Below are 53,028 nucleotides of genomic sequence, written 5' to 3'. Positions count from 1 at the left end.
TCCGACCACGAGACCCGCCCAGGCCTGATGGTTCTCGATGAAACATACGCTCTGGTCGATGAACGACTGCACGCAAGCTCCGTGTTGAAAGTGTTCCTCAGCTGCCCTGTCGAGCAAGCTCCTGAGTTCGTCGAGCTTGCCGTCGACGAGCCAGCCGTAATAATTCTCGACCGGCAGCTTGCGGCCCTTGGCGCGGGCAGGGCCGCCGCGCCGCACCCCGTTCTCAACAGCCACATCATGCCCTGTCAAGGCTTGGCCGGGCCGCTGCCGACGACTGTCGGAACGCGGCCACAGCTATGGTAAAAAACTTGATTCAAACTTTATTGGTAATTTCTCGTTCATAACTCGTCTGGTTGTCCGTCGGCCGTCGCCTTCGGTCTGTTGTGTTCGAGTACAGGTCCAGATGCGGTTACCAGGCGTCGTGAGTTTCGTGATCGCATCGCTGTGCCTTGCCGGCTGTTCGTCGACATCGGGCATGGATGCGCTCGACATGCAGAAGCCGTCCAATGAAGTCACCAGTTCGGTGGTGCGTCCAAGCGCGCCGATCGCGTCCGTTCCGGTGGCCAGGGCAAACGCGGCGCGCAAGCGGATTGAGGCTGCGGCAGAGGATACCACCGCTCGGCCTTATGGCCTTGCCGAGGAAGAGACGGTGGCGTTTCCCGCACCCGAACTGCCCGACAGCGTCGAGCCGCCGATCGAGGAGGCAGCCCTGGTGTCGCCGCCGAAGCTGTTGTCGCGGGCGGCACCGTCCATGCTGGCCGGCCCGGTCACGCGTTATGGCTTCCGCGATGCCAAGCCGATCAATTTCGGCCGCTCGTCGCCCCGTCACCTTGCCGTGCACGGGGTGGACGTGTCGCGCTGGCAAGGCAACGTCAACTGGGAGAAGCTGCGCGCCCAGGGCGCCAACTTCGCCTACATCAAGGCGACCGACGGCGGCGACCACCTCGACCCCCTGTTTATGAAGAACTGGCGTGATGCCGACGCGGCGGGCCTGAAGCGCGGTGCCTATCATTTCTTCTACTGGTGCCGCACCGCCGGCGAGCAGGCCGACTGGTTCATCCGCAACGTGCCGAAGGTCGACGGCGCGCTGCCGCCGGTGATCGACGTCGAGTGGAACGGCGATTCCAGCTGCCAGCGGCGCCCGTCGCGCGAAAAGGTCCTGGAAAAGATGCAGGTGTTCATGGACAAGCTGGAGCGCCATTACGGCCAGCGGCCGATCATCTACACTGCGCCCGATTTCTATCGCGACAACCTTCAGGGCGCATTCCCGGATTACCCGTTCTGGCTGCGCGCCGTGGCCCGGCATCCGTCAAAGGTCTATCCCGATCGCAAATGGCTGTTCTGGCAGTATTCCGGCTCCGGCCTGTCGCATGGCGTGACCGGCCGCATCGATCTCAACGTCTTCCATGGCGATGAGCGGCAATGGCGCGCCTGGGCCGGCGGCGGAGGTCGGGCCATGATGGCCGACGCGGATTAGAACCGATGCTTTCGCGTCGGCGCTCGTCCTGTCCACCTATTGGAACTGGTTGCTCCCGCCGTTCTTTTCCTCGCTCAACCGCAGCCGCGCCCTCAAGCCCATGATCTCGGCGATCGCGGCATCGATCATGGCGAGAAGGGTCAACGTGTCGTGCTGGGTCGGATCGGCCCTGACATAGGCGAGCTGGTTCAGTATATCGGTGTCATCTTCGGTTTGTTCGCTCATGCGCATCGTCCCGGCTGTTGTCTCCTGGATCTCCGTCCGATCGGATCGATCATCCCTTTTATCACGTCATCGTGCGGATGGCCCGCCGCGTTGGCCACCAGTTCCTGGCGCGGTTCCCACCGTGCTTCGGATACGTCCTCGGAGGCAAGATGGAGAACATCGGTGTGAGGCTTCGGCTCGGTGGGGCACTGGTCTGCCTGCTGACATTGCTGTTGCCCGCGAGCCCGATGGCCGCGGGTCTGAAAGACGCCACCGCCGATACGCTCGACCGCTGCCTGGATGATCCAGCCAATGGCTCTACGGCAGGCCAAACCGACTGCGAGGCGACGGCATCAAGCGACTACGATCGCCGCATGAATGCCGCTTATGCGACACTCCTGCGCAAATTACCGCGCCAGGCAGCGCAAAATCTTCGCCTGTCACAACGCGCCTGGCTGGCCTTCCGCGACAGCGAGGCGAAGACACGGGGCGCTCTCTATGAAACAAGGCAAGGCACGATGTACGTGCCCATGCAGGCTGCCGACGCCACCAACATCATCCGGGATCGCGCCCTTCAGCTGGAGGGCTATGTTCGCGTCATGGCAATAGAGGATGCCGAATAGCGGCTGGTCGCCGCTCCCATAGTCCCGCGACACCATTGAACCTTGCCGGCGGTCATTTCCTGATCTTGCGAATAGACGAGACATTGCCCTCGCCATGCTGTCTATATGCGTGCTGCTGTACTCTAGTCGTCGGGGGGACGAGTTGGAGCTCAAGTTTCTGTTGGTCGGCTTTGCCTGCGCGGTCGCCGGCATGCTGTCGATCGTCACCTTCCTGAAATGGCTCGAGGTCAAGGCGGCCAGCCGCTGGTTGCCGACGCCTGGAAAGATCGTCTCGTCGCGCGTCGAGGCGCGCGAGGTGACAAGCTCGGGTACCGGCTCGGAGAGCAGCACCTCGACCGAAATCCGCAACTTTCCGGCCATCACCTATGAGTACAAGGTGGGCGGCAAGACATTTCAAAGTTCGCACTACAGCGTGCAGGAGAACCTCGGAAATTTCGAAGTCGCGGAAACCCTTGCGCGGTTTCCGCGTGGCGCGGCGGTAACCGTGTTCTATGACCCGTCCAGCCCGGGCAAGGCCGTGATCGAGCGCACCATGCCGGACGGCGCCTTCAAGTTCATGGTCCAGCTTTCGGCGGGGCTCGTGGTTGGTGCGCTGGTGTTGGTGTTTTCGGTCGGTGGCGTGCTGGAGGCTATCGGGCCGCATCTGCCCAAGCCGCGGAACCTCGGTGCGGCGGCATTCCTGCTGTTCATGGGGCTTTTCGTGCTGCGCATGGGCTTTGCCCAAAGATCAATGGCCGGGCAGGCGGCAACATGGCCGACCGCCGCCGGCCGTATCGATGCGTCCGGCCTGCAGGCGATCAAGACCCGCGACCGGTTTGAGGGCGGTGGGTACCGGCCCTGGCGCACGGTGTTCAAGTCCCGCATCGTCTACAGCTATGGTGTCGCCGGACAGCGCTACAGCGCCGATCGCGTCGCTTTCGGCGCCAGCGTGACGGCCTCGCTGCCCGGCCTCGTCGGCGGTCAGGCGCGGCGCTATGTCGAGGGCAGCAAGGTCGACGTTCGCTATGACCCCGCCAACCCCGCCTCGGCGGTGCTCGAATGCCGGGTGCGTGGGCTATGGCTGCTGTGGGCCTGCTCGGCAGGCTTTCTCGGCGGCGCGGCCTTGCTAGTCGGGTTGGTCTGAGTGTCACCGCCTTGAGCAGCGCACGAGAGGTCCGCTGTCGAATCCGCGCCAGCTCAACCGCACCGTCGCGCCGTCGATTTTGATATGGATGGTGCGAGAAAATGGCTCGTCGAGCGATGGGTCCGCGCCGTAGCACTGGCTGGCACGAACCACCCAGCCGATGGCGGTTTTGCGAAAGATCGCGTGCTCGCAGCCGAGGTTGGGAAACGACAGGGCCGACTGATCCACAGTGAAGACAGTCTGGCGCTGGACGTCGGCGGTCGCATGGCAGTTCAACCTATCGCTGGACCACGTCCCGACATAGGGCGCTGCCGCTACGGCCGGCACAATCGCAGTTGCGGAGATCGCTATGATCAGTGCCAAACGCTGCATCTTTTGTCTCCTGGGCCGCTGCGTTCGATCATACAGATTGCGGGTTTGTGTGGCGCAAGTTTTCGATCGAGGCACGATAAACGCAGCGGTTCCGGATTTCGCTTATGGTTTTGTACGGATGATGCGACTGTGCGGCCCGGCACGCAGCCGGCCTTGCTTCACAACAGATTGCCCGAGATTTCGATGATCATTCGCAAACTGGCCTTCGTTGCCCTGGGTTCGCTCGGGCTCATGCAAGCGGCGGGCGCCAAGGAATGCCTCCTGAGCCACGCCACCTACCAGGAGCCACGCTCGGGCGCGGTCATGCAATTCCGGCCGCTGGGCAACGAACCGGCGGCACTGACGACGCAGGTGTTCTCGCTGGCCGTGCCTCATACCGGCATAAGCCTGCCGGCCGATATTACCTGGACCAACGGCAAGAACTCGTTTCCGCTCGGTACCATCCGCTACCCCTGCACCGACGACGACCGCGAAGCGGGTCTGCAAGACGATAGCGGGCTTTGCCGGATATGGGACGGGCAGGTTTATGCCCTGACCGGACGCGGCGCCGAGCAGCTGAATTCGCGCGAAGCGACACCGGCGCCGAAAGGGTTGCTGTTGCCGGATTTCGGCGCGGCTTTCACCGAATGGGCCGATTTCGCCAATGCCAATCCGGATGGCTGGGCATGGGATGCCTTCACCTTGATGGGATGCAGCGATGAATAGCGCCATGAGATCGATCGTCTGGACCTGCGCCCTGTTCGCGTCCGTGACGGTATCTGCCGGGGCGCGTGCGGAGGAGCCGGTACCATCGCGCCCGCCGATCGACAAATGCGTCTGGGAAAAACTGACCGACAAGACGATCGGCCTGGTCGCATGGGCGCAGCGCTGCGATTTCGGATTTCGCCAGATCCATTTCGAGTTTGTCGGCAATGCGCTCGCCATCAAATACAGCGATAGCGGTGCGCCAGATCCGCTTGTCGAGATGTTCGACATCCAGCCTGGCGAAACCGCGGAGGCTGCCATGCGGCGCCTGTTCCTGGAAAAGACCGACAAGGCCGTCAACGCCCGCTGCGAGCTCGCGCCTTACACGGAGGGCACCGTGCCCGCCGGCGTCAAACGCTACGCATTCAGCCCCGACGCCGCTTATGCGAAAGAGCTGAAGGCGCGGGCCGACCCTGACGAGGTCCCCGACCCGCCCTGCGGCGACTGGGGCGAAATGCCTGATGGCCTCCAGTATTTCGAGGTGCCTGCGGGTAGGGGCCGAAAAGTGCTGTTCGTGCGTGTCGGACGAGATAAGCCGTTGTTTGGCGAGGGAACGCTGCGGGTGCTGCCCGCGGGGCAGTTCAGGGATACCGATCCGGTTCATGCTTCCGGCCTATTGCCTTGGTTTGGGCCGCGTGGACGTCAACCAAGAGCAACTCTTGCTTTTTGCTTGACGCCGCGTCAGTTTTTCAAAAATGATGACCAGAAATAGGCATCTACTTTGGGGGAAGAAATTGCTCACTATTTCCAGGAAGGAGCAGCTGAATCAGCTAAAACAGGATCGCTCCCTCGTGACCCTGTTTCTGGATAGTGGATATTCGAACAGAAACATCAGCTTAGTCCTAGGTGCCAAAGACGGCTTTGACGCGCACGTTGGAAGCTCATGGCACATGCTCATCCCTTATCGAAGAGAGGGGTATGTTTCGAACATACCAATTGCATCTAGGGACTACGGGATTTTGTTGTCTAGGGCGATCATTGACGAGCAGGGAATTCCAAGCGCCGAGCTGCCAGTCATTTTGTTTGAGAATTTTGGCGACGAGAGCGAATATTACTATGTTTCTCTGGCGAATATGTCTGATGATGAGATCATTCGCACGATTGAAGAGCTTGCCGATATTGTCGTTCACGAATCTAAGAATGGCCGAAGAGCGCCTGATGATTTTCGCGAAGACGTCACTTCGAAAATTAAAGCTCACACCAACAAGAAGAGAATTCTGCGATTTGTGAAGAAGAGCACTTCGACCACTCTCGGTGTGGTTGGAGCAGCTGCCGGTTTTTTCGGTTAATTCGACAACGCCCTTTTGGATAAGGCGGCGGTATCAACTGCCTACTCGTTTCGTTATCGATTGACTCAATCCAAAAAAGATCACGCCTTAGCCAGTCGCGGATGAAGCGCGGAACCTTGAGTTCCTGCGCCTTGCCGGCCGTGAGCTGAAGCGAGAACTGTTCATTGATGATGATGGCTGGCGAGCACTCGATGAAAAAATGGAACTTGGTCTCAGGCACGTCGTTTTCCAAAACGCATGTTGGATTCCACGGGTATTTTTGCAACGTCAACGAATTGGACGGATCATTCAATGGAATTGGCTATGGCAGCGATAAAAATCGTGCATAAATTGTGAGGTCCGTTCCACCAGCATATGAGTCTGGTTTAACAAGTTGGTTATTCCGCTAGCCTATATGTTGTGGTGTTAAGCGATGAGCGATCTAAATATCGAGGGAGAAGGCTGTGGATGCAATGAGTCCGCGAGATGGAAAATTTCCAATTAGGCCATTGCGTGTCGACGACTCCGATAGCGGGGTCGTGGTTGAGTTTGATGTGGTTAGGAGTAGCGCAGAACCTTTTCGAATTTCCATTACAGGGAAATCGGGACGGAGAACTGAATTTCGCTTTGACACGGACGGCAATGAGACAGGTTCCGAAATGATAATGGAGACGGTGTCATCTCCAGTCAAAAATCGAGATTCAAAACCGAAACTTCGGGTCGTAAGATAAGAAAAAGGGGCCAACTAGGCCCCTTTTTCTTATCTTACTATTTGATCGCTAGGCAGTTCGCGCTGCGGGAAACCGCTCATATATTCTGACGTGTTCTTCCACCAATTTTTCACGTGCCGCTTTGGGGTCGTGACAAACATCATAGGCGAAAAGATGAGGGGCGCGCCGGCCATTTCCGGCAGTACTCCTATATATGTCGATTAGCCGTTTGCGCATATCCATCGTGGCATCAATAGATTCGAGACTGCCATCTGCATTAAACCAGCAGATCAGTCCGGGCTCATTGGGCACGAAATCAAATGCTTCGCCGATATCGGGATCAAGGCAGGGTGTCGCATCAAAGGCTGCCACTCGGCTGACCGAGGTCAGCCGAGTGCGAATATAATCAGTGGTGTTTACCGATTGAAGTTTCATCTCCCGAACTCCTCTCCAGTACTTCATCACGAGCACCCGCTCGTGGCACCGCACGTATCGCACTTCTCGCAGGTCCCGTTGCGCACCATCGTAAAGTTCTGGCACTCGGAGCAGGAATTGCCGGTGTAGCCCTGCAGCAGCGACTTGGCGCGGCGGTCGGCGGCGAGTTTCTTCGCTTCGGCCGCTTCATGGGCCGCCGTATCGGTGAACAGCGCCGCGGTGGTATCGGTCGAGGCATCGGAGGCCGCTTCCTCGAAGGCGATGTCTTCCGCCAATTCCTTGGCCCGCTCCTCATAGTCGCGCTTGTAGGCGACCGCCTCGTCGGTTGCGGGCTTCAATGCCAGCACGTTGGAGCCGGAGAAGGCTGTCGGCGCCGAGCGGGCAGGGGTGCCGGAGCCGGCAAAGCCCTTCGGCTCGCCTGCCCTCGAGACCAGCTTCACCGGCGAACCGCGGGTCAGACCCTTGGAGACGGCGTCGGTCTTGCCTTCGCTGATGCCACGGCCGAGTGCGGTATTGGAGAAATCCGACTGGTCGACATGGGCGAGATCGTTGCGGCCGAGATACGAAATGGCCAGCTCACGGAACACGTAGTCGAGGATCGACGTCGCGCTCTTGATGGCATCGTTGCCGATGACCATGCCGGCCGGCTCGAACTTGGTGAAGGTGAAGGCGTGTACATATTCGTCGAGCGGCACGCCATACTGCAGGCCAAGCGAGATCGCGATGGCGAAGTTGTTGAGAAGGCCACGCAGGGTGGCGCCCTCCTTGTTCATGTCGATGAAGATCTCGCCGAGACGCCCATCGTCATATTCGCCGGTGCGAAGGAAGATGGTGTTGCCGCCGATCTTGGCCTTCTGCGTATAACCCTTGCGGCGGCCGGGCAGCTTTTCCTGCTCGCGCGACACGCGTTCGATGATGCGTTCGACGATGCGCTCGGTGATCTGCGCCGCGCGCGCCGCAGCCGGTGCCTGGATCAGCTGTTCGATCGCCTCGTCCTCGTCCTCGTCGCCATCGGCGAGCAGCGACGCATTGAGCGGCTGCGACAGCTTCGAGCCGTCGCGGTAGAGCGCGTTTGCCTTCAGCGCCAGCTTCCACGACAGCATGTAGGCGCTCTTGGCATCCTCCACCGTCGCGTCGTTCGGCATGTTGATGGTCTTGGAGATGGCGCCGGAAATGAAGGGCTGTGCCGCCGCCATCATCTGGATGTGGCTGTTGATCGACAGCGAGCGCTTACCGATCTTGCCGCAGGGGCTGGCGCAGTCGAACACGGGGAGGTGTTCGGCCTTGAGGAAGGGCGCGCCCTCCAGCGTCATCGCACCGCAGACATGGATGTTGGCGGCCTCGATGTCCTTCCTGGAGAAACCCAGTGCCGGCAGCATTTCGAACGAGAAGTCGTTGAGCTGCTCGTCGGTGAAACCGAAGGTCTCCTTCACCCAGTCGGCGCCGAGCGTCCACTGGTTGAAGACGAACTTGATGTCGAAGGCCGACTTCAGCGCCGCGTTGAGCGCCGCGATCTTGTCGTCGGTGAAGCCCTTGGCCTTGAGCGAGCCGGGGTTGACGGCCGGCGCCTGGTTGAGATTGCCGTGGCCGACGGCATAGGCCTCGATCTCGGCGATCTGGCTCTCGGAATAGCCCAGCGTGCGAAGCGCTTCCGGCACGGCGCGGTTGATGATCTTGAAATAGCCGCCGCCGGCGAGCTTCTTGAACTTCACCAGGGCGAAATCGGGCTCGATACCGGTGGTGTCGCAATCCATGACCAGACCGATCGTGCCGGTCGGCGCGATCACGGTTGCCTGTGCGTTGCGGTAGCCATGCTCCTCGCCGAGTTCGATGGCGCGGTCCCAGGCGGCCTTGGCGTGGATGGCCAGATCCTGCTGCTTCAGGTCCGATGCGACGAGAGGCACAGGATTGACGGCCAGCTTCTCGTAGCCGTCCTTGTCGCCATAGGCGGCGCGGCGATGATTGCGCATTACGCGCAGCATGTTCTGGGCGTTGCGGTCATAGTCCGGGAAGGCGCCGAGCTCGGAGGCCATCTCGGCCGAGGTGGAGTAGGCGACGCCGGTCATGATGGCGGTCAGCGCGGCACAGATGGCGCGGCCCTCGTCGGAATCGTAGGGAATGCCCGAGGTCATCAGCAGGCCGCCAATATTGGCATAGCCGAGGCCCAGCGTGCGGTAGTCGTAGGAGAGCTTGGCGATCTCCTTCGACGGGAACTGCGCCATCATGACCGAAATTTCCAGCACCATGGTCCACAGCCGCACGGTGTGCTCGTAGGCTGCGATATCGATGGTGCCGTCGGTGTTGCGGTAGGGCAGCAGGTTGATCGAGGCGAGATTGCAGGCCGTGTCGTCGAGGAACATGTATTCCGAGCACGGGTTGGAGGCCCGGATCGCACCGGCCGAAGCGCAGGTGTGCCAGTCGTTCATCGTGGTGTTGAAGTGCAGGCCGGGATCCGCCGACGCCCAGGCGGCGTAGCCGATCTTTTCCCAGAGGTCCCGCGCCTTCAGTGTCTTCAAGACCTTGCCGTCCTTGCGGGCGGTCAGGTGCCAGTCTGCGTCCTCTTCAACGGCGCGCAGGAAATTGTCCTTCAGCGACACCGAATTGTTGGAGTTCTGGCCCGAAACGGTGAGATAGGCGTCGGAATCCCAGTCGGTGTCGTAGGTCTTGAACGCCATCGAGGTGTAGCCCTGCTTGGCGAACTGGATGACGCGGTAGATGTAGTTTTCCGGCACAGCCGATTTCTTGGCCAACTTGATTTCGCGCTTCAGCGCCGTGTTGATGGCCGGATCGAAGCAGTCGTTGTCATGGCCTTCGCAGTTCACGCAGGCCTTCATGATCGCTTCGAGATGCTTCTTGACGATCTTGGAGCCGGTTACCAGCGAGGCGACCTTCTGCTCTTCATTGACCTTCCAGTCGATGAATTCCTCGATATCGGGGTGGTCGGCGTCGACGATGACCATTTTCGCCGCACGGCGCGTCGTGCCGCCCGACTTGATGGCGCCAGCGGCGCGGTCGCCGATCTTGAGGAAGCTCATCAGGCCGGACGAGCGGCCGCCGCCGGACAGCTTTTCGCCTTCGCCGCGCAGCAGCGAGAAGTTCGAGCCGGTGCCGGAGCCATATTTGAACAGGCGCGCCTCGCGCACCCACAGATCCATGATGCCGCCCTCGTTGACGAGGTCGTCCTGCACCCCCTGGATGAAGCAGGCATGCGGCTGCGGATGCTCGTAGGAGGATTTCGACTTGGTCAGCTTGCCGGTGAACGGATCGACATAGAAGTGACCCTGGCTCGGACCGTCTATGCCATAGGCCCAGTGCAGGCCGGTGTTGAACCATTGCGGCGAGTTCGGCGCGACGCGCTGGGTCGCCAGCATATAGGCAAGCTCGTCACGGAAGGCGCGCGCGTCTTCCTCCGACGCCTTGAAGTAGCCGCCCTTCCAGCCCCAATAGGTCCAGGTGCCGGCCAGCCGGTCGAAGACCTGGCGGGCGTCGATCTCGGAGCCGTAGCGCTCGGCCTCGGGAAGCTTGGCGAGTTCGGCTTCGTCGGCGACGGAACGCCACAGGAAAGAGGGGACGTCGTTCTCCTCGACCTTCTTCAGGCGCGCGGGAACGCCGGCCTTGCGGAAATATTTCTGAGCCAGGATGTCGGCGGCGACCTGGGAAAACTGCGCAGGCACATCGATGTTGTCCAGACGGAACACCACCGAGCCATCCGGATTCTTGATCTCGGAAAGCGCCTTGCGGAATTCGATCTCCGCATAAGCGGCCCCTTCTTGGCCTGCATGTCCTGGCTTGGTGAAACGACGCTCGATGCGCATTGGTCCGGTCCCTTTTGTCTACATATAGCGCTTTCATCAGGGGATTTCTGCCCCAAAAGACGAAACGCGCAGTCCGCCGTTTGCCGGCATTGCGAACAATGCCGGCATCTCCTCTTCGCAGGCTCGGCCACGCTCACGACAATACGCCTTGCCAGGCATCTGCCGAGGCTGCCAACCGGCCCGCGGGCCCCTCAAAACTGAATTTTTCGATTCCCTCACTCGAGGGAAATTCACACTATCTAGCGTCGAACTTAGCTGCAAACACTAAATATAGTATTAACAGACAATTTATTCCAGTCCGACAATTCTCCCTTTCGTCGCCCACCCAACCCACGATCCCAACGCTTCCGCCGGCCTCGTAAACAGGCGGAAATGCGGGCAAAACGCACATAATCCGGGAAAAAGACCGGGCTCAGAACTTTCCGGTCGCGCTCTCAACAGGAGCGCATGGCCTATAAAAGGCGACTCGTTTCGAGCCGTCAAGGATTCGTTTGCGTAGCTTTTGTGACCCCAACATCTTGTGTGTCACACATGTGGATAACGGGGATAGAGTCGACCCGCCGTCGGCCATCTGCCCGGCGGTAAGCCGGTGCGATCGTTGGCCAGTGGCACGGGCGCTGCGAAACATTTGCTGGGATGCCGCAAAAAAGCCAGCCAAGCCGGTGAGCCGGGCCTCAGCCGTAGTGTAGCTTCGGCTTGGGTTCGGTCCCGTTGAACTGTACGCCGATCCGGTCGCTGCGGCGCCAGCGGACCTCGCAGCGATAGGCGACGCCGTCGAGCGGTATGTAGAGAAGGAAATGATCGGGAACCCTGGCTTCGGCCGGTAACTTCAGTTCGGCGCCGCCCGCATGCTGGTTGCGCACCGTACAGGCGACTTCGGAATTCTGGATCCCCGTGATGACTGTTCCACCTTTGAGCACGCGCGGACGATGCTCGCGCTGCGGCTCGCCGGGGTCGTGCTGAAGTGGGTCTGCGGGATTCGCCATCGATCAAACGCCAGGAACGATCGATCCTAACCACCAAAAATTAGCAAACCCTTGCGGCACAAGGTTGTGCGTCTGCCGCGAAAGGCGCCGATCAGGAGAACCTGCGTGGGTCGGCACAGAAATAGGCGATGATCTGGCAAAGGTCGGGTTCATTGACCATGCGCACGGCTTCGCTGGAACTGACCCATTTGCGGGTGCGGGAGTGCTTTTCCTTCCAGCGGTCCGCGATCTTGTCGACGTGCAGTGGGAACACCAGAACCTCGCAAGGCACTTCTTCGCCCGAAGCCAGCACCTTGGCATAGAAATAGCGGCCGGCTTCGAGATGAGAGATGTTTCCGCGCAAACCGGCTTCCTCGGCGGCCTCGCGGGCGGCCGCTTCGCAGAGCGGCTCCCTGGCTTCCGGCCAGCCTTTTGGAAGCACCCAGCGGCCAGTATCACGGCTGGTGATCAACATGACCTCGACGCCGTTCCCGACATCGCGCCAGGGCAGGGCGGCAACCTGCAGACGGCACGGCGCCGTGCCAAAGAGTCGCCTGACCCTTTCAGCAAGGTGGTTGTGCGTCGTTGGCCGTGTCAACATCGGAGAAGCTAGCCCCAGCCTCCAGAATCGTTTGCCGTCTCATGAATCTTACGGCTAATTGTGACCAATAAAAGTAAAAACTTCGGTCACGCTGGCTGATTTCCGCCAACAAGGGTCGATTTCACAGGATATCTTGGCGGCGGATGCCTTCGCGCAAGCAAATATTGCCGTCGGCGCTGGCTTGATTGGAAAAAAGCAGCTTGCCGCGAATCAGCCGGCGTGATCGTCGGCGATCGGCTTCTGATAGGTGAAACCCATGTCCCAAGGGAAATAGATCCAGGTATCCTGGCTGACCTCGGTGACGAACGTATCGACCAGCGGCCGGCCTTTCGGCTTGGCGTAGACTGTCGCGAAATGGGCCTTCGGCATCATTGCCCGCACGATGCCGGCGGTCTTGCCGGTGTCGGTCAGGTCGTCGACGATCAGCACGCCGGCGCCATCGTCGGCCAGCAAGGCCGGCGTGATCTCCTTCAGCACCTGCAACTGCCCTTGGCTGGTGTAGTCGTGATAGGAGGCGACACAGACCGTCTCGATCACGCGGATGCCGAGTTCGCGCGAAATGATCGCCGCCGGGACCAGGCCACCACGCGTGATGCACACGATAGCCTTCCACTGACCTTTGCTGGTGCCGGCAAGCCGCCAGGCAAGTGCGCGCGCGTCGCGATGGAACTGGTCCCAGGAGACCGGGAAGGCTTTTTCGGGAAGGGACATGTCTCGCGCACTCCACGGCACGCGGCGGCCGCGTGCAAGAAACAGGGGAATGCGCGCGGAATTAACTGGAAACCCCCAGACTTGGCAAGGGTGGCTGGCAGCAATCGCTGTGGACTTATCGCGACAGGAAGGCCGCGACCTGTGCCGAGCGCAGCACCGTGCGTGTTACCCCGCCGAACAGCAGCTGGCGCAGCCAGGAGTGGCTATAGGCGCCAAGCACCAGCAGATCGGCGCCGGTCTCGGTGATCCTGTTATGAATCATGTCGTCGACCGAGGTGCCGCCCGATTTCTGCACCGAGACGCTAACGGTGGCGCCGTGGCGCGACAGGGCCGACGCGATTTCGGCGCCCGCTGCCTCCGGGCGCTCGTCGAGCGTATCGGGCGGATCGATGACCAGTATGTCGGTTTTCTCGGCCTCGATGATGAAAGGCAAGGCATCGAAGGCGGCGCGCGCGGCCTCCTTGCTGCCGTTCCAGGCAAGCAGCACGCGTTTGAAGGTGGTGACCAGCGGACCCGCACTCGGCACCACCAGCACCGGCCGGCCGGCGTCGTAGACAAGCGTATCGACGTCGGCGCTCGGATCGCCGCCGGTCTCGCGTTGGGCGGCGATGATGAGATCGGCGGCGCGCACGCTTGAAATACCGGTCAGTGCGCTGTCGCCGGAGAAGCTCTCCAGGCTGCGCCATTCGAAGGAAAGGCCGGAATCCTCGATCCGCTTCAGGAAGACAGCCTGGAGTTTGTCGGCCCGCTCCCGGTTCATGTCGGCGGAAACCTGCAGGAATTCCGTATCGGGAAAGCCCGTCGCCGACGTGTAGGGCACCGGGAGCGCCTCGGCATGGATGCCGATCAGATGGCTCTCGAAGCGGCTGGCAAGCGGAATGGCGCAGTCGAGCACCCGCTCGGCGTCCTGCTCGTTCTGCAGAATGGCAACGATGGTCTTGAAACGCATGATGACCCCTCAATGGTGCGAGTCACGAGCCTCGCGCCATGGAAACGCTGGAGCGTCGTTCTTGGTTCCGGTTTGCAGCGGATCAGCTCGCCTCAGCCGCGAAGCCTGCCACCATGGCCTCGACGTCGGCGCGCGCGGCTTCAAGCGCCTCCGCGCTGCGGGCACGAACGACCAGTTCGGTCCAGAACTTGCCGTCGCCATACTTGGGGTAGGAGCCGATGATCGTATCCGGATGGGCTTTCTGGATCTCGCCCAATGGCCCGCCGACAAGGCCCTCGCCGAACGGACAGTGCACCGTGGCCGACAGCATTTTGGTGCCGGCTCTCAAGGTCGGCACGACATTGTCGAGCATGGCCTGGAAGATCGAGGGCACGCCGGCCATGACATGGACGTTGCCGATGCGGAACCCGGGCGCCACGGAGACGGGGTTGTCGATATGGCCGGCGCCGCGCGGCATCCGCGCCATGCGCTTGCGCGCCTCCGTGTATTCGATGCCGCGCGCGGCATAGCTCGCCTCCAGCAGGGCATAGGCCTTGGCATCGTATTCGCAAGGCACGCCGAACGCCTTGGCGATCGAATCGGCTGTGATGTCGTCATGCGTCGGGCCGATGCCGCCGGTGGTGAAGACATAGGTATAGCGCGCGCGCACGGCATTCACCGCCGCGACGATCTCGTCTTCCTCGTCGGGAACAATGCGTACCTCCTTCAGGTCGATGCCGATCGCCGTCATGATATCGGCGAGATGGCCGATGTTCTTGTCCTTGGTGCGGCCGGACAGAATCTCATCGCCGATGACGAGCATGGCGGCAGTGACGATTTCAGGCATGGAACGCTCCGGCAGGACGGGTCGCCTGAAATAGCGCGGCGGATGGGCGGCGGCAATGCCGTCCAAAGGCGAACGATCCGACACGTCCACCACACCTGCATTGCAGTACCAAGCGCGGCTTGACCAGGATGGGAACAAGCCCTTCCGGATTGTCCTCGGTCGCGGAGGGCGACCAGGGCCGAGGTGGTGCCGCAATCCGTCGCGCCCGAACAGGTCACAGCCTTCGAGCGCATGGCGGCACGCGCTTTTGTCACCCGACATCACCGCCACTTCACGAGAATTTCAGGGAACCATTCGGCTGACGGTCAGGTTTACCCCGTGTCGCATCCCAAGGCGGCCAAGATCAAGATACGGAGTAAAATCAATGTACAGGAAACTTTTCGCAGCATCCGTCCTGACGATCGGTCTCGCCACATCGGCGATGGCCCAATCGTCGGACGCTACCTATTCCAACCATCACAATTGGTGGCTGTTCGGCAATGAGGATTCCTCGGCCATCGACCAGAGCACCACTGGCAGCATCAACGCCGACGGCTCTGGATTGAGCACCCTTGGCAACCCCGGCCCGGCCGGGCCTTGTGCCTCAAGCACGCCAGGCCCCGATGCGAACGCTCAGGGCAACGTCAACGATCAGTATTGCGGCAAGTAAATAGGCAGCCGCGTATTGCCTGCCGCGGGACGCCGTCTCTCCTGGCGTCCGCGGCTGGCGCAGGGCTGGATCAATCCGAGATTTCAGTCTGAGGCCGATCGCGGCCGTCGGCCAGTTCCTCGTGCCATTTGCCCTCGGCGTCCTCATACTGGATACCATCGGTGGAACCCGCCACCTGCTGTTCGGCCGAAGCGATCTCGGCGGCACGCAATGCATCCTGATGGGTGGGAAATGTCTCCGAGAAGGTCGCACCGACCTTGTAGGCCCAGCCACCGTCATGCTCGACGATCTTGTAAGTCAGCTTCGCCATCAAAACCTCCAGTTAAAAGGTCCGCCTGCTCAATGCAGCCGGTCGTCGGGCAGCTTGTCGTCGGGCACCAGCACTTCCGATTCCCTGGCCGCCTCTATCAGTGCCCGGCGCGCTTCCGCTGTCGAACGATAACCTTCCAGCACTTTGAGGCAAGTGTCGAGGGCATCACGATGACGAGGCCCGCGATTGAGCGGCCACACCGTCATCAGGCACTCGGCCGCCTCCTGGGTCGAGCGGATATGGCGATATTTGCCGACATGGCCAAGCTCGACCACGACCGGCGTTTCAAAGGGTTTGTTGTCCATCATCATGGCCGCAACGCAAAGCAGCCAATTTGGTTGCAAAAGTGGCCTTCGGCCTGCGCCCAAAGGTCGCGACGCCGTTGCGCAAGCGCGCCGGCGTCGGGAGAAAGGGGGATCAGCCGGTGGCCTTCATCCAATGTTCCATCGTCGTCACCGAGCGGGCGAGCTGCGGCGCCGGATGAATTTTTTCGCTGAACGTGGCGGCCGCACGCCATCCCCAGCGCGGATCGGCGAGGAAGGCTCGCGCCAGCGCCACTATGTCGGCGCGACCCTCGGCGATAACAGCCTCGGCCTGTTTCGGGTCGTCGATCAGGCCGACCGCCCGGGTCGGGATGCCCGCGCCTTTGCGCACGGCTTCGGCCAGATGCACCTGATAGCCGGGGCCGGTGGGTAATTTCTGCAATGGCGAATTGCCGCCGCTCGAGCAGCAGAGATAGGCGACGCCTTCGGCCTTCAGCGCTTTCGCCACCTCGACCGCGTCCGCGACGTCAAAGCCGCCATCGACCCAGTCCTTCACCGACAGCCGTGCGCCGAGCATCAGTTTCGGCGCGGCTTTCTTCACCGCCCTGGCGATCTCGACGACGAGACGCATCCGGTTTTCCAGCGAGCCACCCCAGCGATCCGTGCGCTGGTTGGACAGTGGCGACAGGAACTGGAAGATGAGGTAGCCATGCGCCGCATGCAGTTCGATGAAGTCGAAGCCGGCACGGTCGGCCCGCCTTGCGGCGTCCGCGAACCGCTCGACGAGCTGCAGGATTTCCTCATCGTCCAGGGCGCGCGGCACGTTCCAGCCGGCGTCGTAGGCGAGGGCCGAGGCCGAGACGGTCTGCCAGGGATCCTCGTTTGGCTGCAACGGGCCGCCGCCTTCCCAAGGCTTGCGGTTCGAGGCCTTGCGGCCGGCATGCGCCAGCTGCGTGCCGAACTTAGTGCCGGGTGCGGCCACGCGCTTGGCCGCATCCAGCGCGCGCCGCGCGGCGGCTTCATTGTCTTCGGAATAGAGGCCGAGACAGCCATGGCTGATGCGCCCGCGCCGCTCGACGTCGGTCATCTCCACCGTGACCATGCCGGCACCGGACATGGCAAGGTTCATCCAGTGGTAAAGATGCCAGTCGCTGGCCGAGCCGTCCTCGGCGGAATACTGGCACATCGGCGCCACGGCGATGCGGTTGGGGAAGGTGAGCCCATCGAGGGTGATCGGATGGAAAAGCGATGTCGTCATGGAAAAACTCCGGGAAGGGGAATGCGCTATCTAGGCGACGGCACCCGTCCATACCACACACGAGACGGTGAAGCGCGCGCTGGACCAATCGCCGGATTGCGCCTGTTCCGCTTCGCGGCTACGCCTGCGTCCGCCAGCCAGCATCGAGGTGTCATATGGAAGACCGCGTTCGTATCCGCTCGGAAGAGGTTCTCTCCGACGACTGGGCGGTCCTGAAAAAGACCGTGCTCGACTATCGCCGGCGTGACGGTCAATGGGAGACGCAGGTCCGCCAGACCTATGATCGCGGCGACGGCGCGGTGATCCTGCCCTATGACCCCCAGCGTTCGACTGTGCTTCTGGTGCGCCAGTTCCGTTATCCCGCCTATGTCACCGGCCACCGCGAGCCGCTGATCGAGGCCTGCGCCGGCTTGCTGGACGAAAACGATCCGGAAACCGCCATCCGCAAGGAAGCCGAGGAAGAACTGGGTTACCGGTTGAAGGACATCGAGCGGCTGTTTTCGCCTTATATGAGCCCGGGCAGCGTCACCGAGCGGCTCTGGTTCTTCGTCGCGCGCTACTCGCCCGCCGACCGCATCTCGGCCGGCGGCGGCTCTCCGGAGGAGGGCGAGGACATCGAGGTCCTGGAAATGCCGCTCGACGAAGCGCTGGCCGGCATCGCCGATGGCCGCATTGTCGATGCCAAGACCATCATCCTGATCCAGCACCTGAAGCTGAATCCGGTGACGGCTTGATCAGAGACCGAGCGATCTCAATTCAGCCCGCGTGACCCAACAGTCGGGTGGTGGCCGCGTCACGATGATGTTCGGAATTAACGCGATCGACGCCTTCGACGGTTATGGCGAACGTGCCGTTTTCCGTCCTGGCTATCCAGCCCTTTGCTTTCAGATACCAGAGGTGAAACTCGAGGTGCTCTTGCGGACAGCCTGACATTCGTTCGAGTTCTTCATCGCCTATCCCGGGATGATTGACGTCCTGCCGGCGTTTTACATACAGCAGTGACAGCACTTTGGCTTGAATGACGGAATCTCGATCGAAGCCCTTTGTGTTGCTCGCCTCATCGGTCAGCTCGGCCCGGTGGTTCAAATGCGCCTTGTACTGAATGTCGTATTGCGCACGCTTGACCGGATCCTTGAGCGTGTTGTGAGCCTCAAGAATATCGCTGAAGCGTGACTCGTTCCCAGTGACTTGGTTGTCGGGGTGGTAGCGCATGGCAAAATGCCGAAAAATGCGTTCTATCGTTTCCGAATTGGCATTCGGACTGATTTCCAGCATTTCGTAGAAGTCGATGAACATACCTGGCTTCCCCATGCCATTTTCGCCGTCTGTGTCTCAGCGTCAGGTGACAATTTTGGCGACGACCATAGAGTATATATTTCACGATTTACTAATGTGCCGAGCGTACAAAGGGTCAGATACACGAATTAAGCGAAAACGTCAGACCTTTGCGTCCTGAGCTGCAGACCTTGGTCTGGTAGCATTTCGCTCGTCGGAGGCGGCTTGCCATGACCGATAAACCTTCTGAACCTCCAGTAGAGCGTCGAACGCACTTACGCGAGGTGGTTTTGAAGGAGGCGTTCATAATCACGCAGGATGGCGAAATAGGCTGCGCCGTCAGAAACCAGCATGAGCATGGCGCCGAGTTGCGTGTCGCTGTGGGGGTTGAAGTGCCAAATACCTTCCGGCTGCGCGTGCCGTTGGACGGTGCGACTTATCGAGCGGAAGTGCGCTGGAGAAAGGGCGAGCGACTGGGCATCCAGATCCACGGCAATTTCTCGCTGAAGGTCACCTAAAGGCGGTAAGTCGGTTGACACGAGGGCACCCAGCACTGCGTTGCCGGTGGCTTTCGTCGTCTCGCATCCCGCCGCCATCTCATCAATCCTGACGTTGTCGCCGATCGCTTGCTATATATTAGAGCGAGCGCATATTATGCCTTGGGGACCAGGGCGGGGAATTGAGAATGTGCTACACCTGTGATGGCAAAGCGGTCGACCGGAGGGATTTCCTCAAAGTCGGCGCGGGGCTCGTTGCGTTCGGCGTTGGTGGGGCCACGTGGTCGGCGCGCGCGGCCCAAGGTGCGGTGCCCCCGCTGAGCCTCGACGACGCGCTCGCCGCACTGAAATCCGGCAACGAACGCTACGTCAGTCACCCGGAACTCTGCTCGACAGACCTTGCCGCGCAGCGGAATGCTGTCGCCGCACACCAGGCGCCCTGGGCCACGATCATCAGTTGCGCCGATAGTCGCGTTCCGCCTGAACTGATCTTCGGCGGTCACGGCGTTGGAGAACTGTTCGTCGCCCGGAATGCTGGCAACCTCGTCGACACCGCCACGCTCGGTACGGTCGAATACGGGGCAGCGGTGCTCGGCTCACCCTTGATCGTCGTTCTCGCGCACACAAACTGCGGCGCCGTCAAGGCGGCGTGCGACGTGGTGACCAAGAACGCGACCTATCCTGGCGCGATCGGCCCGATGATCGAACCGATCCTGCCCGCGGCGATAGCAGTGCGGAGCGAAGCGGGTGATTTCGTCGACAACACCGCCAAGGAAAGCGCGCGGAGGACCGCGAGGCGCCTGGCCGCCTCGAGCAAGGTGCTAGCCGGCCTCATCAAGGCGGGGAAGCTGAAGATAGTCGCGGCAATCTATGATTTGCAAACGGGTGCGGTGACTTACATCGAATGACACACCCGTCATCGAGATCGAAGGCTCTGGGGCCTCGATGCGTCGGCGTCTGGCTTGGCTCGCCTTCCGGGGCGGTGACGGCCGCCTATCTCGGCTACAAGGGCCGCGGCAGCCGTTCGGCAGGGCGCAAGGACGCGCCGGAATCGCAATGGCGGTCATCAACTGACGCCTTGCCATTGCCAATCGGAATGAGCGGCATGCGCGAAGCTTTCATCGCAATGGTAATCTTCCTATGCCTGACGGTGGCCGCGCTCGCCAGCACGGCGATATGGCCAAAATTGCCGGCCAAACATCGTGACGACGACACGAACACCGTGGTTCGGCACGCCGCGAACCTGTTCGGGGTCATGACCTCGCTGATGCTCGGCCTGATGATCAACTCGGCCAGGAACACCTTCGAATCGATCGACCGCAACGTGCACGCCTATGCGACCGAATTGATCCTTCTCGACAGGACCTTGCGCCAATATGGCCCGCAAACCGACACGGTACGCCAGCCGCTGGTCGTCTATGTGCGGCGTGTGGCGGGTGATTCTTCGCCCACCAGCGAGACGCTGGTCGCCGCCAACCGGCTCTCTGAGCAGTTGCTGGCGGAAATCGGCACCCGGCTGAGTGCGCTGGCGCCGACCGACGATGCGCATGGCTTCATTGTGCAGGACGCCCGCCAGCATTTGCAGAAAGTGCTGGAGTTGCGCTGGGTGCTGATCGAGCAGTCGGAGGGCACGATCCCGGTGCCTCTGATCACGCTCCTGGTTACCTGGCTGGTGCTGATCTTCGCCAGCTTCGGCTTCAGGGCGCCACGCAATACGATCACCGTTTCGACCTACGCGGCATCGGCGGCTTTGGTTGCCGGGGCGATCTACCTGATCTTCGACATGGACGTGGCTTTTTCCGGCCCGATCCAGATTTCAATGGCACCGATGGAGAGGGCACTGTCCGAGTTACAGCAGTGATCCGCAGCAGTGACACGCCGGCTAAATGATGCTGCGGCGGTTCAACAGAGAAAAATCCAAACAAATCTGAAGACTTTTTCTGGTGCGGACGACGGGAATCGAACCCGTACGATCAGAGATCGAGGGATTTTAAGTCCCTTGCGTCTACCAATTCCGCCACGTCCGCAGGCACGTCCTTTTCAGATGCCAGACACAGCCCGTCAAGTCGTGTTCTGCGGTGGCCGAACGCGCACCCAGAGGAGGTGGCATAACGATACTGGCGCGATCGCGGAATTATGCGCGCCGCGCGCATCGGTAAATATCTGCGTGGCGGATCTGATCCGCCTGGGCCGGCGCCTCTCAGGCCAACCCATCCCCCCGCCCACTTGGGGGCGCCGGCCGCCCCCTTTCCAGCGAGTAGCCGCGGCCGTTGTAAGCCAGGGCCGAAAACGTCACCTGTGGACTACGTTCAGAATTTGTAGCTGAGATTGATGCCGACCGTGTTCAGTTTCACGCTCTGATCGCGGTCGTTGAAGGGGGCTGGTGCCTCGTGGTTCTCTGAGCCGAAGTCGTAGTAGCGATATTGCGCGCCGACGACGAACTTGTCGGTCAGCGCGTAGTCGACGCCTGCGCCCACGGTCCAGCCGACATTTGTGCCCGTGTTGTCGAACCCTGGCCCCGAGGTCTGCGACGTCTCGATGCCGGCAAAGGCAATGCCGCCGATGCCATAGACCAGCAGGCGGTCCATTGCGAAGCCGGCCTTGGCGTTGACCGACCCGAACCACTTGATGTCGGCGCCGAATGTATCTCCCAGGCCCGATTGCGCCATGCCGTCGACCGAGGAATAGTTGAGGTCCGCCTCGGCGCCCAGCACTGCCTGATCAAACTGCCAGAGGCCGGCGACATGGCCGCCGACGAACCCACCGCCGACGTCCGGCGTGATGGAAAACGGCGCGCCTTCCGTCGTGGTGATCTCGGAGCGGCCCCAGCCATATCCTGCCTGCAGGCCCGCATAGTAGCCGGTCCAGTCGAAGCCAGGCGCGGTCATCGGCACATCGACTGTCGCGTCGGCAGCAAATGCCGGCAAGGACAGGGCAAGAAGACCGGCACTTGCGACCATCAGGCGATGCATCGAACTCCCCGAGAAGAGTCATAGACCCCAGGTCGGAGCCTAACCTGATTTTCGGCAAAACGGAATCGGATTTCTGCAAACGCGGTTAGCGTCCTCGCGGGTCTCGAGGAGTTGGCGGGTAGCGTGCTGCCGCGATTGCGGTGGCGCGCGCCTCGTGCGAAACACCGCCATCGTGAGAGGATCCTTTATGCGCATCTTGTTCCGCTTGGTCGCGGCCGTCGCGGCGGTGGTGCTGGTCGGTCAGGCCGCCGTGGCCGAACCGCTGACGCTCATCATTGCCAAGGCCGTGGCCGTTCCCGATTCTGTTTCGGGGCAGGCCATGCTCAGCCTGAAGCTCACTCCCGACAGCGGCAAAGCCTTTGCCAGGTTTACGGGGGCAAATGTCGGCAAGATTGTCGATCTCAGCATCGACGGCGCCGTGGTGATGTCGCCGCGCGTCGTGGAGCCGATACGCGGCGGCGAAATCATGGTCAGCGGCACGTTCAAGGGCGGCGAGGTCGAGCGTATCGCCGAGCGGATTTCAGCCGGCGACGCCAAGGTCGAAGTTGACGTGAAACCGGAGTAATCCGGCAATCTCCAGGCAAATCCATTCTTCCTCGCTGGCCAAAACGCCGTCGGCTTGGCACAGTCGGACAAACAGGAGTCTTTGATGATCAGGAAGCCGCCCGTCCGCGCGACAAAACCCAAACCGTGGACCGAAATGGCGACCGATCTGGTCGATGTCGCGATGGGCCGCAAACCCGCCGATCTGGTCATCCGCAACGGGCGCTGGGTGAACGTCCATTCGGGCGAGATCATCGCCGGCACCGACATCGCCATATCGGGCGGCCGCTTCGCCTATTGCGGGCCGAATGCCAGCCACACGATCGGGCAGGGCACCAAGGTGGCCGACGCCGGCGGCCGCTACCTCGTGCCCGGCCTTTGTGATGCCCACATGCATGTCGAGAGCAGCATGGTCACAGTCACCGAATTCTGCCGCGCCGTCATCCCGCACGGCACCACCTCGATGTTCATCGATCCGCATGAGATCGCCAATGTGCTGGGCCTGCCAGGCGTGCGGCTGATGCATGACGAGGCGGTGGCGATGCCCATCAACGTGCATGTGCAGATGCCGTCCTGCGTGCCGTCGGCACCGGGGCTGGAGCATGCCGGCGCCGAGCTGACGGTCGCCGATGTCGCGGAAGCAATGACCTGGGAAAACATCATCGGGCTCGGCGAAGTGATGAATTTCCCCGGCGTCGCCGCCAACGATCCCGTCATGTCGGGCGAGATCGCCGCCACGGTTCAGGCTGGCAAGACGGTTGGCGGCCACTATGCCTCGCGTGACCTTGGCTTGCCGTTCCATGGCTACGTCGCCGGCGGCCCAGAGGACGACCACGAAGGCACGCGGGCCGAGGATGCCATCGCGCGCGTGCGCCAGGGCATGAAGGCGATGCTGCGGCTGGGCTCGGCATGGTACGACGTTGCCTCTCAGATCAAGGCGGTGACGGAGAGCGGCATTGATCCGCGCAATTTCATCCTCTGCACCGACGACAGCCACTCCGGCACTCTTGTCCAGGACGGCCACATGGACCGGGTGGTGCGCCACGCCATCCAGCAGGGGCTGAAGCCGGTGACCGCGATCCAGATGGCAACGCTCAACACCGCTCAGCATTTCAAACTGGAACGCGAGATCGGTTCGATCGCGCCGGGGCGGTTGGCCGACCTGCTGGTCGTCTCCGATCTCGCCGCAATGAGCATCGACGAGGTCTATGCGCGCGGCGTCAGGCTGGCCAAGGGCGGCAAGCTGGACATCGATATCCCGGCCTATGATTATCCGAAGACGGCGAAGAACACCGTCAAGTTGGGCAAGAAACTGAAGGCCGGCGATTTCGATATCGCGGCACCCAAGGGCGCCAACGAGGTGCGGGTGCGGGTGATCGGCGTCATCGAGAACCAGGCACCGACGCGGGCCCTGGAGGCCGATCTGCCGGTCGAGGACGGGCTGGTCGCGATGGACCGCCGCAACGACGTCTGTCAGATCGCGTTGGTCGAACGGCACAGGGGCACGGGTGGCGTCACCAATGCCTTCGTCTCCGGTTTCGGTTACATGGCCGACTGCGCCATGGCCTCCAGCGTCGCCCATGACGCCCATCACATCATCTGCGTTGGCACCAACAAGCAGGACATGGCGCTGGCCGTGAACCGACTGGGCGAAGTCGGCGGCGGGGTCGTGCTGTTCTCCAGGGGCAAGGAACTGGCGCTGGTCGAAATGCCGATCGCCGGACTGATGTCGGACGAGCGGGCCGAGATCGTCGCCGCCAAGGCCGAGAAACTGACCGAGGCGATGCGCAAGATGGGTTGTTCCCTGAACAATGCCTACATGCAGCACTCGCTGCTGGCGCTGGTGGTCATTCCCGAGCTCAGGATTTCCGACGTCGGCCTGATCGACGTGACGACGTTCCAGAAGGTCGATCTGTTCGTCTGAGACCAGCCGTCCGCTCGTGGCTGCTCACCCGCCGGTGGCGATGGTCAGCACCTTGAACGGCGTCGTGATGATGACTTCTGCGGCGGAGCCGACGACCTTTCCCAGGCCCTGACCGATATTGGCGAGCTGTGCCGGGTTCTCGTCCGCGGCGAGCCCGGCCGGCGTGCGCAGCCGGTCGCCCAGCAATTGCACCAGGAACGGGTTGTCGGCGAATTTCGCGTGGTTGAGGCCGCCGTCACCGCCTTTCGTTTTGGTCAGATCGACCACCGACACGCCATAGGAGGCGAGATCGGCGGCATCGCCATAGTCGCCGACGCGCGGTTTGTCGCCGGAGATGAACGAGGACAATTTGAGCGCCCGGTCGTCGCCCGAAAGCAGCACGGCGAACGGCTTGTTGGGTTTGCCATAACGGATCATCTGCTTCTTGAACACGTCGACATCGATGTCCGGTGAGGCAAGGATGACATAACCCAGTTTGCCGCCGAGATCGCGGTCGCCGGTGATGGCAAGTTGGCGCAGCGCCTCCATCGTCAGCCAGGTTCCCATCGAATGGGCGATGATGTCGATGCTCTTGACGCGCGTCTTGGCGAGCATCCTGAGCGTTGCCTCGAGATCGTCACGGGCGGCGGTGGAACTGTCCTTGTCGTAGATGTAGCCCGTCGTCTTGGCGCTCGATGCCCATGAGAACAGCACCGGAGTGCCCGGATATTTGGTGTCGTGGGCGATCTGCGTCAGCCGGTAGATGCCGTCGTCGAAACCATTGTTGAAGCCATGCACGAAAACCAGCGCCCGGTCGCCGCGCATGGCGATGTCGGAGCCGACCGCCTTGGCGAATTGCGGCGCGCCTTCGTAGAGGGTGACGTCGGTGGCCGCAAAATCCTTGGCCGGATTGCTGTTGGCGGAACCCTTGGCGCGCTCGATGTTGCCGACCTGATGGCTCTTCGGAACCGTGACGTCGACCCGCGCGAAACTGGTGGTCAGGGAACGGTCGCCGTCGAAGACCTGTCGCGGGTCCTTCACCGCTTTCTGGCGGGTGGTGGCGACAAATATCTCATGGGTGGCCGCAATATCGGATGCCGGTACGGTGACCGTCGTCTTGTTGAGCAGATCATGCGTATTTCCGGCGCAGCCAGCGACCAGCAGCGCGAACGCGACGACACCGAAACTCTTCAAGCCCAAGGCCACGCGTCGGCTCCCGCATAGGGGGACGTCAAACGCATGACGTCGCTCGATACTCCGATAAGGCCAGAGGCGGGCGCGGTCCAGTTCAAAGTGAGCCGATCGTTCGGCGATGCTGAACAGGCACGGCGAAATCCGCTGCGCCGCATCTACTGCCCAAGCAGGCTGATGCGGTCGGTCACGTCCCGGTCGCTGGCGAAACCATCGTCCTCGCGCAGCCGCTGGCCGATCATCTTCACCAGTGCCGGATTGTCGGCGAATTTCGTGTGGTTGAAGCTGTCGCTGCCCTTGACCTTGGAGAGATCGACGACCGTCACGCCATAGGAGGCAAGGTCCGCGGCATCCTTGTAGTCGCCGACGCGTGGGCGCGAGCCGGCGATCAGGCCGGACAATCTCAGCGCGCGATCGTCATCAGACAACAGCAGGATGAACGGCTTGTCGGGCTTGCCATAGCGGCGCATCTGGCTCTTGAACACATCGACGTCGATGTCGGGAGAGGCGAGCACCACGTCGCCGAGCTTGCCGCCGAGGTCGCGGTCACCGGTGATGGCGAGCTGGCGCAGTGTCTCCATCGTCACCCAGGTTCCCATCGAATGGGCGACGATGTCGATGCGCCGCGCGCCGCTCTGCGCCAGCATGCGCAATGTCACTTCGAGCTGGTCGCGGGCGGCACTGGCACTTTCCTTGTCATAGACATAGTCGGTGGTCTTGGCTCCCGAGGCCCACGAGAACAGCACCGGCGTTCCCGGATAACCGGAATCGTGGACGATCTGGGTCAAGCGATAGACGGCGTCGTCGAAGCCGGTGTTGTAGCCGTGGACGAAGACCATGACGCGGCCGCCGCGTGCCGCTATGTCGGCGCTGAGCGCGCTGGCGAATTTCGGCTGCGTGTCGTAGCCGACGACTTCGGAAGCCATGAAATACTTGGCCGGATCGTTCGATTTGCCGCGTGAGCGCCGCTCGATCTGCCCGGTCTGGTGGAGACCGGGAACGGTGACGTTGACGCGGGCGTAGTTCAGCGTCGCCGAGCGTTCGCCGTCGAAAACCTTGTTTGGATCGTCGGAGGCCTTACGGGTCGTGGCAATGAAGATCGAGTGGTTGCCTGCGATTTCCGTTACCGGCGCGGACATGACCGCGCTGCCGAGCAGTTCCTCGGTTTTGCGGCCGCCGCAGCCCGCCACCAGCAGCGCAAGCGCAAGAATGCAAATCGTCTTCAAATGCACGTCAAAAATCCACTCGAGCCCAAAAAGGGCCAATCCACCCTCCGCGATATCTCCCCAGCAGGCGAAGTGCGGCGGAAGTAAGTCGTGTCCAGCCAAAATGCGGTCGGCGCCTCGCGACCGCGGGCGCAGTGTTGCGCGAAAGCCAAAGCGGGTGGTAAGGCCGCAACGTCGCACAAGTCAGGCACCTGCAACTGGCCGGATGTCTAACTTCCGCGTCCACCAATGCGCGGCTCAGCGCGACGAAGAGGCATGAACAAACGTCCCCAAGTGCTTGCTAGCATTTCGGGAAGGCGCCGTTGCGGGCTCGGGCTCCACGGGGCAATGGTCTTGCCGGGCTGGATGTGTAATAGGGTTGTCCTCTAACTCGCCCGCGGGCGATCCCGGGATGATCTTGCCATGACCAGCTTTTCCTCGCGCGTCGCCACCGCCGCCTCCGCGATCCGCCAGATCTTCCCGGAAACGCCGCTGCAGGAAAATGACTATCTGTCGAAAAAGACCGGCGCGCGGGTGCTGCTGAAGCGCGAGGATTTGAGCCCCGTGCGCTCCTACAAGATCCGTGGCGCCTTCAACTTCTTCCGCAAGGCGCTTGGCGAAGGCAACCAGGCCGAGCTGTTTGTCTGTGCGTCCGCCGGCAACCACGCGCAGGGCTTCGCCTTCGTCTGCCGCCATTTCGGCAAGAAGGGCGTGGTGTTCATGCCGGTGACGACGCCGCAGCAGAAGATCGACAAGACCAGGCTGTTTGGCGGCGATTTCGTCGAGATCAGGCTGGTCGGCGATTTCTTCGACGACTGCTACCGCGCCGCCTTCGAATTCACCGAAAGATCCGGTGCCCACATGGTGCCGCCCTTCGATCACAAGGATATCATCGAGGGTCAGGCGACGGTCGCCTACGAGATCGCGGACCAGATGCCGGGCGGGCGCATGCCCGACATCGTCATGCTGCCGGTGGGTGGCGGCGGGCTCGCCGCCGGGGTGACGCACTATTTCGCCGATCAGGGCCGCGAGGCGCGTTTCGTCTTCTGCGAGCCGGCCGGCGCGCCGAGCCTGCGCGAGAGCCTCGCCGCGGGAAAACGGCTGAAGCTCGCCAAGGTCGACAACTTCGTCGACGGCGCGGCGGTCGCCGAGATCGGCCGCGAACCTTTGCGCTATCTCAAGGAGTTTGCCGCCGACAGCGTGCGGCTCATCCCGGAAAACCGGCTCTGCGCGACCATGATCGAGATGCTCAACATCGAAGGCGTGGTCCTGGAGCCCGCCGGCGCGCTGGCGATCGACGCGCTGAAGGATTTTTCCAGGAAGGAGATCAGGGGCAAGACCATCGTCGCCGTGGTGTCTGGGGGCAATTTCGATTTCGAGCGGCTGCCGGACGTCAAGGAAAGGGCGCTGCGCTTCGAGGGCCTGAAGAAATACTTCATCATCCGTTTTCCGCAGCGGCCGGGCGCGCTGCGCGACTTCCTCGACATGTTGGGTCCCGACGACGACATCGCCCGCTTCGAATATCTGAAGAAGTCGGCGCGCAATTTCGGCTCGGTGCTGATCGGCATCGAAACCAAGGATCGGCGCAATTTCGATCTCCTTGAGGCAAATTTCGAGGCCGAGGGCGTCCAGTATCAGGACATCACCGAAAACGAGACATTGGCCGGGTTCATCATATGAGCGGAAAGATCTTCATCGCCCTGTTTTCCGGCATCAACGTCGGCGGCAACCGCATCGTCAAGATGGCGGAGTTGCGGGCCTTCTTCGAGGATCTCGGCTTTTCCGATGTCGCCACCTATGTGCAGAGCGGCAATGTCGTGTTCCGGGCCGACAAGGGTGATGCGGCCGCGCTGACCAAACGGATCGAGGCGGCCTTCGAGACAAAATGGGGTTTCCATTCGCGCATCATGGTGCGCGATTTCGAATGGTTCGAAAGGCTGGTGCGCGAAAATCCGTATCCGGAAGCGGCCGCCGACCACACAAAGCTCCACGCCTATGCGCTGGAGCGTGAGCCGACCGCCGATGAGGTGGCGCGGTTGGCGGAAAAGTGCACTGGTCCTGAGCGTTTCGAGGTCAAGGGCGACGTGCTCTACCTCAGCGCGCCGGACGGGCTCGGCAAATCGGTGTTCGCCAACCTCATTCCGCGCACGTTGAAAGTGCCGGGCACGGCACGCAATTGGCGTTCGGTGCTGGCGCTGCTGGAGATGGCGGGCAAGTCCGGCAGCGATTGATCCATGCGTCTCGCCGGAAATGCGCGGCGGCGACACGCATGAACGAACTATGCCGCCTCGGCGCGTTTCCAGTCGAAGGCCAGTTCTTCGCGGAACGCAAAGCGCTTGATGTGGTCGGCAACGACGCTTTCGAGGCGCTCGATCGAAGCGGGCTCGTCGGTCGATACCGTGATGTGCAGCGCTGCCCCGTCGGCGTCCATGACCGTACGGCCGAGTGAAAGGTCGATGATGCCGTGGTTGGGGTCGAACTCGACGGGAAACTTGTGCGCCCAATGCTTGCACAGCTGTTGCAGATAGCGGCTTGCATGGGCCGTGGCGACATTGGCATGGCTTGTCGGCATGAAGGTTCTCCGAAGCTCAATCTCATACGAGGCGCCGCTCTTCCGGGCAGGCGCCATGGCTGCATAGATAGGCACAACCTCGCCAAACACCATCGAGTGGCCGCCGACCACTCGAAAAGGTGATCGATTACCAGCTTCCGGTATTCGCCATCGATGCCCACGGCTCGGCCTTGGCCTTCGCTGGGCCTTTTTGCAGAAGCTCGATGGAGATGCCGTCAGGCGACTTGATGAAAGCCATGTTGCCGTCGCGCGGCGGCCGGTTGATGGTGACGCCATTGTCCATCAGATGCTGGCAAGTGGCGTAGATATCGTCGACCTCATAGGCGAGGTGACCGAAATTGCGCCCGCCCTTGTAGTCTTCCGGATCCCAATTGTAGGTGAGTTCGACCAGCGGCGCCTTCTCGTTGATGCCGCTCTGCTCGTCTTCCGAAGCGGCCAGGAAGATCAGCGTGAAGCGGCCCTGCTCGTTTTCATAGCGGCGAACTTCCTTCAGGCCGAGCTTGTTGCAGTAGAAATCGAGTGAGGCATCGACATCGGCGACGCGGACCATGGTGTGCAGATAGCGCATGTGTTTTCCTCGATCTGTTGGGTTGCGGCGCAACATAGGGTCGGCCCGGTCAAAGGGCAATCGTGAGGCGGCAAGCGGTGCCGGCAAAGAACAAATCCGGTATTCCCGCAATGAACCGTGAAAAAAGGCACGTCAGGTCTTGCACACACCGGAAGCCGCGGTGTTAATCTGGTGTCAAGAATCAGTTGCGGTGTTCTTGAATAAAGGGGGCATTCTTATGGGGGAAAAGGCCTCTTTGACGGGGCGGGCCAATACCCTTGGCGACGCTTTATCTCACGATGAAGGCGGCGATGCCGACCTGGCCGAGATTGCCGGCGCCATCAAATGGTTCGATGTGGCCAAGGGCTATGGCTTTATCCTTCCCGATGACGGTGTTTCGGGCGATATCCTCCTCCATGTGACTTGCCTTCGACGGGACGGCTTCCAGACTGCCCTGGAAGGCGCGCGCGTGGTCTGCCTTGTCAAGCAGGGTGAGCGCGGGCTGCAGGCGTTCCGTGTGCTTTCCATGGATGTCACCACCGCCGTCCATCCCGCGGAAATGCAGGAACAGCGCACCCACGTCTCGGTGACTCCGGAGAGCGGGCTCGAACGCGCTTTGGTCAAATGGTTCAACCGCACCAAGGGGTTTGGTTTTCTGACGCGCGGCGAGGGCACCGAGGACATTTTCGTCCATATGGAGACCTTGCGCCGCTACGGCATCACCGAGCTTCGGCCAGGGCAGGTCGTGCTTGTCCGTTTCGGCCGCGGTGACAAAGGCCTTATGGCCGCCGAAATTCACCCCGATATGGGCACCTTGCCGGTCTCGCACTAGGGCGATCCGGCCGAGGATTTCATATGACACACAGGAACGGGCTGACGGCGGGCGTGATGTGCGCTGTGGCTGCCGTCATGGTCGCCGCCGCCGCATTCTTCTATTTCCAGGTACCCAGCGCGGCCGATGGCCGGGCCATGGTCCTTCCCGTCGATCCCGCGCCGCTGGTTGTGGCGACGAAAAGCGGAGATCGCTCGTTTTCCATTGAAGTCGCCGACACCGACGCGGAGCGGGAGGCCGGGCTGATGTATCGCCAGGACATGGCGGACGACCATGGCATGCTGTTCGTTTTTCCGATCCAGCAACAGGTCGGCTTCTGGATGAAGAACACGCCGATGCCGCTTGACCTGATCTTTATTGGTCAGGACGGCAAGATCCGGGCTGTCAAACAGGGCGTACCGCAGTCCGAGGCCGTCATTTCACCTGGCGTACCCGTGCGTTTCGTACTTGAACTCAAGGCCGGCACGGCCGCCAGGAACGGCATCGAATATGGCAATCTGTTGAGCCATCCGGCCATCGGCACGGTCTTTGGTCCGAGCTCGCCGCCGGCGGACAACGGCGATGCGCCAAATGGCGGCGGCTGAGTGCCGATGGTGGTGTAGCCGATGCAGTTTTTCTCTCATGACGGGTTCGATCTAGCCTTCCTCGACCGCCAGCCGGCATCGGGCGAGGGCGATCCGGTGCTCATGATCCACGGCTTTGCGTCGAGCCACTATGTCAACTGGGTGTCGCCCGGCTGGTTCAAGACGCTCAACGATGCCGGCTACCGCGCCATCGCCGTCGACAATCGCGGCCACGGCTCGTCATCCAAGAGCTATGAGGAGGCCGACTATACACCGGCGAAAATGGCTTCGGACGCGGCAGCCCTGCTCGGTCATCTCGGCATCGAGCGCGCCCATGTCATGGGTTATTCGATGGGCGCGCGCATCGCGGCCTTCCTGGCACTGTCCGACCCGGACAAAGTGGCGACGCTGGTTTTTGGTGGCCTCGGCATCGGCATGATCGATGGAGTAGGCGATTGGGATCCGATCGCGGCCGCCCTTCTGGCCGAGGATCCGGCCGCGACCACCCATCCGCGCGGTCGCTCTTTTCGCGCCTTCGCCGACCAGACCCGCAGCGACCGCCGGGCGCTTGCCGCCTGCATCGTGACCTCACGGGAACTGCTTGATGAGCAGGATATTGCCCGCATCGCCCAGCCGACGCTGATCGCGGTCGGTACCACCGACGACATTGGCGGATCGCCGGACGAGCTTGCGGCGCTGATGCCGAACGCCAGGGCCTTCCACATCGAGGGCAGGGACCATATGCTGGCCGTCGGGGACAAGACCTTCAAGCAGCGCGTGCTGGAGTTTTACGCCGAAAATCCGCTCTGAGGCTCCGGAGTTTGGGGACGAGCATCTCGGGTCGCGAAATGATCTAAATCAGGTCAAGGCCTGCAGCGACCGCGCTATGTTCCGCCTTGCCTGCGGCTCGAAGCGCTGCCGGAACTCCTGCGTGTGAAAAATATGCGGGCGGGCAAGGAAGCTTTTCAGCACCGCGCCGCGGCCGGCACGCCACATCGGCTCTTCCACCCAGCCATATTCGTGGCGAACCGCGCGTTCATAGGCGTCGAATGCATCCGGCGCGGCACCCAGGATCGAAAGATCCATGTCGAGGAACAAGCTGGCGTCGCGCGTCGCCGCAACGTCGTCGAACAGCGGCAACTGGTGCGTGGCGGTGGCGAGTATCATTGCGCTGACGCGGCTCAGGCGCCCGGCATCGATGCGGCCGGCGAGCTTTTGCTCGGCAAGGGCGGCACTTTGCGCTTCGTTGTCCTTGGCCCTGCTGTCATACACGGCGTCATGGAACCAGATCGCCGCTTCGACGGCCTCGGGGTCGTCCAGAAGCGTTCGATAGTCATCGGCCAGCTCCAGCATCGCTTCGATATGGGTGAGGTTGTGATAGTGGCGATCGCCGGCCTTGTAGAGGACCGAAAGCTCGGTTTTCAGGGCATCGTCGATCAAGGGTTCGTTTTCCATGGCGGCTTGAATTCCCGCGAACCAAATCCATTTGACACAGCACTAAGGAAAATTGAGTTCAATCATGCTATGAACTGGCTTATATGTGCGGCCAGATGGCAGGCAGACTAGCAGGACGCAGGACGAGACGTCGATGAACAGCATCAGCATTTCCCGCCAAAGCGCGTTGCAGCCGGTCGATCCGATCTGGCGTTCGATCCGCGACGAAGCGATGGAAGCGGTCAACCGCGACCCCTTGCTGGCCGCGTTCCTCTATTCCACGATCCTTAACCAGGAGAGTCTGGAAGAGGCTGTCATCCATAGGATCGCGGAGCGGCTTGCTCATCAGGATATCGGCTCCGATCTCATCCGCCAAACCTTCAAGTCGATGCTCGCCGACGACAAGGACTGGCCGACCACGGTGCGCGTCGACATACAGGCTTACTATGACCGCGACCCGGCTTGCGACCGGTTCATCATGCCGGTGCTCTATTTCAAGGGCTTTCATGCCATCCAGACCCACCGGCTGGCGCATTGGCTGTGGAACCACGGCCGCAAGGATTTCGCGCTTTACCTGCAGAGCCGTTCGTCCGCGGTCTTCCAGACCGACATCAATCCGGCCGCGCGCATCGGCAAGGGCATCTTCATCGATCACGCCACCGGCCTCGTCGTCGGCGAGACGGCGGTTATCGAGGACGACGTTTCGATCCTGCATGGCGTGACGCTGGGCGGCACCGGCAAGGCCGGCGGCGACCGCCATCCCAAGATCCGCCACGGCGTGCTGATTGGCGCCGGCGCCAAGATTCTCGGTAACATCGAGATCGGCCATTGCTCAAAGATTGCCGCCGGATCGGTGGTGCTGTCGCCTGTGCCGCACAACAAGACGGTAGCCGGCGTGCCGGCCCGCGTGGTTGGCGAGACCGGCTGCGACCAGCCTTCGCGCCAGATGGACCAGCTTCTGCCGTCGCAGAAGATGGACCACGTCATCAGTTTCGATATCTGATTTGCCGGCAGTTGCCCCGGATGATTGCCCGGCAGCGCTGCCGCTTCCGGTGCAATAAGGCCGGCTTGCCTTTACATCGCCATTGTCGACGTGCCAGAAGCGCCGTTCAAACGAGCAAGCCGATGATCGGAGAAGACTGTTGAAGCCGGACGAAATCAGAAAGCTGGACGCCTATTTCAAGCGCGTCTTCCAGAACCCCAAGCTTGAGGTCAAGGCACGGCCGCGCAAGGAAGATTCGGCCGAGGTCTATGTCGGTGACGAATTCCTCGGCATCGTCTTCAAGGACGAGGACGACGGCGACTACAATTTCTCGATGGCAATCCTGGACATCGACCTAGCCTGAGCCCGCAATGCCACGGCAGGCCGCATCGAGCGCGGCCGGCCTCTTCTGCCTGTCAATGTCCGGTCTTTAGGATTCGCCCCGCCTTGGCCGTGATTGCCGCGTCTAGCGTCTGCCAATCGTCAAGGAATTCCCTTGGGAAGCGATAGGTAAGGCTGAGATCGTCCCCGACATGGATGTCCCGCTCGCAAGGGGCCAGCGATTCGCCGGCGCTCGGCCCGCTGAGGCAGCGGGCCACGAAAGGGTCGTTGCCCGCGCGCTTGCCGACGACCAGCACCTCGTTCAGGTAGCCTGATTTCTCATTGAACCCGTAGACCGTCGTGCCGCCGGGGCCTGGAATGCCGGGCTGGACGATGAGCGCGCTGTAGATCGGTCCGAACCGGCCGCTCATGTCGCGCGACATCATCTGCTGCTCGAAGGACAGGAAAATGACGTTCCTGTTGGCTCCGGCGTGATTGAAATCATCGCGCGACGCCTCGCTGTAGCCGTCCATCTGGGGATAGCGCATATAAAGGTCGAGGCGCGTGGCGACGCCGTCGCGCCGGGCCTGCTCGAACCGGATGAAATTGGCCGGCACGGTGATGACGTTGTTGCCGATCACCACTTCGCGCACGGTCGCGTCGTCGGTGTAGCCGGCCATGGCAATGGAACGGCCGAACCATTTGCCGCCAAGGCTGATGGCTATCGACAGCAAGGCCAGAGCCGCGAACGCGTAGAATACCCGCTTCATCAGCATGGAATCGACCACGGTCAGTTTCGGGCCGTCGGCGATCGCTGCCTGCTTCATCTCGGTCCTCGTTCCACCGCCAAACGGCCATCCGGGTGTCCGCGGTCCAAGTGTCCCTTGACGGCACACTCGCACGGCACGGCCCTTGCAGACTTCCTGAAACGACTGTGCGATTGCATGGTAAATGGAGGGTTAATGTGGCCCAGATGGAACTCTTGCTGTTCGCTTTTGTCGTCGGCTTGACGGTTTGCGGTCTGGCGGGCTCGACAATGGAGCTGGTATCGGGTCGCAAGGTCGCCTTCACCGAACCCTATGTGTCGCCCGCCCATGTGCTGCGCTCGCTGGCTGTGACCGCGGGCGCCGGGCCGTTCATGCTGGTCAACGATGCGCTTGACGCCAGGCGCGCGAACCGCATCTCGACAGTGGCGCTCCTGTCATGCGGCTGCACCGCTATTGCCTGGTCGTTGGCGCTGGGCATCGTCGTACTGGCCATTGCTTCCTGGGCCGTCGGTCTCCTAGGGTTTCCAGCCTGAGGCGATTCGGAGACCGACAATGCCGCTTTATGCGATCGATGGAACGGAGCCGAGCTTCGCCGACGCGGACTCGAACTGGATCGCGCCCGATGCTACGCTGATCGGCGACATCAGGATCGGCCGCAATGCCGGCTTCTGGTTCGGCGCCGTCATCAGGGGTGACAACGAGCCCATCGTCATCGGCGCCGACACCAATGTGCAGGAACATACCGTCATGCACACCGATCCCGGCTTTCCGCTGACCGTCGGCGAGGGCTGTACGATCGGCCATCGCGCCATGCTGCATGGCTGCACGATTGGTGACAACAGCCTGATCGGCATGGGCGCCATCGTGCTCAACGGCGCCAGGATCGGCAAGAATTCACTCGTCGGCGCCGGCGCTCTGGTCACCGAAGGCAAGGAATTTCCGGACAATTCGCTGATCGTCGGCTCGCCCGCCAAGGCGATCCGGGTGCTGGACGACGCGGCGGTCGAGCGGCTGCGGGCCTCGGCCGCGCACTACGTCGCCAACGCCAGGCGCTTCAAGCTAGGGTTGAAGAAGGTCTGAGGTCTCGGCCGGCATGCCGTCGGCCACCGGCGCCTATTAATCCCGGCTGCCGGTTGCGCGCTCCGCAAGGGCTGCCCGCAGCAGCGATGCGCCCACCTCGAACCCTGCAATCTCTGCTTCTTCCAGCGCTGTCGTGCAGTGGTCGATGCGAGTCCTCAAAGAGGGATCCGCGCCGGCGGCAAGAAGCAGGCGGATCGCCTCGGCGTCTCGCATGGCCACGGCGTAATGGAGCGGCGTCCAGTCGTTGACACCTCGCATGTCTGCACTGGCGCCGTGATCGATGAGGATGCGGATGATGTCGAGCTTGTCCGCGCGTTCGGTGGACAGCGCCGCGATGATCGATGGAAATCCGGCATGATCGTCGTAGTTCGGGCTCGATCCGGCGTCTAGCAGCGCCGCGACGAAGGCAAGCGGGCTCCAGTAGATCGCGTATTCGAGCGGATGGCCAAGGCCGAGCTCAAACGGCATGCGCTCGTCAAACCAGAGGGGCGAACGGCCCAGGGCGGTGCCGAGGGCCTCGAAGTCGCCAGCCTTGAAGGCATCGTCTATCGCCTTGAACAGACGATGGCGTTCGCATCGATCTTCCGGAATTTCCTGCATGGCTGCGGTCCAGAAGGCGGAGTTGCCGACTGATAATATCTCGATCTTCCGCCTGTGGAAATTTATATCACAATGTACTGATGTCTTCCCAGAAATGGCGGAGCCGGCCCGGGGACGGGGCCGGCTCCTTTGACCCGGTCGTTGGGGACGGGGAGGGTGGGGACTCGACCGGGTTTCTCGTTAAGCGCGTCGTGCAACGCGCCTGATCTCATTGGCGTCCTCAGCGGACGCTGGCGACCGCGTCGGAACGGCCGTCGTTGATCGTCACCCAAACGCCGGAATTCTCCGTCGATTGACGCTTGAGATAGGTGTAGTCGGTATCCGTCCAGGACAGCACCTTGGTCTCAAGATTGTCGAGGATGAACTCGCCGAGGCTGGTGCGCACGGTCAGCACCGCGTGGCCGTCGCCATTCGGCTGGCGCGCAACCGTCATCAAGAGGTCACCGGCCGGCACGCCCGCATCCATCAACTCGCGGCGCTTTTCCAGCGCGTAGTCCTCGCAATCGCCATAGCCATTGTCCGGGTAGGCCCAGTATTCCTCGGCACCGTAGTTTTCCATGTCGGTGCGCGGCTTGATGCGGGTGTTGACCGAATTGTTGATGCTGACGATCGTCGCCCAGAGCTTGCGGCTCAGGTCGACAGGCGCCCCCTTGGCGGTCTTCTCGTTGCATTCGCCGGGGATGCGTTGGCAGAATTCGTAGTGGCCAACAGGCTGCGTCGTGCGTCCGCCGGTATGCATATAGGCCGGTCCCGCGGCATATGCTGATCCCCAGGCGGAAAGCTGCATCGCCATTGCCATCAGCAACAGCTTGCCCCTCGTTTTTTTCATTGTTCAGTCTCCCCGTTCGAAGGAGACAGTGCCACATCTGGATTTATTCGACGCAAAGGCTCGAAGTAGATTTTAAGTAAAACGCCTATAGAATAAACATAAAATTTGAATCATTTTAGTATTGAATTGGTCGGATTGCTGCCCTGGTTTTTCGGCAAATTCGGCCTCGCGCGGACCATTTCCGACTATGGCGACCTGCCATCCAGGACCTATCGATCGCCGCACCCGAAATCGAAAAAGCCGGCCGCGAGGCCGGCTTGACGGGCATACTTTGCGACCCGATCAGGCGCGCGGCGTGTTGAATTCGGAATCGAGCGTTTCGGGGCGCTGGATGACGGCAAATTCGATGGCGACGCCATCTTCGAAATGCCGGACGATCTGACCCCGCATCGTGCCGAGCATGACCTGGACGCCGATCGCCGGTTTCACGTCGATCTCGATCGCGGCGCCCGACAGCGACAGATCGATGATCCGGCACTGATACTGGCGGCCGTCGGTGAGCTGCAGCACGCTCGTCGGGTTGCGGGGCGAGACGCGCTCGTGGCGGCGGTCTTCCGGCAGGTCGAGTTCGTGCTTGTTGGCAAGCCATGTCAACTGCGCGGCGAGTTTGTCCTTCTTGCGGTCGGACGCGATCACCGTCATTGCGAAGCCATCCGGCAGCGTGCGTGTCAGCACACCCTCGATGCGGCCGATATGGTCGATATAGGCGATGACTTTCTCGCCGGGCATGCCGATGCGGTCGGTGCGAAGCGCCACGTTGCCGGGCGACATGTCCACCACCTGGCATGGGTGCTCGGTGCGGTCCTCCAGCATGAAACGTCCGTAGATTTTGACCCGGACGCGCTGAAAGTTACGCCTTTCAGCTTGGGACGGCGCGTAGTCGATCGCCGCTGACCTCATGACTGCCTACACCCCGTTTGGCATTCCCGCGCGTGGATGCGAGGAACTTCAGCAGAGAACTACAACAAATCGGGTTAACAAAGGGGAAAAACGAGCCTGCAAGACCATGCGATCGTCAACTATTCGTCCCGCCCGCCATCGAAAACGACGAGATGGCGGATGCGGCGGGCACGGCCGAGCGCGGAGATCGTTTCGGGCGCCTCGATCTCGTCGGGAACGAGCGAGGGAACGTTGATCGCCGGACGGCTGTTCAGCAGTTCCTTCTCCGGGTCGATGACGCGGATGGAATCGATCAAGGCGTCGGTGATCGGATCCGCGCCCAGCCAGAACGGCTTCTCCACGGCGCTGATCACGCCGAGGCAGCGTGGATTTTCGATGCCGCCGTCGAGCGGCAAGGCGAGCAATTCGAACTTGTTGGAGCGGCCGTTGCGGCTGAAGCCCTCGAAAATGATCAGCACGACCGATTTCTGCTCGAAAACCCCGTGAATGAGCCGCGAAACCAGCCTCTGATCCTTCTCCCGCCACAGCGACGGGAAGGAGAATCCCTTGAGTTCGCGGCCGTAGGAGGCGCAGAGCCTGGTGCCGGCCAGGCGAAATACAGGCTGCCCACGCGTGTCCTTTTCGAGGATGAACGTGTCGGCCAGCAGCGACTTGATATCGGCCGGCTCGACTTCCGATCGCTTCGGAGCGGGGCGTCCGTCACGCAGGCGGTTCCAATAGTGGAACAGCGTGATCGATCCGTTTTGGTTCATACTACAAAGCTCCGCGCATTCTGTCGTCTGATGTCCCATCGGTGAACAGAAGGGCGCCCTCCGATGACCTACATGCGTTGGGGAGCAGGAAGCGTGCCAGCGTCGTTAACACTTGTTCACGGGTCGGGGCTGTTAAGGTTAACAACTGGTTTACGTTGCGCCCTGGGCCGCCGCGTGGCACACCAAAAGCACTCCAGAAGCGGTCGTTTCGCGACGATCGGCAGCACTTCAGTCAAGAGTTTTAGGGGAGCAGGGGCTCGACCGGCCGTTCAGGGGAAACCTTGGACGGCTTCTTTTTTGATTCGCCCCTTTGATTCGGAGCGGGACGATTCGCCGTTTGCGGTTCCATCGGCGGTGATCTAGATGCTCGCCAGACCGAACCAGCCCAGTCGAACCAGCCCAGTCGAACCAGCATCGAGTGCGATTGCAGATGAGCGAACAGCAAAATCCGTCCGAGCCCGAACCGGCCGAGACCATGCCGCCACCGGTGCGTGAGCCGGTGTTCAATCTGCCGCCGATCGTGCTGGCGGTGATCGGCATCTGCGCGGTCGTCTACCTGCTGCAGCAATATGCGCTGAACGACGCCCAGCAGATGACGCTGCTCTATGACGGAGCTTTCATTCCCGTCCTCTATACCGGCCGGTACGGGTTCGACTGGTTTCTCTTCACGCGGCCTTTCACCTATGCCTTCATGCATGGCGGCTTTGCCCATATCGCCATCAACATGGTCTGGCTTGCCGCCTTCGGCTCGCCGCTGGCCAATCGGCTCGGCGCGCTTCGGTTCGCGTTGTTCTTTGCCGCCACGGGATTGGCTTCGGTGGCACTCTTCTGGGCGATGCATCCGTATGGAGAAGCGCCGCTGGTCGGCGCATCGGGCGCCATATCGGGCATGATGGGGGCTGCGGCGCGCTTTGGCTTCCGCACCGACCGCTCGGCCGGCAAGGCTGCTTTTGCCGGCCCGGTGCTGCCGGTCGGGGTCGTGCTGCGCTCGCGCGGCGTCGTCATCTTCCTGGCCATGTGGATGATCATCAATCTGGCCACCGGCCTTCTTGGCTTCGCGCCCGGCGTGGACGGCCAAGTCGCCTGGGAGGCCCATATCGGCGGCTTTGTCGCGGGCTTCTTCGGCCTGCGCTGGTTCGACGGGATATGGCAAGCGCCCGAATGGGAGACCTCCGACCGGGCTTGAAATGCAACCGATCACGGCGCACGATGTTCACTCTTATGTGAAAGCCGGTCAGGGCAGGAACCGGTTGGCAAAGTAGAGGAGGACGCCATGACGGTTAAGGCCATTCTCGAGCAAAAAGGCCATGACGTGTTGACGCTCGGGCCGAACGAAAAACTGAGCGAAGCCATCCGCATCCTTGCCGAGCACAGGATCGGCGCGCTGGTCATCACCAATGGCGATCGCAAGATCGTCGGCATCCTTTCGGAGCGCGACATCGTGCGCGTGGTAGCCAGGGAAGGCGGTGCCGCGCTCGATATAGCTGTGCGCTCGGCGATGACGCCGAAGGTGAAGATCTGCAACGAAAACCACACCGTCAACGAGGTGATGGAGATCATGACCAGGGGCCGCTTCCGCCATCTCCCGGTGGAAAAGGACGGCCTGCTCGATGGCATCGTATCCATCGGCGACGTGGTCAAGCGCCGCATCGAGGACGTCGAGCGCGAGGCCGAGGAAATCCGGGCCTACATCGCCACCGCCTGAGCGGTCGGCAACCGCCGGCCGGGTGCCGGCCGGCGGCACCAAGGCTACCTGTTGTCGAGTTCGGAGCGAACGAGTTCGAGCCCGAGCCTCGTGATGCGGTAGGGCCCGCCGCCGGACGACGAAACCGCCTTCTTGCGTTTCAATTTTCGAAACAGGTCGAGATCGACGCCGGGGTAATGCCAGCCGTCGCGGGTCAGGCATTTGACCGAGGCGATCCGTTTCTTGTCGTTCCTTTCGATTTCAATGCGTCCGCCCTGCGCGAGCAGGTGCAGGATGCGCTGTTCAATGCGCGAAATATCCATGTGAAGAGTTCCCGGAAAACGAAAAATACCGCCGCCGCGAAGCTTCGCGGCACGGGGTTTCAGGTTTTCTGCCCTGCCTCGTTACGAGGTCAGGGCCTCACCGGGACCGAGCGTAAGTGGACATCCACTCTCCATTGAGACGAACGGCATATAGGCGAAAGCCGTCGAAGAGGCCAGCCCACGGCTTTGCGCCCACGGCTTTGCGCTTGTCTCTTTTGGCGGTTTGCACTAGCGAAGTTGCATTAATGCACTTCAGTCCGTAGGCCACAATGAGCATCATCGACACCCGCACACCCGACGCAAAACGCCTGATATCCGGCGCCACCGGCGACTGGGAGATCATCATCGGTCTTGAGGTGCACGCACAGGTCATCTCGGAAGCAAAGCTGTTCTCCGGCGCTTCGACCGCTTTCGGTGCCGCGCCCAATGCCAATGTCAGCCTTGTCGATGCGGCAATGCCAGGCATGCTGCCCGTCATCAACGAGGAATGCGTCAAGCAGGCGATCCGCACCGGCCTGGGGTTGAAGGCGCAGATCAACCACAAGTCGGTCTTCGACCGGAAGAATTATTTCTATCCGGACCTGCCGCAGGGCTACCAGATCTCGCAGTTCAAGCAGCCGATCGTCGGCGAGGGCACGGTCATCGTCTCGGTCGGCCCCGACCGCCACGGCGAGTTCGAGGACATCGAGGTTGGCATCGAGCGCCTGCACCTGGAGCAGGATGCCGGCAAGTCGATCCACGACCAGCACCCGACCATGTCTTATGTCGACCTCAACCGCTCCGGCGTGGCGTTGATGGAGATCGTGTCGAAACCTGACATGCGCTCCGGCGATGAGGCCAAGGCCTATGTGACCAAGCTGCGGACCATCATGCGCTATCTCGGCACCTGCGACGGCAACATGGACGAAGGCTCGTTGCGCGCCGACGTCAATGTCTCTGTACGCCGGCCAGGTGGCGAATTCGGCACCCGCTGCGAAATCAAGAACATGAACTCGATCCGCTTCATCGGCCAGGCCATCGACTACGAGGCGCGCCGGCAGATCGCCATCATCGAGGATGGCGGCAGGATCGATCAGGAAACGCGGCTGTTCGACGCCGTCAAGGGCGAGACGCGCTCGATGCGCTCAAAGGAAGAGGCGCACGACTATCGCTACTTCCCCGATCCCGACCTTCTGCCGCTGGAATTCGACCAGGCCTATGTCGATAGGCTGGCCAAGGAATTGCCGGAACTGCCCGACGACAAGAAGCTGCGGCTGATCTCCTCGCTCGGCCTCTCGACCTACGACGCCGCGATCCTGGTGTCGGAAAAGCCGATCGCCGATTATTTCGAGAAGGTGGCGGCCGGTCGCGACGGCAAGCTCGCCGCCAACTGGGTCATCAACGATCTGCTGGGTGCTCTCAACAAGGCCGGCAAGGACATTGAATCCGCTCCGGTTTCGCCCGACCAGCTCGGCGCCGTCATCGATCTGATCAAGGAAGGCACCATCTCCGGCAAGATCGCCAAGGACCTGTTCGAGATCGTCTGGAACGAGGGCGGCGATCCGCGCCAGTTGGTCGAAAGCCGTGGCATGAAGCAGGTCACCGACACCGGGGCCATCGAGAAGGCGGTCGACGAGGTGATCGCGGCCAATCCCGACAAGGTCGAGCAGGCTCGCGCCAAGCCCACCATGGCCGGCTGGTTCGTCGGCCAGGTGATGAAGGCGACTGGCGGCAAGGCCAATCCGCAGGCCGTCAACGACCTCGTCAAGGCCAAGCTGGGCATCGAGTAAAAGCATGTTCGTTCGCACCGCCGGGGATCGCGACCTCGCAGCCGTCCGAGCGTTGCTGGTCGAGACCTGGCATGCGACGTATGACGCCATCTATGGCGCGGAACGGGTCACCGAAATCACCAATGAATGGCACTCCATCGCCTCGTTGAAAGCCAGGCTGGTAAAGCCGAGCAGCGAGTTCCTCGTTGCCGATGACGGCAAGCGCATTGGCGGCATGGCGTTTGCCGAAGCCGTCGATGGCGGCGGCGTGGTCATGCTCAGGCAGCTCTATGTGCTTCCCTCGCTGCAGGGCCGCGGTATCGGCGGCATGCTCCTCGACGAGATCATCGAGAGTTTTCCGGAAGCTCACCGCATTCGGCTCGAAGTGGAAGAGAAGAACACCCGCGCCGTTGCCTTTTATCAGGCCAACGGCTTCGTCCAGATCGGCCGCACCGAGAATTGCGGCTCCGCCAGCTCTGCCATCCCGGCGCTGATCTATGAACGGGTACTTGCCGCCTGAGCACCGTGGCGGCGTGATCACCTTCGCGCGAGCGCGCGTCGCGGGATCTGTTTTCGTTTGACGGCCCTGGTGTCCGGCACCAAAGCTGCCTAGGCCGACCCGTGTGAAGCCGGAATAAACCGACACACGCGGGATGGCTTTGGGGGGAACCATGCCAAGTCTGCCGGAACTGATGCCGACCGAGGTGTCGGACGAAACCTTTGGTGGCGTCACCTATCACATAGCGGGTGAACTGGTGCCCGTGCTTTCCGTCGACGTGACGCGGATGCCTGTCTATTTCGAGCACCACATCCTGCTGTGGAAGAATTCCACAATCACCATCGGCCTGAAATCGCTGAAGGGCGCGCTGAAGCGCATGATGGCCGGCATGCAAATCTTCGTCACCGAGGCGTCGGGGGCGGGCATCATCGCCTTCAGCCGTGATGGGCCGGGTCACATCGTACCGATTCACCTGCGGCGAGGCGAGGAGATACAGGTCCGCGAGCACCAGTTTCTGGCCGCCACCGGCAATGTCGACTACACGTTCGAGCGTGTACGCGGCCTGGCGACGATGCTGTTCGGCCAGAGCGGCTTCTTCATCGACCGGTTTCGCGGCGATACCGGTGACGGCATCGTCTGGCTGCACGGCTATGGCAACGTTTTTGAAAAGACGCTAGCTCCGGGCGAGATCATAGACATCGAGCCCGGCGGCTGGCTGTTCAAGGATGCCTCTGTCAGGATGGAGACCAAGATCGACCGGCTGTCGAGCGGCTTCTTCGGTGCCAACTTGAATTTCATCGTCAATCGGTTCACCGGGCCGGGCAGGGTCGGCATACAGTCGATGTACCTGCATATGCCGACCGAGGAGTAGGCTGGGAGCCAGAAGCCAGACGGATGAAAGCCTGGCCAGCGCGAACGCGGCGGTGACTTGTCAGCGGATCGCCTCCCCGTGCCCTGGCATCGGCAGCGGCGGGCCTTCGACCTTGATTGAGAATGCTAACGCCGATCAGGCGGCGGGAACTTCCACATTGTCGATCAGCCTGGTTTTTCCCAGCCAGCCGGCGGCGAGAACGCGGCCCGCGCGGTCGCGCCGCCATGGCGTGAGTGTCAGGCTTTCGCGGGCTTCGACATAATCCACCTTCTGGAAGCCGGTCGCGACCAAGACGCGGCCTGCTTCGGCGATCGTTTCCTCCTGTCCTGCGCCCGCCGCCAGCGCAGCAGCTGCCTTGCGCAGAATGACGTTGAATTGGCGAGCGATCTGGAGTTCGGCTTCATCGAGATAGGCGTTGCGTGACGACATGGCGAGGCCATGCGCGTCGCGTATGGTCGGCGCGCCGATGATCTCGACGGGCAGGTCGAGGTCGCGGCAAAGCTGCCTGACGACGCAAAGCTGCTGGTAATCCTTTTCGCCAAAGATGGCGAAGTCGGGTGCGGCCTGCAGGAGAAGCTTGGCCACCACCGTGGCGACGCCGTCGAAAAAGGTGGGGCGAAAGTCCGTTTCGAGCCCGGCTGACGGGCCGCCTACCGAGATCTTCGTGGCAAAGCCTGCGCGATACATCTCGCTGACACCGGGCGTGAAGGCAAGGTCGGCTTTGACTGCGGCCAGCATGTCGAGGTCGCGGGCCAACTGGCGCGGGTACTTGTCGAGATCCTCGGTCGGTGCGAACTGCGTCGGGTTGACGAAGATCGACACCACGCAACGATCAGCCCTTTCGAGAGCGATCTTGACCAGAGAAAGATGCCCTTCATGCAAGGCGCCCATGGTCGGCACCATGGCGATGCGTTGTCCGTCGCGACGCCAGTCGCGGATTCGCGCGCGAAGCGCGGCAACGCTATCGACGACGTGGGGCCGGCTCACGCGTCATCCCCGCCGTTGGTTTTTGAAAAGACGTGGGCGGGCCCGGGGAAAACGCGATCCCGCACCTCCGATGCGTAGCGCTCCGCGGCATGCGTGATCACGCTGCGCAGGTCGGCGTATTGCTTGACGAATTTAGGCACGCGGTCGACCGTCAGCCCGACCATGTCGTCGACGACCAGGATCTGGCCGTCGCAATCGCCGCTGGCGCCGATGCCGATGGTTGGAATGGCTATGCGGCGGGTGATGTCGGCGGCGACCGTCTCGATCGTGCCTTCGATGACCACCGAGAACGCGCCGGCCTTCTCGACCGCCAGCGCGTCGGCGATCAGGGCGGCTACAGTCTCGTCCGTGCGGCCCTTGATCTTGTAGCCGCCATCCTTTTTCACCGATTGAGGCTGCAGGCCGATATGGCCCATGACCGGGATATCGGCGGCCACGATCGCGGCAATCTGACGAGCCATGTCGACGCCGCCTTCGAGCTTCACCGCCTGGCAGCCGGTCTCGCCGACGATGCGCCGTGCCGAGGCCAGGGCTTGCACGGCGGACCCCTCATAGCTGCCGGCCGGCATGTCGACGACCACGCAGGCCCGGGCCGAGCCCCTCATCACGGCTTGGCCGTGCGCGATCATCATCTCCAGCGAGGCGCCCAGTGTCGTCTCGTGGCCATGCACGACCATGGCGACGCTGTCGCCGACCAGGAGCAGGTCGACATGGGGATCGAGCAGGCGGGCGATCGGATAGGTGTAGGCGGTGAGGCAGACGATCGGCGTGCCGCCCTTGCGGCGGCGAATCAGATCGGCGCCGACGCGAATATCGGTGGTCGGCAATTGCGTGGCCAATCGTCGCCTCCTTCAGCCCCAGCGGGACAGGATTTTCGCATGGGCGCGCAGAGCTTTAGAAAGAGCGGCAAGGCTTGGCAAGCGCGCATCCGGTCACCCCCCGGGGATCACAGGCTGTTGTCGGGTCCCTGGCGCGCCATTTGCGCGCTCCCCGCGGCAAAACCCTTGCCTTCCCGAAGGCCTGACGCCATAAGCAGGAAACAGGCGCCGCCAGCGCGAGGGTTCTGAGATGAAGACTTTCCTGACGCAGTTTTTCACCTGGTGGAACAGCCAGACGCTGGGAACGCGCCTGCACACATGGCGCTACGGCAAGAGGGTCGGCCAGGACGAGGCCGGCAATGTCTATTACGAAGGCGGTATCGATTCGGAAGGCCGCACGCGTCGCTGGGTCATCTACCGCAACTATTCGGAAGCTTCGGCCATTCCGCCGGGCTGGCACGGCTGGATTCACCATCGTGTCGATATCGCTCCCCCCAGCGATGACTACCGGCCGCGCGACTGGCAAAAGCCGCATTTACCCAATCTGACCGGCACGCCATCGGCCTATCGTCCGAAGGGCTCGGTGCTGACCAATCAACACCGCCCGCAGGTCACCGGCGACTACGACGCCTGGACGCCGGGCTCGTAACGGCGCGAGTTGCAAAGGTAAGGTGCAGGCCGGTCCTTTATCGCCACAATTGGTGTTTAGCTGCTTGCTGATCAGAAAACGGCGACTAGCCTTGGCGATCGACGGAATCACCTGGGCGCGAACCACCGGTACCCCTGCATGAGCTTTTTCAACCCGATATCGACGGGCGGCCTGACGTTAGCAGCCAGCCTCGCCGTCAGCACCATCGCCTTTGCGGCTTCACCCGCGCCCGCCGCCCCGGCGCCGGCGGCGCCCGCGGGATCGGATCGCATCACCAACCCGGTCGCCGAGTTCGCCGGCATCGACAAGATCACCGGCCGCATCATCACCTTCGATGTCTATATCGACGAGACGGTGCAGTTCGGCGCCCTGCAGGTAACGCCGCGCGTCTGCTATTCCCGGCCGCAGAACGAACAGCCGAAAACCGATTCTTTCGTCGAGGTCGACGAGATCACGCTCGACCGCAAGATCCGCCGTATCTTCACCGGTTGGATGTTTGCGGAAAGTCCGGGGCTCAACGCCGTCGAACATGCCGTCTATGACGTCTGGCTGAAGGAGTGCAAGCAGAAGTCGGATGTGCCGGCGCCCGATGTTGGCAAGAGTGGCTCGACCAAGGCCGATGGGGCGAAAGCCGACGCGTCGAAGCCAGCCGCGACCAAGCCAAAGCCCCCGGTCGCTCCGGACGCGGCACAGCCCGACGACGCCGTGGAACCGGCTACGACGGACACCAACTGATCTCTTGGAACCGCCATGGCTGGCGCGCGTTGGACCATCACCGCGCGTTGAGGATACGCCAATGTCGGACAGCAAGCGGATCATGGCCAACAAGGCCGAGTTGCTGGAGCTCGAAAAGGGGTTCTGGACGGGCGACACTGCCTATTATGCTGCCAATGTCGACACCGAATGCCTTGTGGCATTTCCACAGTTGGCACAGGCCATGGACAATGCCGATCTGGCCAAGACCGCAGCCAAACCCAACCGCTGGCGCGACCTCGACATCAAACTCAAGGGAATAATCGAACCCGGCAGCGATATCGTCATGCTGACCTATGAAGCGCATGCGACGCGCGAAAATGGCGAGCCCTATGCGGCGCTGGTCAGCACCGGCTACGTCCATCGCGTCAACGGCTGGAAGATGATGTTCCACGCGCAGACGCCGTTCGAGGCGTCGCCCAAGTAGGGCCTGATCCTACGGAAAAAAAACCGCTTCGCCTTTCAGCGCGTCTGCCAGCATCTTTTCATATTTGCCGCGCGGCACGTCGACCGCGCCGAAGCGCTTGAGGTGCTCTGTCGTGAACTGCGTATCGAGCAGCGCGAAGCCGCGTGCCTTCAGGCGCTCGACGAGATTCACCAGGCAGGTCTTCGACGCGTCCGTCTCTTTGGAAAACATGCTTTCGCCGAAGAACACCCGTCCGAGCGAGACGCCATAGAGGCCGCCGACCATACGCCCCTCGCGCCAGGCCTCGACCGAGTGGCAAAGACCCATGCGGTGCAGTTGCACATAGGCTTCGCGGATCGGCGCATTGATCCAGGTAGAGCGGCGCTCCTCGCGTTTTTCGGCACAGCCATCGATCGTCGCCTCGAAATCGAAATCGAAACGGATTTCGAACGGGTGCCTGCGGATCGTCTTCTTCAGGCTTTTGGGTGTGTGAAAATCGTCGAGCGGAATGATGCCGCGCGTCTCCGGCCGCACCCAGAAGACCTCCGGGTCACCAGCACTTTCGGCCATGGGGAAGACGCCCGAGGCGTATGCCTTGAGCAGAAGGTCGGTCGGGATGCGATAGCCTGGCGCGTAGGGACGGGTCATCGCGTCATTATAGCGGCAAGTTGAGGCTATTCGCCCCTGGCCAGATATTTTTCCAGCCAGTGGATGTCGTAGTCGCCATTGGCGATGTCGGCATTGCCGACGAGATCGCGAAACAGCGGCAACGTCGTCTTGATCCCGTCGACGACGAATTCGTCGAGCGCCCGCCGCAGCCGCATCATGCATTCGACGCGGTTGCGGCCATGCACGATCAGCTTGCCGATCAGGCTGTCATAGTAGGGTGGGATCTTGTAGCCCGAATAGACGCCGGAATCGACGCGGATGCCGAGGCCGCCTGGCGTGTGAAAATGCGTGATGGTGCCGGGCGAGGGGGTGAAGGTGCGCGGATCCTCGGCGTTGATGCGGCATTCGATGGCATGGCCGTTGAACTTGATGTCTTCCTGCTTGACCGAAAGGCCGCCGCCGGACGCGACGCGGATCTGCTCGTGGACCAGATCGATGCCGGTGATCGCTTCCGTCACCGGATGCTCGACCTGCAGGCGCGTGTTCATCTCAATGAAATAGAACTCGCCGTTCTCGTACAGAAACTCGATGGTGCCGGCGCCCGAATAGCCGAGATCGGCGATCGCCTTTGCGCAGATGCCGCCGATGCGGGACCGCTCCTCGGCGTTGAGCGCCGGCGAATTGGCCTCTTCCCAGACTTTCTGGTGGCGCCGCTGCAGCGAGCAGTCGCGCTCGCCGAAATGCACGCCGCCGCCGAAGCCGTCGCCAAACACCTGCACCTCGATGTGGCGCGGTTTCTCCAGGTATTTCTCGATGTAGACCGCGTCGTCGCCGAAGGCCGCGCCCGCTTCCGAGCGTGCCGTCTGCAGTGCGATTTCGAGGTCTGCCTCCGTATGCGCTACTTTCATGCCGCGTCCGCCGCCGCCGGCCGACGCCTTGATGATAACGGGATAGCCGATCTCGGCGGCGATGCGCCTGGCTTCCTTCTCCTCGGTCACCGCACCGTCGGAGCCGGGCACAACCGGAATGCCGAGGCGCTTTGCCGTGCGCTTGGCCTCGATCTTGTCGCCCATGATGCGAATGTGGTCGCCGGACGGGCCGATGAAGGTGATGTTGTGCGCCGCCAAAATGTCGGCGAACTTGGCGTTCTCCGACAGGAAGCCATAGCCCGGATGCACGGCGTCGGCGCCGGTAATCTCACAGGCCGCGACGATCTGGTGGATGTTGAGATAGCTGTCGCGCGACGGCGGCGGACCGATGCACACGCTTTCGTCGGCGAGCCTGACATGCATGGCGTCAGCGTCGGCGGTCGAATGCACCACCACCGTCTGGATGCCAAGTTCCTTGCAGGCGCGCAGCACCCGGAGCGCGATTTCGCCGCGATTGGCGATGAGGATCTTCTGGAACATCAGGTCCGCTCTATTCGATCACGACGAGCGGCATGCCGTATTCCACCGGCGTCGCGTCCTCGAACAGGATCGCCGTCACCGTGCCCGCGCGCGGCGAGGGGATCTGGTTCATCGTCTTCATCGCCTCGATGATCAGCAGCGTCTGGCCTTCCTTGATCTTCTGGCCGACCTCGATGAACGGCTTTGCGTCGGGCGACGGCGCCAGATAGGCGGTGCCGACCATGGGCGAGGTCACCGCGTTTTTCGACACGTCGACCGCCGCCGGGGCGGCCGCGGGCTGGGTTGCCGTTGGTGCATAGGTGGGCTGCGGGGCCGCAATCGCGTGAACGGCGGGCGCCTGCCGCGACACCCGTACCTTCAGGTCGCCGAGTTCCACCTCAATCTCTGTCAGATTGGTGTCGTTCAGTATGCCCGCCAGATCGCGGATCAGTTGCTGGTCAACACCGGTCTTCTTTATCGACATTTTCGAGCCTTCTGTTTGTTGGCCGGTCATAGGCGTGCGGCGAGCGCTTGCAGCGCCAGCGTGTAGCCGAGCGGCCCAAAGCCACAGATCATGCCGACAGCGACCGGCGCGACCATGGAGACGTGGCGGAACGGTTCCCGCGCGTGAATGTTGGAAAGGTGAACTTCGGCAACCGGCAATGGCGCGATCGAACGGATGGCGTCGTGGATTGCGATCGAGGTATGGCTATAGGCGCCTGGGTTGATGACGATGCCGGCGGCTTTGTCGCCGGCCTCCTGGATCCAGTCGACGAGATCGCCCTCATGGTTCGACTGACGGAAATCGATCTCGATCCCAAGCGACGCACCTGCCTGCTTGCAGTCGTCGGCGATGGCGGCAAGCGTCTTGCCGCCATAGATGCCCGGCTCGCGCTTGCCGAGCGCGTTGAGATTGGGACCGTTCAGGACAAAAACCGTTTTCAAAAAAACCGACCTTTTCCGGCGCCAGCATCAAGCCGGCGCGCTGGGCCTCTATACCGGGCATAGTCGCCCGCGGAAAGAGCGCAAGTGCGTTCTTTCACTGTCCACAACAGGCCGAAATGCGCCCGTGAAGAAAACCGCTTGCCGCTCAAAGCGCGGCTTTCGCCGCCTCGATCTTTTCGGCAAGCACTTCCTGCCCGAGCGCCCCGAACACGACCTCGTTGCCGACGACGTAGGACGGGGTTCCGGTGATCTGCAGTTTGTTGGCAAGATCGTAAGTTTTGGTGAAGGCCTCGGTGATCGATGGGTCCTTCATCTTCTCGTGCAATGCCGCCTCGTCGGCGCCGAGCGAAAGCGCGATCTTGATCGCGGTTGCCTCGGTGGCGCGCCCCTGGCCGCCGAGCAGCGCATTGTGGAACTCGCCGTATTTCTCCGGCATCATCAGGTGAAACGCCATCGAGACGACGCTCGCCTTCTGCGAATCCGGGCCGAGGATCGGGAATTCCTTGAGCACGAAACGCAGGTCCGGATCGGACTTGGTAAGCGCCCGCATGTCCTCGATGGCGCGTTTGCAGAAGCCGCAATTGTAGTCGTAGAACTCGACGATCGTGACCTTGCCGTTCGGGTTGCCGACGACGCCGTCGAAGGTGGAATTGAAGATCTGGTCCTTGGCGTTCTTGATGACGCCCAGTGCCGCGAGCCGCTGTTCCTCCTTCTGCTTGGCCTCGAGCGCGTCCTGCACTTCCAGCAGCACTTCCGGATTCTTCAGGAGATAGTCGCGGATGATTCCCTCGACCTCGGTGCGGTCGATTTTGGTATCGGCTGCCGTCTGGACAGGCTGAGCCGTCTGGACAGGCTGAGCCGTCTGGACAGCCTGTGCCGTTCCGGCCTTCGCAACCTGCGGACTGCCGGCCACAAAACCGAAAGCCAGCATGGCAAGGGCGACCGCAACCCCCGTGGTGCCCAGCAGCAGTGCCTTTTTCATCGTTGTCGTTCCTTCTGCCTGTTTTCCGGTCTGGCTGTGTCGCAGCACGCGGCCGGAGGGTTCATGAGATTACTGGCTCTTGCCTGACGATTTGTAGTTTATGATGTCCTGGGCGCGTATCCAGCGCGGCTCGCCGCGCTTCATCTGCTGTTGCGCCCGCATGGCGAAGATCTTGGCATCCTTGTAGTTGCCGGAATAGAAATGGCCTTCGGCGGTGGCAAGCTCCGCGCCCGGTATGTCTCCCAGCTCCCCGTAAGCCTGCGCCAGATAGCGATATCCGGTGGAGTTTTCCTTGTCGCGGCCCAGGCCATTGTTGATCTGCACGACAGCTTTCTTCAGCGAGTCTGGCGTGCCGACCGCCATCAGCGCCTGGCCAAGCGAGACAGGCAGCAGGCCGGACCGTGCCGGGTCGAGGCTGACCGCTTTGGAATAAGCGTCGGCAGCATCCGCGGGCTTGTTGGCTTTCATCAGAATATCGCCGAGCAGCTCCTGGAAGTAGGCATTCTTGGGCTGCGCCTTGATCAGGGCGTTGGTCTTGGTGAGCGCCGCGGCGATGTTGCCGTAGAGATAGGCCGACTGGGCATCGCCATACAGCGCCGCCATGCTGCCCCGCATCTTTTGCATCAGCCGCGTAGCGGCGGCCTGGCCTTCCATGTAGACGGCAATCTTCACCCGCATCATGTCGTGGCGCTGCTGCAGTGCCGGCGCGTCGATCTTGTCGACATTGGGGCTCTGTTTGACCAGCACCTCGAGGTTGGCGATACGGTCCTGCGGCATCGGGTGGCTGATCCGGTAGGGATCGACCTGCGCGCCCGACAGCGATAGCGCGGTCTGGAAGCGGTGGAAGGTCTTCAGCATGCCCATGCCGGACTGGCCGGTGGCATTGAGATAGGTGATGGCCGAGCGGTCGGCCGTGATTTCCTCGGTGCGCTGGTAAGCGAGGATGCTGCGCTGCGCCATCTCGCCGCCGCCGGCCGCCACGCCCATGCCGGCGCCGGCAAGGCCGCGGCTGTTCGTGGTCGCACCGGCAACGATCGCGCCGGCACCGAGCAAGGTGGCGATGATGGCCATGGTCTTGGCGCGTTCGAGCTGGTCGCGCAGCTTCTGCTGGTGGCCGCCGGCGATATGCCCGGCTTCGTGTGCGATGACGCCGATGATTTCGTTCGGCGTCTCAGCCGTCATCAACGCGCCGGTGTTGATGAACAACCGGCGCCCGGTGACGAAGGCGTTGAAGCTGGAATCGTTGACCAGCACGATGTCGATGCCGTCATTCGCCAGCCCGGCGGCCCTGAAGATCG

At 61.9% G+C, this 53,028-nt stretch carries 64 protein-coding genes and 1 tRNA gene (2 of these 65 running past the window's edge); 30 read left to right on the top strand and 35 right to left on the bottom strand.

Going from position 1 to position 53,028, the window contains the following annotated elements:
• A protein-coding gene (locus tag FJ943_RS07960) for a DedA family protein (protein ID WP_318011724.1) crosses the window boundary here: on the bottom strand, window positions 1–72 show its beginning. 573 nt of this gene lie to the left of the window's left edge; 72 of the gene's 645 nt are visible here — the first part of the coding sequence; it begins with the start codon at window positions 70–72; its stop codon lies off the left edge, out of view.
• A 331-nt stretch (window positions 73–403) separates the two neighbouring features.
• Here FJ943_RS07960 and FJ943_RS07955 point away from each other — a divergent pair, with 331 nt between their 5' ends.
• Window positions 404–1,477, top strand: a complete 1,074-nt coding sequence (locus FJ943_RS07955; RefSeq protein WP_140720606.1) for a GH25 family lysozyme — start codon at window positions 404–406, stop codon at window positions 1,475–1,477.
• 36 nt (window positions 1,478–1,513) lie between these two features.
• Here FJ943_RS07955 and FJ943_RS07950 read toward each other — a convergent pair whose 3' ends face one another.
• Window positions 1,514–1,702, bottom strand: a complete 189-nt coding sequence (locus FJ943_RS07950; protein ID WP_140662059.1) for a hypothetical protein — start codon at window positions 1,700–1,702, stop codon at window positions 1,514–1,516.
• Window positions 1,703–1,779: 77 nt separating this feature from the next.
• Between FJ943_RS07950 and FJ943_RS07945 the strand changes: the two genes are divergently transcribed.
• Window positions 1,780–2,304: a lysozyme inhibitor LprI family protein gene (locus FJ943_RS07945; protein WP_246671843.1), complete on the top strand. Its 525-nt coding sequence runs from the start codon at window positions 1,780–1,782 to the stop codon at window positions 2,302–2,304.
• Window positions 2,305–2,446: 142 nt separating this feature from the next.
• Complete coding sequence (locus FJ943_RS07940; RefSeq protein WP_246671842.1) at window positions 2,447–3,427, top strand: DUF3592 domain-containing protein; 981 nt, start codon at window positions 2,447–2,449, stop codon at window positions 3,425–3,427.
• Between the two features lie 3 nt (window positions 3,428–3,430).
• Here FJ943_RS07940 and FJ943_RS07935 read toward each other — a convergent pair whose 3' ends face one another.
• On the bottom strand, window positions 3,431–3,799 hold the full coding sequence (locus tag FJ943_RS07935) for a hypothetical protein (protein ID WP_140717398.1): 369 nt from the start codon (window positions 3,797–3,799) through the stop codon (window positions 3,431–3,433).
• A gap of 183 nt (window positions 3,800–3,982) precedes the next feature.
• Between FJ943_RS07935 and FJ943_RS07930 the strand changes: the two genes are divergently transcribed.
• The 3 genes from FJ943_RS07930 to FJ943_RS07920 all read left to right on the top strand — a co-directional run bounded on the left by FJ943_RS07930 (window position 3,983) and on the right by FJ943_RS07920 (window position 5,832).
• On the top strand, window positions 3,983–4,504 hold the full coding sequence (locus FJ943_RS07930) for a hypothetical protein (protein ID WP_140720604.1): 522 nt from the start codon (window positions 3,983–3,985) through the stop codon (window positions 4,502–4,504).
• Between the two features lie 4 nt (window positions 4,505–4,508).
• Entirely contained in the window at window positions 4,509–5,255 is a 747-nt protein-coding gene (locus tag FJ943_RS07925; RefSeq protein WP_246671841.1) for a hypothetical protein, read from the top strand.
• A 79-nt stretch (window positions 5,256–5,334) separates the two neighbouring features.
• Window positions 5,335–5,832, top strand: a complete 498-nt coding sequence (locus FJ943_RS07920; RefSeq protein ID WP_140720603.1) for a hypothetical protein — start codon at window positions 5,335–5,337, stop codon at window positions 5,830–5,832.
• Between the two features lie 758 nt (window positions 5,833–6,590).
• Here FJ943_RS07920 and FJ943_RS07915 read toward each other — a convergent pair.
• From FJ943_RS07915 to FJ943_RS07885, 7 genes are all read right to left on the bottom strand, one after another.
• Window positions 6,591–6,956: a hypothetical protein gene (locus FJ943_RS07915; protein ID WP_140720601.1), complete on the bottom strand. Its 366-nt coding sequence runs from the start codon at window positions 6,954–6,956 to the stop codon at window positions 6,591–6,593.
• A 26-nt stretch (window positions 6,957–6,982) separates the two neighbouring features.
• A complete protein-coding gene (locus FJ943_RS07910) occupies window positions 6,983–10,771 on the bottom strand; it encodes a vitamin B12-dependent ribonucleotide reductase (RefSeq protein ID WP_140717388.1) in 3,789 nt (1,262 codons plus the stop codon).
• 674 nt (window positions 10,772–11,445) lie between these two features.
• Window positions 11,446–11,757, bottom strand: a complete 312-nt coding sequence (locus FJ943_RS07905; protein ID WP_015318086.1) for a PilZ domain-containing protein — start codon at window positions 11,755–11,757, stop codon at window positions 11,446–11,448.
• A 91-nt stretch (window positions 11,758–11,848) separates the two neighbouring features.
• Complete coding sequence (locus FJ943_RS07900; RefSeq protein WP_015318085.1) at window positions 11,849–12,337, bottom strand: NUDIX hydrolase; 489 nt, start codon at window positions 12,335–12,337, stop codon at window positions 11,849–11,851.
• A gap of 210 nt (window positions 12,338–12,547) precedes the next feature.
• Window positions 12,548–13,048 (bottom strand): xanthine phosphoribosyltransferase, encoded by a 501-nt coding sequence (gpt, locus tag FJ943_RS07895; RefSeq protein ID WP_015318084.1) that lies wholly within the window; start codon window positions 13,046–13,048, stop codon window positions 12,548–12,550.
• 115 nt (window positions 13,049–13,163) lie between these two features.
• Window positions 13,164–13,997 carry a universal stress protein gene (locus FJ943_RS07890; RefSeq protein WP_140720600.1) on the bottom strand — a complete coding sequence of 278 codons (834 nt, stop codon included), beginning with the start codon at window positions 13,995–13,997 and terminating at the stop codon, window positions 13,164–13,166.
• Between the two features lie 82 nt (window positions 13,998–14,079).
• Window positions 14,080–14,823, bottom strand: a complete 744-nt coding sequence (locus tag FJ943_RS07885; RefSeq protein ID WP_015318082.1) for a competence/damage-inducible protein A — start codon at window positions 14,821–14,823, stop codon at window positions 14,080–14,082.
• Between the two features lie 364 nt (window positions 14,824–15,187).
• Here FJ943_RS07885 and FJ943_RS07880 point away from each other — a divergent pair, with 364 nt between their 5' ends.
• Complete coding sequence (locus FJ943_RS07880) at window positions 15,188–15,472, top strand: hypothetical protein (RefSeq protein WP_015318081.1); 285 nt, start codon at window positions 15,188–15,190, stop codon at window positions 15,470–15,472.
• A gap of 70 nt (window positions 15,473–15,542) precedes the next feature.
• Here FJ943_RS07880 and FJ943_RS07875 read toward each other — a convergent pair whose 3' ends face one another.
• The 3 genes from FJ943_RS07875 to FJ943_RS07865 all read right to left on the bottom strand — a co-directional run bounded on the left by FJ943_RS07875 (window position 15,543) and on the right by FJ943_RS07865 (window position 17,303).
• Window positions 15,543–15,782 (bottom strand): DUF2188 domain-containing protein, encoded by a 240-nt coding sequence (locus tag FJ943_RS07875; RefSeq protein ID WP_015318080.1) that lies wholly within the window; start codon window positions 15,780–15,782, stop codon window positions 15,543–15,545.
• 29 nt (window positions 15,783–15,811) lie between these two features.
• On the bottom strand, window positions 15,812–16,090 hold the full coding sequence (locus tag FJ943_RS07870; protein WP_032935880.1) for a DUF982 domain-containing protein: 279 nt from the start codon (window positions 16,088–16,090) through the stop codon (window positions 15,812–15,814).
• Between the two features lie 109 nt (window positions 16,091–16,199).
• A complete protein-coding gene (locus tag FJ943_RS07865) occupies window positions 16,200–17,303 on the bottom strand; it encodes an NADH:flavin oxidoreductase/NADH oxidase (RefSeq protein WP_140720598.1) in 1,104 nt (367 codons plus the stop codon).
• Window positions 17,304–17,458: 155 nt separating this feature from the next.
• Here FJ943_RS07865 and FJ943_RS07860 point away from each other — a divergent pair, with 155 nt between their 5' ends.
• Window positions 17,459–18,037, top strand: a complete 579-nt coding sequence (locus tag FJ943_RS07860; protein ID WP_140720596.1) for an NUDIX domain-containing protein — start codon at window positions 17,459–17,461, stop codon at window positions 18,035–18,037.
• Between the two features lie 22 nt (window positions 18,038–18,059).
• On the opposite strand, the gene FJ943_RS07855 is transcribed toward FJ943_RS07860, so the two are convergent.
• Window positions 18,060–18,599: a J domain-containing protein gene (locus FJ943_RS07855; RefSeq protein WP_015318076.1), complete on the bottom strand. Its 540-nt coding sequence runs from the start codon at window positions 18,597–18,599 to the stop codon at window positions 18,060–18,062.
• A gap of 209 nt (window positions 18,600–18,808) precedes the next feature.
• Here FJ943_RS07855 and FJ943_RS07850 point away from each other — a divergent pair, with 209 nt between their 5' ends.
• The 3 genes from FJ943_RS07850 to FJ943_RS07840 all read left to right on the top strand — a co-directional run bounded on the left by FJ943_RS07850 (window position 18,809) and on the right by FJ943_RS07840 (window position 20,936).
• Complete coding sequence (locus FJ943_RS07850) at window positions 18,809–19,096, top strand: PilZ domain-containing protein (RefSeq protein ID WP_140720594.1); 288 nt, start codon at window positions 18,809–18,811, stop codon at window positions 19,094–19,096.
• Window positions 19,097–19,263: 167 nt separating this feature from the next.
• The gene (locus FJ943_RS07845) at window positions 19,264–19,983 is read left to right on the top strand and encodes a carbonic anhydrase (protein ID WP_140720592.1); all 720 of its coding nucleotides are present in this window, start codon (window positions 19,264–19,266) and stop codon (window positions 19,981–19,983) included.
• 197 nt (window positions 19,984–20,180) lie between these two features.
• Entirely contained in the window at window positions 20,181–20,936 is a 756-nt protein-coding gene (locus FJ943_RS07840; RefSeq protein ID WP_140720591.1) for a DUF4239 domain-containing protein, read from the top strand.
• A gap of 80 nt (window positions 20,937–21,016) precedes the next feature.
• Here the strand turns inward: FJ943_RS07840 and FJ943_RS07835 are convergent.
• Window positions 21,017–21,102: transfer RNA gene (locus FJ943_RS07835), tRNA-Leu, on the bottom strand.
• Window positions 21,103–21,384: 282 nt separating this feature from the next.
• Entirely contained in the window at window positions 21,385–22,047 is a 663-nt protein-coding gene (locus tag FJ943_RS07830; protein ID WP_015318072.1) for an outer membrane protein, read from the bottom strand.
• Window positions 22,048–22,234: 187 nt separating this feature from the next.
• On the opposite strand from FJ943_RS07830, the gene FJ943_RS07825 reads away from it, so the two are divergent.
• On the top strand, window positions 22,235–22,612 hold the full coding sequence (locus FJ943_RS07825) for a hypothetical protein (protein ID WP_041163464.1): 378 nt from the start codon (window positions 22,235–22,237) through the stop codon (window positions 22,610–22,612).
• 84 nt (window positions 22,613–22,696) lie between these two features.
• Window positions 22,697–24,514, top strand: a complete 1,818-nt coding sequence (gene ade, locus FJ943_RS07820) for an adenine deaminase (protein WP_015318071.1) — start codon at window positions 22,697–22,699, stop codon at window positions 24,512–24,514.
• A gap of 24 nt (window positions 24,515–24,538) precedes the next feature.
• Here ade and FJ943_RS07815 read toward each other — a convergent pair whose 3' ends face one another.
• Entirely contained in the window at window positions 24,539–25,699 is a 1,161-nt protein-coding gene (locus tag FJ943_RS07815; protein ID WP_140616944.1) for an alpha/beta hydrolase, read from the bottom strand.
• A 143-nt stretch (window positions 25,700–25,842) separates the two neighbouring features.
• Window positions 25,843–26,916: an alpha/beta hydrolase gene (locus FJ943_RS07810; protein ID WP_083883249.1), complete on the bottom strand. Its 1,074-nt coding sequence runs from the start codon at window positions 26,914–26,916 to the stop codon at window positions 25,843–25,845.
• 396 nt (window positions 26,917–27,312) lie between these two features.
• Here FJ943_RS07810 and ilvA point away from each other — a divergent pair, with 396 nt between their 5' ends.
• Window positions 27,313–28,569: a threonine ammonia-lyase IlvA gene (ilvA, locus tag FJ943_RS07805; protein ID WP_140665554.1), complete on the top strand. Its 1,257-nt coding sequence runs from the start codon at window positions 27,313–27,315 to the stop codon at window positions 28,567–28,569.
• Window positions 28,566–29,120, top strand: coding sequence for a DUF1697 domain-containing protein (locus tag FJ943_RS07800; RefSeq protein WP_023773109.1), 555 nt, complete (start codon window positions 28,566–28,568; stop codon window positions 29,118–29,120). The genes ilvA and FJ943_RS07800 overlap by 4 nt, the downstream gene beginning before the upstream one ends.
• Before the next feature lie 47 nt (window positions 29,121–29,167).
• On the opposite strand, the gene FJ943_RS07795 is transcribed toward FJ943_RS07800, so the two are convergent.
• The gene (locus FJ943_RS07795) at window positions 29,168–29,461 is read right to left on the bottom strand and encodes a DUF2218 domain-containing protein (RefSeq protein ID WP_041163846.1); all 294 of its coding nucleotides are present in this window, start codon (window positions 29,459–29,461) and stop codon (window positions 29,168–29,170) included.
• Window positions 29,462–29,588: 127 nt separating this feature from the next.
• The gene (gene gloA, locus FJ943_RS07790) at window positions 29,589–30,029 is read right to left on the bottom strand and encodes a lactoylglutathione lyase (protein ID WP_015318065.1); all 441 of its coding nucleotides are present in this window, start codon (window positions 30,027–30,029) and stop codon (window positions 29,589–29,591) included.
• 217 nt (window positions 30,030–30,246) lie between these two features.
• Here gloA and FJ943_RS07785 point away from each other — a divergent pair, with 217 nt between their 5' ends.
• From FJ943_RS07785 to FJ943_RS07775, 3 genes are read left to right on the top strand one after another with little or no spacing between them, the layout of a single operon-like run.
• Window positions 30,247–30,840, top strand: coding sequence for a cold-shock protein (locus FJ943_RS07785; protein ID WP_015318064.1), 594 nt, complete (start codon window positions 30,247–30,249; stop codon window positions 30,838–30,840).
• A gap of 23 nt (window positions 30,841–30,863) precedes the next feature.
• Window positions 30,864–31,424 (top strand): DUF192 domain-containing protein, encoded by a 561-nt coding sequence (locus FJ943_RS07780; RefSeq protein ID WP_140720589.1) that lies wholly within the window; start codon window positions 30,864–30,866, stop codon window positions 31,422–31,424.
• 21 nt (window positions 31,425–31,445) lie between these two features.
• The gene (locus FJ943_RS07775) at window positions 31,446–32,213 is read left to right on the top strand and encodes an alpha/beta hydrolase (RefSeq protein ID WP_140720587.1); all 768 of its coding nucleotides are present in this window, start codon (window positions 31,446–31,448) and stop codon (window positions 32,211–32,213) included.
• A 48-nt stretch (window positions 32,214–32,261) separates the two neighbouring features.
• Here FJ943_RS07775 and FJ943_RS07770 read toward each other — a convergent pair whose 3' ends face one another.
• Window positions 32,262–32,858 carry a hypothetical protein gene (locus FJ943_RS07770; protein WP_140720586.1) on the bottom strand — a complete coding sequence of 199 codons (597 nt, stop codon included), beginning with the start codon at window positions 32,856–32,858 and terminating at the stop codon, window positions 32,262–32,264.
• A gap of 133 nt (window positions 32,859–32,991) precedes the next feature.
• Here FJ943_RS07770 and cysE point away from each other — a divergent pair, with 133 nt between their 5' ends.
• Entirely contained in the window at window positions 32,992–33,840 is an 849-nt protein-coding gene (gene cysE, locus FJ943_RS07765; protein WP_015318060.1) for a serine O-acetyltransferase, read from the top strand.
• 139 nt (window positions 33,841–33,979) lie between these two features.
• Window positions 33,980–34,183: a DUF3126 family protein gene (locus FJ943_RS07760; protein WP_006200852.1), complete on the top strand. Its 204-nt coding sequence runs from the start codon at window positions 33,980–33,982 to the stop codon at window positions 34,181–34,183.
• 52 nt (window positions 34,184–34,235) lie between these two features.
• On the opposite strand, the gene FJ943_RS07755 is transcribed toward FJ943_RS07760, so the two are convergent.
• The gene (locus tag FJ943_RS07755) at window positions 34,236–34,967 is read right to left on the bottom strand and encodes a hypothetical protein (protein WP_140720584.1); all 732 of its coding nucleotides are present in this window, start codon (window positions 34,965–34,967) and stop codon (window positions 34,236–34,238) included.
• 137 nt (window positions 34,968–35,104) lie between these two features.
• Between FJ943_RS07755 and FJ943_RS07750 the strand changes: the two genes are divergently transcribed.
• On the top strand, window positions 35,105–35,440 hold the full coding sequence (locus tag FJ943_RS07750) for a hypothetical protein (RefSeq protein ID WP_140616938.1): 336 nt from the start codon (window positions 35,105–35,107) through the stop codon (window positions 35,438–35,440).
• Window positions 35,441–35,459: 19 nt separating this feature from the next.
• On the top strand, window positions 35,460–35,987 hold the full coding sequence (locus FJ943_RS07745) for a gamma carbonic anhydrase family protein (protein ID WP_015318057.1): 528 nt from the start codon (window positions 35,460–35,462) through the stop codon (window positions 35,985–35,987).
• Window positions 35,988–36,023: 36 nt separating this feature from the next.
• Here the strand turns inward: FJ943_RS07745 and FJ943_RS07740 are convergent, their stop codons facing one another.
• From FJ943_RS07740 to FJ943_RS07725, 4 genes are all read right to left on the bottom strand, one after another.
• Window positions 36,024–36,587, bottom strand: coding sequence for an ankyrin repeat domain-containing protein (locus tag FJ943_RS07740; RefSeq protein WP_140720582.1), 564 nt, complete (start codon window positions 36,585–36,587; stop codon window positions 36,024–36,026).
• 220 nt (window positions 36,588–36,807) lie between these two features.
• The gene (locus FJ943_RS07735) at window positions 36,808–37,416 is read right to left on the bottom strand and encodes a transglutaminase-like cysteine peptidase (protein WP_140720580.1); all 609 of its coding nucleotides are present in this window, start codon (window positions 37,414–37,416) and stop codon (window positions 36,808–36,810) included.
• A 282-nt stretch (window positions 37,417–37,698) separates the two neighbouring features.
• Entirely contained in the window at window positions 37,699–38,316 is a 618-nt protein-coding gene (locus FJ943_RS07730) for a PilZ domain-containing protein (protein ID WP_140720578.1), read from the bottom strand.
• A gap of 119 nt (window positions 38,317–38,435) precedes the next feature.
• Window positions 38,436–39,068, bottom strand: coding sequence for a PAS domain-containing protein (locus tag FJ943_RS07725; RefSeq protein WP_015318052.1), 633 nt, complete (start codon window positions 39,066–39,068; stop codon window positions 38,436–38,438).
• 430 nt (window positions 39,069–39,498) lie between these two features.
• On the opposite strand from FJ943_RS07725, the gene FJ943_RS07720 reads away from it, so the two are divergent.
• Both FJ943_RS07720 and FJ943_RS07715 read left to right on the top strand, forming a co-directional pair.
• The gene (locus FJ943_RS07720) at window positions 39,499–40,254 is read left to right on the top strand and encodes a rhomboid family intramembrane serine protease (RefSeq protein ID WP_140665519.1); all 756 of its coding nucleotides are present in this window, start codon (window positions 39,499–39,501) and stop codon (window positions 40,252–40,254) included.
• 87 nt (window positions 40,255–40,341) lie between these two features.
• Complete coding sequence (locus tag FJ943_RS07715) at window positions 40,342–40,773, top strand: CBS domain-containing protein (protein WP_015318050.1); 432 nt, start codon at window positions 40,342–40,344, stop codon at window positions 40,771–40,773.
• Between the two features lie 44 nt (window positions 40,774–40,817).
• Here the strand turns inward: FJ943_RS07715 and FJ943_RS07710 are convergent, their stop codons facing one another.
• On the bottom strand, window positions 40,818–41,075 hold the full coding sequence (locus tag FJ943_RS07710; RefSeq protein ID WP_140617242.1) for a YjhX family toxin: 258 nt from the start codon (window positions 41,073–41,075) through the stop codon (window positions 40,818–40,820).
• Between the two features lie 269 nt (window positions 41,076–41,344).
• Here FJ943_RS07710 and gatB point away from each other — a divergent pair, with 269 nt between their 5' ends.
• The 3 genes from gatB to FJ943_RS07695 all read left to right on the top strand — a co-directional run bounded on the left by gatB (window position 41,345) and on the right by FJ943_RS07695 (window position 44,193).
• Complete coding sequence (gene gatB / locus FJ943_RS07705) at window positions 41,345–42,844, top strand: Asp-tRNA(Asn)/Glu-tRNA(Gln) amidotransferase subunit GatB (protein WP_140720576.1); 1,500 nt, start codon at window positions 41,345–41,347, stop codon at window positions 42,842–42,844.
• A gap of 4 nt (window positions 42,845–42,848) precedes the next feature.
• On the top strand, window positions 42,849–43,343 hold the full coding sequence (locus tag FJ943_RS07700) for a GNAT family N-acetyltransferase (RefSeq protein WP_140720574.1): 495 nt from the start codon (window positions 42,849–42,851) through the stop codon (window positions 43,341–43,343).
• Between the two features lie 151 nt (window positions 43,344–43,494).
• On the top strand, window positions 43,495–44,193 hold the full coding sequence (locus FJ943_RS07695; RefSeq protein WP_140616931.1) for an AIM24 family protein: 699 nt from the start codon (window positions 43,495–43,497) through the stop codon (window positions 44,191–44,193).
• A 135-nt stretch (window positions 44,194–44,328) separates the two neighbouring features.
• Here the strand turns inward: FJ943_RS07695 and panC are convergent, their stop codons facing one another.
• Entirely contained in the window at window positions 44,329–45,180 is an 852-nt protein-coding gene (gene panC, locus FJ943_RS07690) for a pantoate--beta-alanine ligase (RefSeq protein WP_140720572.1), read from the bottom strand.
• A complete protein-coding gene (panB, locus tag FJ943_RS07685) occupies window positions 45,177–46,019 on the bottom strand; it encodes a 3-methyl-2-oxobutanoate hydroxymethyltransferase (RefSeq protein WP_140717337.1) in 843 nt (280 codons plus the stop codon). Before panB ends, panC begins: the two co-directional genes overlap by 4 nt.
• A 229-nt stretch (window positions 46,020–46,248) precedes the next feature.
• Here panB and FJ943_RS07680 point away from each other — a divergent pair, with 229 nt between their 5' ends.
• The 3 genes from FJ943_RS07680 to FJ943_RS07670 all read left to right on the top strand — a co-directional run bounded on the left by FJ943_RS07680 (window position 46,249) and on the right by FJ943_RS07670 (window position 47,827).
• A complete protein-coding gene (locus tag FJ943_RS07680) occupies window positions 46,249–46,647 on the top strand; it encodes an NADH:ubiquinone oxidoreductase subunit NDUFA12 (RefSeq protein ID WP_015318043.1) in 399 nt (132 codons plus the stop codon).
• Window positions 46,648–46,785: 138 nt separating this feature from the next.
• Complete coding sequence (locus FJ943_RS07675) at window positions 46,786–47,382, top strand: DUF2155 domain-containing protein (protein ID WP_140720570.1); 597 nt, start codon at window positions 46,786–46,788, stop codon at window positions 47,380–47,382.
• Between the two features lie 61 nt (window positions 47,383–47,443).
• The gene (locus FJ943_RS07670; protein WP_140720568.1) at window positions 47,444–47,827 is read left to right on the top strand and encodes a hypothetical protein; all 384 of its coding nucleotides are present in this window, start codon (window positions 47,444–47,446) and stop codon (window positions 47,825–47,827) included.
• Window positions 47,828–47,836: 9 nt separating this feature from the next.
• Here FJ943_RS07670 and aat read toward each other — a convergent pair whose 3' ends face one another.
• The 6 genes from aat to FJ943_RS07640 form a co-directional block, all read right to left on the bottom strand.
• The gene (aat, locus tag FJ943_RS07665) at window positions 47,837–48,454 is read right to left on the bottom strand and encodes a leucyl/phenylalanyl-tRNA--protein transferase (protein WP_140720567.1); all 618 of its coding nucleotides are present in this window, start codon (window positions 48,452–48,454) and stop codon (window positions 47,837–47,839) included.
• 26 nt (window positions 48,455–48,480) lie between these two features.
• Window positions 48,481–49,824: an acetyl-CoA carboxylase biotin carboxylase subunit gene (gene accC / locus FJ943_RS07660; RefSeq protein WP_140720565.1), complete on the bottom strand. Its 1,344-nt coding sequence runs from the start codon at window positions 49,822–49,824 to the stop codon at window positions 48,481–48,483.
• A 10-nt stretch (window positions 49,825–49,834) separates the two neighbouring features.
• Complete coding sequence (gene accB, locus FJ943_RS07655) at window positions 49,835–50,287, bottom strand: acetyl-CoA carboxylase biotin carboxyl carrier protein (RefSeq protein WP_015318038.1); 453 nt, start codon at window positions 50,285–50,287, stop codon at window positions 49,835–49,837.
• 26 nt (window positions 50,288–50,313) lie between these two features.
• Complete coding sequence (aroQ, locus tag FJ943_RS07650; protein ID WP_015318037.1) at window positions 50,314–50,748, bottom strand: type II 3-dehydroquinate dehydratase; 435 nt, start codon at window positions 50,746–50,748, stop codon at window positions 50,314–50,316.
• Window positions 50,749–50,893: 145 nt separating this feature from the next.
• Window positions 50,894–51,730 carry a DsbA family protein gene (locus FJ943_RS07645; RefSeq protein ID WP_140720563.1) on the bottom strand — a complete coding sequence of 279 codons (837 nt, stop codon included), beginning with the start codon at window positions 51,728–51,730 and terminating at the stop codon, window positions 50,894–50,896.
• A 69-nt stretch (window positions 51,731–51,799) separates the two neighbouring features.
• On the bottom strand, window positions 51,800–53,028 hold the 3' portion of the coding sequence (locus FJ943_RS07640; RefSeq protein WP_015318035.1) for a M48 family metalloprotease. 166 nt of this gene lie beyond the right edge of the window; 1,229 of the gene's 1,395 nt are visible here — the last part of the coding sequence; its start codon lies off the right edge, out of view; it ends in the stop codon at window positions 51,800–51,802.

Origin of the sequence: Mesorhizobium sp. B2-3-10, assembly GCF_006442275.1 — a bacterium.
In the GTDB taxonomy this organism is placed as follows: Bacteria; Pseudomonadota; Alphaproteobacteria; order Rhizobiales; family Rhizobiaceae; genus Mesorhizobium; species Mesorhizobium australicum.
The sequence above is the reverse complement of the archived record's forward strand: the minus strand, read 5'-3'. Positions and strand labels throughout refer to the sequence as shown.

Excerpts from the sequence above, each read along its gene's own strand:
- FJ943_RS07900 (WP_015318085.1), bottom strand. The coding sequence starts at position 12,337 with ATGTTGACACGGCCAACGACGCACAACCACCTTGCTGAAAGGGTCAGG.
- FJ943_RS07740 (WP_140720582.1), bottom strand. The coding sequence starts at position 36,587 with ATGCAGGAAATTCCGGAAGATCGATGCGAACGCCATCGTCTGTTCAAG.
- ade (WP_015318071.1), top strand. The coding sequence starts at position 22,697 with ATGATCAGGAAGCCGCCCGTCCGCGCGACAAAACCCAAACCGTGGACC.
- ilvA (WP_140665554.1), top strand. The coding sequence starts at position 27,313 with ATGACCAGCTTTTCCTCGCGCGTCGCCACCGCCGCCTCCGCGATCCGC.
- FJ943_RS07680 (WP_015318043.1), top strand. The coding sequence starts at position 46,249 with ATGAAGACTTTCCTGACGCAGTTTTTCACCTGGTGGAACAGCCAGACG.
- FJ943_RS07860 (WP_140720596.1), top strand. The coding sequence starts at position 17,459 with ATGGAAGACCGCGTTCGTATCCGCTCGGAAGAGGTTCTCTCCGACGAC.
- FJ943_RS07775 (WP_140720587.1), top strand. The coding sequence starts at position 31,446 with ATGCAGTTTTTCTCTCATGACGGGTTCGATCTAGCCTTCCTCGACCGC.
- FJ943_RS07955 (WP_140720606.1), top strand. The coding sequence starts at position 404 with ATGCGGTTACCAGGCGTCGTGAGTTTCGTGATCGCATCGCTGTGCCTT.
- FJ943_RS07695 (WP_140616931.1), top strand. The coding sequence starts at position 43,495 with ATGCCAAGTCTGCCGGAACTGATGCCGACCGAGGTGTCGGACGAAACC.
- FJ943_RS07715 (WP_015318050.1), top strand. The coding sequence starts at position 40,342 with ATGACGGTTAAGGCCATTCTCGAGCAAAAAGGCCATGACGTGTTGACG.
- FJ943_RS07785 (WP_015318064.1), top strand. The coding sequence starts at position 30,247 with ATGGGGGAAAAGGCCTCTTTGACGGGGCGGGCCAATACCCTTGGCGAC.
- FJ943_RS07910 (WP_140717388.1), bottom strand. The coding sequence starts at position 10,771 with ATGCGCATCGAGCGTCGTTTCACCAAGCCAGGACATGCAGGCCAAGAA.
- FJ943_RS07795 (WP_041163846.1), bottom strand. The coding sequence starts at position 29,461 with ATGCCGACAAGCCATGCCAATGTCGCCACGGCCCATGCAAGCCGCTAT.
- FJ943_RS07710 (WP_140617242.1), bottom strand. The coding sequence starts at position 41,075 with ATGGATATTTCGCGCATTGAACAGCGCATCCTGCACCTGCTCGCGCAG.
- FJ943_RS07905 (WP_015318086.1), bottom strand. The coding sequence starts at position 11,757 with ATGGCGAATCCCGCAGACCCACTTCAGCACGACCCCGGCGAGCCGCAG.
- FJ943_RS07645 (WP_140720563.1), bottom strand. The coding sequence starts at position 51,730 with ATGAAAAAGGCACTGCTGCTGGGCACCACGGGGGTTGCGGTCGCCCTT.
- FJ943_RS07850 (WP_140720594.1), top strand. The coding sequence starts at position 18,809 with ATGACCGATAAACCTTCTGAACCTCCAGTAGAGCGTCGAACGCACTTA.
- FJ943_RS07825 (WP_041163464.1), top strand. The coding sequence starts at position 22,235 with ATGCGCATCTTGTTCCGCTTGGTCGCGGCCGTCGCGGCGGTGGTGCTG.
- FJ943_RS07950 (WP_140662059.1), bottom strand. The coding sequence starts at position 1,702 with ATGAGCGAACAAACCGAAGATGACACCGATATACTGAACCAGCTCGCC.
- FJ943_RS07890 (WP_140720600.1), bottom strand. The coding sequence starts at position 13,997 with ATGCGTTTCAAGACCATCGTTGCCATTCTGCAGAACGAGCAGGACGCC.
- FJ943_RS07840 (WP_140720591.1), top strand. The coding sequence starts at position 20,181 with ATGCGCGAAGCTTTCATCGCAATGGTAATCTTCCTATGCCTGACGGTG.
- FJ943_RS07875 (WP_015318080.1), bottom strand. The coding sequence starts at position 15,782 with ATGGCGAAGCTGACTTACAAGATCGTCGAGCATGACGGTGGCTGGGCC.
- FJ943_RS07780 (WP_140720589.1), top strand. The coding sequence starts at position 30,864 with ATGACACACAGGAACGGGCTGACGGCGGGCGTGATGTGCGCTGTGGCT.
- FJ943_RS07945 (WP_246671843.1), top strand. The coding sequence starts at position 1,780 with ATGGCCCGCCGCGTTGGCCACCAGTTCCTGGCGCGGTTCCCACCGTGC.
- FJ943_RS07830 (WP_015318072.1), bottom strand. The coding sequence starts at position 22,047 with ATGCATCGCCTGATGGTCGCAAGTGCCGGTCTTCTTGCCCTGTCCTTG.
- FJ943_RS07930 (WP_140720604.1), top strand. The coding sequence starts at position 3,983 with ATGATCATTCGCAAACTGGCCTTCGTTGCCCTGGGTTCGCTCGGGCTC.
- FJ943_RS07700 (WP_140720574.1), top strand. The coding sequence starts at position 42,849 with ATGTTCGTTCGCACCGCCGGGGATCGCGACCTCGCAGCCGTCCGAGCG.
- gatB (WP_140720576.1), top strand. The coding sequence starts at position 41,345 with ATGAGCATCATCGACACCCGCACACCCGACGCAAAACGCCTGATATCC.
- FJ943_RS07755 (WP_140720584.1), bottom strand. The coding sequence starts at position 34,967 with ATGAAGCAGGCAGCGATCGCCGACGGCCCGAAACTGACCGTGGTCGAT.
- cysE (WP_015318060.1), top strand. The coding sequence starts at position 32,992 with ATGAACAGCATCAGCATTTCCCGCCAAAGCGCGTTGCAGCCGGTCGAT.
- FJ943_RS07675 (WP_140720570.1), top strand. The coding sequence starts at position 46,786 with ATGAGCTTTTTCAACCCGATATCGACGGGCGGCCTGACGTTAGCAGCC.
- FJ943_RS07735 (WP_140720580.1), bottom strand. The coding sequence starts at position 37,416 with ATGAAAAAAACGAGGGGCAAGCTGTTGCTGATGGCAATGGCGATGCAG.
- accC (WP_140720565.1), bottom strand. The coding sequence starts at position 49,824 with ATGTTCCAGAAGATCCTCATCGCCAATCGCGGCGAAATCGCGCTCCGG.
- FJ943_RS07885 (WP_015318082.1), bottom strand. The coding sequence starts at position 14,823 with ATGCCTGAAATCGTCACTGCCGCCATGCTCGTCATCGGCGATGAGATT.
- FJ943_RS07855 (WP_015318076.1), bottom strand. The coding sequence starts at position 18,599 with ATGTTCATCGACTTCTACGAAATGCTGGAAATCAGTCCGAATGCCAAT.
- FJ943_RS07770 (WP_140720586.1), bottom strand. The coding sequence starts at position 32,858 with ATGGAAAACGAACCCTTGATCGACGATGCCCTGAAAACCGAGCTTTCG.
- accB (WP_015318038.1), bottom strand. The coding sequence starts at position 50,287 with ATGTCGATAAAGAAGACCGGTGTTGACCAGCAACTGATCCGCGATCTG.
- FJ943_RS07730 (WP_140720578.1), bottom strand. The coding sequence starts at position 38,316 with ATGAGGTCAGCGGCGATCGACTACGCGCCGTCCCAAGCTGAAAGGCGT.
- FJ943_RS07670 (WP_140720568.1), top strand. The coding sequence starts at position 47,444 with ATGTCGGACAGCAAGCGGATCATGGCCAACAAGGCCGAGTTGCTGGAG.
- FJ943_RS07915 (WP_140720601.1), bottom strand. The coding sequence starts at position 6,956 with ATGAAACTTCAATCGGTAAACACCACTGATTATATTCGCACTCGGCTG.
- gloA (WP_015318065.1), bottom strand. The coding sequence starts at position 30,029 with ATGCGCTATCTGCACACCATGGTCCGCGTCGCCGATGTCGATGCCTCA.
- aat (WP_140720567.1), bottom strand. The coding sequence starts at position 48,454 with ATGACCCGTCCCTACGCGCCAGGCTATCGCATCCCGACCGACCTTCTG.
- FJ943_RS07935 (WP_140717398.1), bottom strand. The coding sequence starts at position 3,799 with ATGCAGCGTTTGGCACTGATCATAGCGATCTCCGCAACTGCGATTGTG.
- FJ943_RS07865 (WP_140720598.1), bottom strand. The coding sequence starts at position 17,303 with ATGACGACATCGCTTTTCCATCCGATCACCCTCGATGGGCTCACCTTC.
- FJ943_RS07880 (WP_015318081.1), top strand. The coding sequence starts at position 15,188 with ATGTACAGGAAACTTTTCGCAGCATCCGTCCTGACGATCGGTCTCGCC.
- FJ943_RS07845 (WP_140720592.1), top strand. The coding sequence starts at position 19,264 with ATGTGCTACACCTGTGATGGCAAAGCGGTCGACCGGAGGGATTTCCTC.
- FJ943_RS07870 (WP_032935880.1), bottom strand. The coding sequence starts at position 16,090 with ATGATGGACAACAAACCCTTTGAAACGCCGGTCGTGGTCGAGCTTGGC.
- gpt (WP_015318084.1), bottom strand. The coding sequence starts at position 13,048 with ATGTCCCTTCCCGAAAAAGCCTTCCCGGTCTCCTGGGACCAGTTCCAT.
- FJ943_RS07800 (WP_023773109.1), top strand. The coding sequence starts at position 28,566 with ATGAGCGGAAAGATCTTCATCGCCCTGTTTTCCGGCATCAACGTCGGC.
- FJ943_RS07745 (WP_015318057.1), top strand. The coding sequence starts at position 35,460 with ATGCCGCTTTATGCGATCGATGGAACGGAGCCGAGCTTCGCCGACGCG.
- FJ943_RS07925 (WP_246671841.1), top strand. The coding sequence starts at position 4,509 with ATGAGATCGATCGTCTGGACCTGCGCCCTGTTCGCGTCCGTGACGGTA.
- FJ943_RS07725 (WP_015318052.1), bottom strand. The coding sequence starts at position 39,068 with ATGAACCAAAACGGATCGATCACGCTGTTCCACTATTGGAACCGCCTG.
- FJ943_RS07720 (WP_140665519.1), top strand. The coding sequence starts at position 39,499 with ATGAGCGAACAGCAAAATCCGTCCGAGCCCGAACCGGCCGAGACCATG.